Origin of the sequence: Pallidibacillus thermolactis (genome assembly GCF_025660415.1) — a bacterium.
Taxonomy (GTDB): Bacteria; Bacillota; Bacilli; order Bacillales; family Caldibacillaceae; genus Pallidibacillus; species Pallidibacillus thermolactis.
This window is the reverse complement of record NZ_JAOUSE010000009.1, coordinates 1-57671: the sequence shown is the minus strand read 5'-3', so window position 1 is coordinate 57671 and position 57671 is coordinate 1. Positions and strand designations below refer to the sequence as shown.

Annotated in this window: 53 protein-coding genes, 2 pseudogenes and 1 riboswitch (1 of these 56 running past the window's edge); of the genes and pseudogenes, 45 read left to right on the top strand and 10 right to left on the bottom strand. The window is 34.3% G+C overall.

The window, feature by feature from the left end:
- The 4 genes from noc to OEV82_RS05280 all read left to right on the top strand — a co-directional run.
- Positions 1–477, top strand: partial view of a nucleoid occlusion protein gene (noc, locus tag OEV82_RS05295; protein ID WP_263061259.1) — the 3' portion only. Its footprint begins 393 nt before the window's first position; the window shows 477 of its 870 coding nt (coding positions 394–870); the start codon falls outside the window, past its left edge; it ends in the stop codon at positions 475–477.
- A gap of 229 nt (positions 478–706) precedes the next feature.
- The gene (locus OEV82_RS05290; protein WP_263061258.1) at positions 707–1468 is read left to right on the top strand and encodes a ParA family protein; all 762 of its coding nucleotides are present in this window, start codon (positions 707–709) and stop codon (positions 1466–1468) included.
- On the top strand, positions 1461–2312 hold the full coding sequence (locus OEV82_RS05285; protein WP_263061257.1) for a ParB/RepB/Spo0J family partition protein: 852 nt from the start codon (positions 1461–1463) through the stop codon (positions 2310–2312). The genes OEV82_RS05290 and OEV82_RS05285 overlap by 8 nt, the downstream gene beginning before the upstream one ends.
- A 144-nt stretch (positions 2313–2456) precedes the next feature.
- Positions 2457–3164, top strand: a complete 708-nt coding sequence (locus OEV82_RS05280; RefSeq protein WP_263061269.1) for a DUF554 domain-containing protein — start codon at positions 2457–2459, stop codon at positions 3162–3164.
- 36 nt (positions 3165–3200) lie between these two features.
- On the opposite strand, the gene yyaC is transcribed toward OEV82_RS05280, so the two are convergent.
- Complete coding sequence (yyaC, locus tag OEV82_RS05275; protein WP_173658161.1) at positions 3201–3824, bottom strand: spore protease YyaC; 624 nt, start codon at positions 3822–3824, stop codon at positions 3201–3203.
- Between the two features lie 190 nt (positions 3825–4014).
- Here yyaC and OEV82_RS05270 point away from each other — a divergent pair, with 190 nt between their 5' ends.
- The 17 genes from OEV82_RS05270 (at position 4015) to OEV82_RS05190 (ending at position 22045) form a co-directional block, all read left to right on the top strand.
- Positions 4015–4212 (top strand): DUF951 domain-containing protein, encoded by a 198-nt coding sequence (locus OEV82_RS05270; RefSeq protein WP_263061256.1) that lies wholly within the window; start codon positions 4015–4017, stop codon positions 4210–4212.
- An 81-nt stretch (positions 4213–4293) separates the two neighbouring features.
- Positions 4294–5394: a redox-regulated ATPase YchF gene (gene ychF / locus OEV82_RS05265; RefSeq protein ID WP_173658163.1), complete on the top strand. Its 1101-nt coding sequence runs from the start codon at positions 4294–4296 to the stop codon at positions 5392–5394.
- Between the two features lie 263 nt (positions 5395–5657).
- Positions 5658–5945, top strand: coding sequence for a 30S ribosomal protein S6 (gene rpsF, locus OEV82_RS05260; protein WP_173658164.1), 288 nt, complete (start codon positions 5658–5660; stop codon positions 5943–5945).
- 70 nt (positions 5946–6015) lie between these two features.
- Positions 6016–6495 (top strand): single-stranded DNA-binding protein, encoded by a 480-nt coding sequence (gene ssb / locus OEV82_RS05255; RefSeq protein ID WP_173658165.1) that lies wholly within the window; start codon positions 6016–6018, stop codon positions 6493–6495.
- A gap of 55 nt (positions 6496–6550) precedes the next feature.
- Positions 6551–6787: a 30S ribosomal protein S18 gene (gene rpsR, locus OEV82_RS05250; RefSeq protein ID WP_173658166.1), complete on the top strand. Its 237-nt coding sequence runs from the start codon at positions 6551–6553 to the stop codon at positions 6785–6787.
- A gap of 293 nt (positions 6788–7080) precedes the next feature.
- Complete coding sequence (locus OEV82_RS05245) at positions 7081–7623, top strand: histidine phosphatase family protein (protein WP_317630494.1); 543 nt, start codon at positions 7081–7083, stop codon at positions 7621–7623.
- Between the two features lie 352 nt (positions 7624–7975).
- Positions 7976–8911 carry a YybS family protein gene (locus OEV82_RS05240; protein WP_263061255.1) on the top strand — a complete coding sequence of 312 codons (936 nt, stop codon included), beginning with the start codon at positions 7976–7978 and terminating at the stop codon, positions 8909–8911.
- 34 nt (positions 8912–8945) lie between these two features.
- Positions 8946–10916, top strand: coding sequence for a DHH family phosphoesterase (locus tag OEV82_RS05235; RefSeq protein WP_173661186.1), 1971 nt, complete (start codon positions 8946–8948; stop codon positions 10914–10916).
- Positions 10913–11362, top strand: coding sequence for a 50S ribosomal protein L9 (gene rplI / locus OEV82_RS05230; RefSeq protein ID WP_173661188.1), 450 nt, complete (start codon positions 10913–10915; stop codon positions 11360–11362). Before OEV82_RS05235 ends, rplI begins: the two co-directional genes overlap by 4 nt.
- A gap of 225 nt (positions 11363–11587) precedes the next feature.
- The gene (gene dnaB, locus OEV82_RS05225; RefSeq protein WP_263061268.1) at positions 11588–12949 is read left to right on the top strand and encodes a replicative DNA helicase; all 1362 of its coding nucleotides are present in this window, start codon (positions 11588–11590) and stop codon (positions 12947–12949) included.
- A gap of 281 nt (positions 12950–13230) precedes the next feature.
- Positions 13231–14682: a peptidoglycan DD-metalloendopeptidase family protein gene (locus OEV82_RS05220; protein ID WP_263061254.1), complete on the top strand. Its 1452-nt coding sequence runs from the start codon at positions 13231–13233 to the stop codon at positions 14680–14682.
- Between the two features lie 445 nt (positions 14683–15127).
- Entirely contained in the window at positions 15128–15835 is a 708-nt protein-coding gene (gene yycF, locus OEV82_RS05215) for a response regulator YycF (protein WP_263061253.1), read from the top strand.
- Positions 15836–15844: 9 nt separating this feature from the next.
- Entirely contained in the window at positions 15845–17668 is a 1824-nt protein-coding gene (gene walK / locus OEV82_RS05210) for a cell wall metabolism sensor histidine kinase WalK (RefSeq protein WP_173662533.1), read from the top strand.
- Positions 17665–18927 (top strand): YycH family regulatory protein, encoded by a 1263-nt coding sequence (locus tag OEV82_RS05205; RefSeq protein ID WP_263061252.1) that lies wholly within the window; start codon positions 17665–17667, stop codon positions 18925–18927. Before walK ends, OEV82_RS05205 begins: the two co-directional genes overlap by 4 nt.
- Before the next feature lie 2 nt (positions 18928–18929).
- Positions 18930–19724, top strand: a complete 795-nt coding sequence (locus OEV82_RS05200) for a two-component system regulatory protein YycI (RefSeq protein ID WP_263061251.1) — start codon at positions 18930–18932, stop codon at positions 19722–19724.
- Positions 19725–19889: 165 nt separating this feature from the next.
- Complete coding sequence (locus OEV82_RS05195; RefSeq protein WP_173662530.1) at positions 19890–20684, top strand: MBL fold metallo-hydrolase; 795 nt, start codon at positions 19890–19892, stop codon at positions 20682–20684.
- 152 nt (positions 20685–20836) lie between these two features.
- Positions 20837–22045, top strand: coding sequence for a S1C family serine protease (locus OEV82_RS05190; RefSeq protein ID WP_263061250.1), 1209 nt, complete (start codon positions 20837–20839; stop codon positions 22043–22045).
- A gap of 499 nt (positions 22046–22544) precedes the next feature.
- On the opposite strand, the gene rlmD is transcribed toward OEV82_RS05190, so the two are convergent.
- The 4 genes from rlmD to OEV82_RS05170 form a co-directional block, all read right to left on the bottom strand.
- Positions 22545–23930, bottom strand: coding sequence for a 23S rRNA (uracil(1939)-C(5))-methyltransferase RlmD (rlmD, locus tag OEV82_RS05185; protein WP_263061249.1), 1386 nt, complete (start codon positions 23928–23930; stop codon positions 22545–22547).
- Between the two features lie 489 nt (positions 23931–24419).
- Positions 24420–25802 carry an APC family permease gene (locus tag OEV82_RS05180; RefSeq protein ID WP_263061248.1) on the bottom strand — a complete coding sequence of 461 codons (1383 nt, stop codon included), beginning with the start codon at positions 25800–25802 and terminating at the stop codon, positions 24420–24422.
- A gap of 360 nt (positions 25803–26162) precedes the next feature.
- Entirely contained in the window at positions 26163–26351 is a 189-nt protein-coding gene (locus OEV82_RS05175) for a hypothetical protein (RefSeq protein ID WP_263061247.1), read from the bottom strand.
- A gap of 14 nt (positions 26352–26365) precedes the next feature.
- On the bottom strand, positions 26366–27133 hold the full coding sequence (locus tag OEV82_RS05170) for an NAD(P)H-dependent oxidoreductase (RefSeq protein WP_263061246.1): 768 nt from the start codon (positions 27131–27133) through the stop codon (positions 26366–26368).
- 179 nt (positions 27134–27312) lie between these two features.
- Between OEV82_RS05170 and rlmH the strand changes: the two genes are divergently transcribed.
- Positions 27313–27792 carry a 23S rRNA (pseudouridine(1915)-N(3))-methyltransferase RlmH gene (gene rlmH, locus OEV82_RS05165; RefSeq protein WP_263061245.1) on the top strand — a complete coding sequence of 160 codons (480 nt, stop codon included), beginning with the start codon at positions 27313–27315 and terminating at the stop codon, positions 27790–27792.
- Here rlmH and OEV82_RS05160 read toward each other — a convergent pair.
- Complete coding sequence (locus OEV82_RS05160; RefSeq protein WP_263061270.1) at positions 27736–28578, bottom strand: hypothetical protein; 843 nt, start codon at positions 28576–28578, stop codon at positions 27736–27738. The genes rlmH and OEV82_RS05160 overlap by 57 nt on opposite strands.
- On the opposite strand from OEV82_RS05160, the gene OEV82_RS05155 reads away from it, so the two are divergent.
- The 10 genes and pseudogenes from OEV82_RS05155 to OEV82_RS05110 all read left to right on the top strand — a co-directional run bounded on the left by OEV82_RS05155 (position 28529) and on the right by OEV82_RS05110 (position 36397).
- On the top strand, positions 28529–28951 hold the full coding sequence (locus OEV82_RS05155) for a Pycsar system effector family protein (RefSeq protein ID WP_263061267.1): 423 nt from the start codon (positions 28529–28531) through the stop codon (positions 28949–28951). The two genes, OEV82_RS05160 and OEV82_RS05155, sit on opposite strands and share 50 nt — an antisense overlap.
- Complete coding sequence (locus OEV82_RS05150) at positions 28951–29301, top strand: hypothetical protein (RefSeq protein WP_263061244.1); 351 nt, start codon at positions 28951–28953, stop codon at positions 29299–29301. Before OEV82_RS05155 ends, OEV82_RS05150 begins: the two co-directional genes overlap by 1 nt.
- A 92-nt stretch (positions 29302–29393) precedes the next feature.
- On the top strand, positions 29394–29708 hold the full coding sequence (locus tag OEV82_RS05145; protein WP_263061243.1) for a hypothetical protein: 315 nt from the start codon (positions 29394–29396) through the stop codon (positions 29706–29708).
- Between the two features lie 491 nt (positions 29709–30199).
- Complete coding sequence (locus OEV82_RS05140; RefSeq protein WP_456152468.1) at positions 30200–31462, top strand: recombinase family protein; 1263 nt, start codon at positions 30200–30202, stop codon at positions 31460–31462.
- 476 nt (positions 31463–31938) lie between these two features.
- On the top strand, positions 31939–32274 hold the full coding sequence (locus OEV82_RS05135) for an ArsR/SmtB family transcription factor (RefSeq protein WP_014097256.1): 336 nt from the start codon (positions 31939–31941) through the stop codon (positions 32272–32274).
- A 13-nt stretch (positions 32275–32287) separates the two neighbouring features.
- Positions 32288–32646: pseudogene (arsD, locus tag OEV82_RS05130) on the top strand (arsenite efflux transporter metallochaperone ArsD).
- Between the two features lies 1 nt (position 32647).
- Positions 32648–34396: pseudogene (gene arsA / locus OEV82_RS05125) on the top strand (arsenical pump-driving ATPase).
- Positions 34389–34919, top strand: a complete 531-nt coding sequence (locus OEV82_RS05120; protein ID WP_263061266.1) for a DUF2703 domain-containing protein — start codon at positions 34389–34391, stop codon at positions 34917–34919. The pseudogene arsA and the gene OEV82_RS05120 overlap by 8 nt, the downstream one beginning before the upstream one ends.
- A 6-nt stretch (positions 34920–34925) precedes the next feature.
- On the top strand, positions 34926–35978 hold the full coding sequence (arsB, locus tag OEV82_RS05115) for an ACR3 family arsenite efflux transporter (protein ID WP_263061242.1): 1053 nt from the start codon (positions 34926–34928) through the stop codon (positions 35976–35978).
- 17 nt (positions 35979–35995) lie between these two features.
- Positions 35996–36397, top strand: coding sequence for an arsenate reductase ArsC (locus tag OEV82_RS05110; protein ID WP_263061241.1), 402 nt, complete (start codon positions 35996–35998; stop codon positions 36395–36397).
- Positions 36398–36706: 309 nt separating this feature from the next.
- Here OEV82_RS05110 and OEV82_RS05105 read toward each other — a convergent pair whose 3' ends face one another.
- Positions 36707–38110, bottom strand: a complete 1404-nt coding sequence (locus OEV82_RS05105) for a sodium:solute symporter (protein ID WP_263061240.1) — start codon at positions 38108–38110, stop codon at positions 36707–36709.
- 4 nt (positions 38111–38114) lie between these two features.
- Positions 38115–39428, bottom strand: coding sequence for an aspartate aminotransferase family protein (locus OEV82_RS05100; RefSeq protein WP_263061239.1), 1314 nt, complete (start codon positions 39426–39428; stop codon positions 38115–38117).
- Between the two features lie 390 nt (positions 39429–39818).
- On the opposite strand from OEV82_RS05100, the gene OEV82_RS05095 reads away from it, so the two are divergent.
- From OEV82_RS05095 to OEV82_RS05055, 9 genes are all read left to right on the top strand, one after another.
- The gene (locus tag OEV82_RS05095; RefSeq protein WP_173662278.1) at positions 39819–40685 is read left to right on the top strand and encodes a LysR family transcriptional regulator; all 867 of its coding nucleotides are present in this window, start codon (positions 39819–39821) and stop codon (positions 40683–40685) included.
- Positions 40686–40770: 85 nt separating this feature from the next.
- Positions 40771–40871: riboswitch (TPP riboswitch) on the top strand.
- A 117-nt stretch (positions 40872–40988) separates the two neighbouring features.
- The gene (gene tenA, locus OEV82_RS05090) at positions 40989–41675 is read left to right on the top strand and encodes a thiaminase II (RefSeq protein WP_263061238.1); all 687 of its coding nucleotides are present in this window, start codon (positions 40989–40991) and stop codon (positions 41673–41675) included.
- Positions 41672–42268: an ECF transporter S component gene (locus OEV82_RS05085; RefSeq protein WP_263061237.1), complete on the top strand. Its 597-nt coding sequence runs from the start codon at positions 41672–41674 to the stop codon at positions 42266–42268. The genes tenA and OEV82_RS05085 overlap by 4 nt, the downstream gene beginning before the upstream one ends.
- Positions 42246–43835: an ABC transporter ATP-binding protein gene (locus tag OEV82_RS05080; RefSeq protein WP_263061236.1), complete on the top strand. Its 1590-nt coding sequence runs from the start codon at positions 42246–42248 to the stop codon at positions 43833–43835. Before OEV82_RS05085 ends, OEV82_RS05080 begins: the two co-directional genes overlap by 23 nt.
- Positions 43832–44569 (top strand): energy-coupling factor transporter transmembrane component T family protein, encoded by a 738-nt coding sequence (locus OEV82_RS05075; RefSeq protein WP_263061235.1) that lies wholly within the window; start codon positions 43832–43834, stop codon positions 44567–44569. Before OEV82_RS05080 ends, OEV82_RS05075 begins: the two co-directional genes overlap by 4 nt.
- A gap of 406 nt (positions 44570–44975) precedes the next feature.
- Positions 44976–45560 carry a TetR/AcrR family transcriptional regulator gene (locus OEV82_RS05070; RefSeq protein WP_263061234.1) on the top strand — a complete coding sequence of 195 codons (585 nt, stop codon included), beginning with the start codon at positions 44976–44978 and terminating at the stop codon, positions 45558–45560.
- A 113-nt stretch (positions 45561–45673) separates the two neighbouring features.
- Positions 45674–48349, top strand: coding sequence for a YhgE/Pip domain-containing protein (locus OEV82_RS05065; protein ID WP_263061233.1), 2676 nt, complete (start codon positions 45674–45676; stop codon positions 48347–48349).
- A 221-nt stretch (positions 48350–48570) separates the two neighbouring features.
- Positions 48571–48912, top strand: a complete 342-nt coding sequence (locus OEV82_RS05060; RefSeq protein WP_263061232.1) for a zinc ribbon domain-containing protein YjdM — start codon at positions 48571–48573, stop codon at positions 48910–48912.
- 26 nt (positions 48913–48938) lie between these two features.
- On the top strand, positions 48939–49421 hold the full coding sequence (locus OEV82_RS05055; RefSeq protein ID WP_263061231.1) for a nucleoside deaminase: 483 nt from the start codon (positions 48939–48941) through the stop codon (positions 49419–49421).
- A gap of 117 nt (positions 49422–49538) precedes the next feature.
- Here the strand turns inward: OEV82_RS05055 and OEV82_RS05050 are convergent, their stop codons facing one another.
- Positions 49539–49958: a hypothetical protein gene (locus OEV82_RS05050; RefSeq protein WP_263061230.1), complete on the bottom strand. Its 420-nt coding sequence runs from the start codon at positions 49956–49958 to the stop codon at positions 49539–49541.
- Between the two features lie 213 nt (positions 49959–50171).
- Here OEV82_RS05050 and nagZ point away from each other — a divergent pair, with 213 nt between their 5' ends.
- Together nagZ and OEV82_RS05040 are read left to right on the top strand one after the other, a co-directional pair.
- Positions 50172–51866 (top strand): beta-N-acetylhexosaminidase, encoded by a 1695-nt coding sequence (gene nagZ / locus OEV82_RS05045; protein ID WP_263061229.1) that lies wholly within the window; start codon positions 50172–50174, stop codon positions 51864–51866.
- Positions 51867–52252: 386 nt separating this feature from the next.
- Positions 52253–52930: an RluA family pseudouridine synthase gene (locus OEV82_RS05040; RefSeq protein ID WP_173661153.1), complete on the top strand. Its 678-nt coding sequence runs from the start codon at positions 52253–52255 to the stop codon at positions 52928–52930.
- Positions 52931–53062: 132 nt separating this feature from the next.
- Here OEV82_RS05040 and OEV82_RS05035 read toward each other — a convergent pair whose 3' ends face one another.
- Complete coding sequence (locus OEV82_RS05035) at positions 53063–54253, bottom strand: coenzyme F420-0:L-glutamate ligase (RefSeq protein WP_263061228.1); 1191 nt, start codon at positions 54251–54253, stop codon at positions 53063–53065.
- Between the two features lie 180 nt (positions 54254–54433).
- Here OEV82_RS05035 and OEV82_RS05030 point away from each other — a divergent pair, with 180 nt between their 5' ends.
- Complete coding sequence (locus OEV82_RS05030) at positions 54434–55318, top strand: LysR family transcriptional regulator (protein WP_263061227.1); 885 nt, start codon at positions 54434–54436, stop codon at positions 55316–55318.
- Between the two features lie 493 nt (positions 55319–55811).
- The gene (locus OEV82_RS05025; protein WP_173661147.1) at positions 55812–57353 is read left to right on the top strand and encodes a malate:quinone oxidoreductase; all 1542 of its coding nucleotides are present in this window, start codon (positions 55812–55814) and stop codon (positions 57351–57353) included.
- Positions 57354–57671: the final 318 nt, after the last annotated feature.

The window sequence follows — 57671 nt, the reverse complement described above, 5'->3', positions numbered from 1 at the left end:
TCACCAATTGAAGAAGCAATGGCTTATAATCAATTATTAGAAATTCACGGTTTAACACAAGAAGCTTTAGCCCAAAGGCTCGGAAAAAGTCAATCCACTATTGCAAATAAATTACGATTATTAAAATTACCAAAGGAAGTTCATGATGCACTTTTAACAAAGGAAGTGACGGAAAGACATGCCCGTGCGTTAATTCCTTTAAAAGATGCTGAAAAACAAGTTAAATTATTAAATGAAATTATTGAGAAACATTTAAATGTGAAACAAACGGAAGCTCGTGTTGAACGGTTATTATCAAGTAGTAAACCTAAAAAGCGTAAACGAATTTCCTTTAGTAAAGATGTACGTATTGCTGTAAATACAATCAGAAAATCTCTGGAAATGGTACAAGAAAGTGGGATTAACGCTGATGCGGCAGAAGAGGAATTAGATGATTATTATCAAATCACCATCCGCATACCGAAAAAGAAATCATAGATTTATATCATAACGAAAGACTGTTAATCTAGCAGTCTTTTTCTTTTTAAATGAATTTAAACTTACTCCAATTATCTTACCTATTAAATTGTTTCAGGATAATTACGTTCTTAAGAATTTTTTTTCAAAAACGATTTAAAGTTTAAAATATTATTTAACATGAAAAAAGTTTTTTTCGTATTTTCATGATAAAATAGAATAAGCTTTATCTGTTAAGGTAGGTGAAATTGTGAGTAAAGTTATCGCTATTGCAAATCAAAAAGGTGGGGTTGGGAAAACAACTTCATCAATTAATTTAGCTGCTTGTCTAGCCTATATTGGAAAAAAAGTATTACTCGTTGATACAGATCCACAAGGGAATGCAACAAGTGGTATCGGCGTAGAAAAAGCCGATGTTTCAAAATGTATTTATAATATTTTAATAGATGATGAAGAGCCTACAAATGTCATATTATCTTCAGCAGTTGAAAACTTATTTTGTATCCCAGCTACAATTCAATTAGCTGGTGCTGAGATAGAACTTGTACCAACCATCTCACGAGAAATACGACTAAAACATGCCATTGATCAAGTAAGAGATCAATATGATTTTGTTATCATTGATTGCCCTCCTTCCCTAGGTTTATTAACACTTAATGCATTAACAGCTGCTGATTCTGTTATCATTCCAGTACAGTGCGAATATTATGCTTTGGAGGGGTTAAGCCAGTTACTTAATACTGTTCGCCTGGTCCAAAAGCATTTAAATACTGAATTGACGATCGAAGGCGTCCTTTTAACCATGTTAGATGCAAGAACAAACTTAGGTATTCAAGTTATCGAAGAAGTAAAAAAGTATTTCCAAGATAAAGTATTTAATACGATTATTCCAAGAAATATCCGTCTAAGCGAAGCCCCAAGTTATGGAAAACCAATTATCATATATGATCCCCGTTCAAGAGGGGCTGAAGTATATCTTGAGTTGGCGAAGGAAGTGGTAAATAATGGCTAGAGGGTTAGGTAAGGGTATTAGTGCACTTTTTCCAGATATTGAAGTAAAAGAAGATGAAAAAATTCAAGAAGTAAATGTTACAGAGTTACGTCCAAATCCATATCAACCACGAAAACAATTTGATGATGCCGCATTAGAAGAATTAAAGCAGTCGATAATCGAGCATGGTATATTACAGCCTCTAATTGTAAGGAAAAGTTTAAAAGGATATGAGATTGTAGTTGGTGAACGCAGGTTTCGAGCTGCTAAAGCGGCTAATATGAAAACGATACCTGTTGTTATCCGTAAAATGGACGACCAACAAATGATGGAACTGGCTGTCTTAGAAAACTTGCAACGAGAAGATTTAACACCAATTGAAGAAGCAGCCGCTTATCAAATGTTAATGGATCGATTACATATTACACAAGAAGAGTTAGCAAAACGTTTGGGAAAAAGTCGTCCGCATATTGCCAATCATGTTCGGCTATTGACGCTTCCAGCTGAAATACAACAATATATCTCCGATGGGAAAATATCAATGGGGCATGGTAGAACATTACTTGGATTAAAGGATAAGAAAAAAATAAAACCGTTGGCTGACAAGGTAATTAAAGAGCACCTTAATGTAAGACAGTTGGAACAATTAGTTCAACAATTCAATGAAAATGTTCCACGTGAAACGAAGAAAAAGGAAAAGAAAGACGTTTTTCTTATGGAACAGGAAACGTACTTACGCGAACGGTTCGGTACAACAGTAAAAATTAAACAAAATAAAAATAAAGGTAAAATCGAAATTGAATTTTTCTCGAAAGAAGATTTAAATCGAATATTAGAAATACTAAATCCTGAAAATGAGGAATAAATAAAATAAGTCATGTGTCATGGCTTATTTTTTTTTGTGTTTTTCTGAAGTGATATTTGTAAAAAGGATTTAGTAAAATTTAGTGGCATGTTATGATGTTTTTACTTTAATATATGAAATTAAGAGAGAAAAATGGGTGAGGTCATGGTTTTAACAGGGACAATTGTGAATGCATTGTTTATTATTTTTGGTTCGATGATTGGGATTTTTTTTACAAATTTATCAGAATCGATGAAAACAACAGTTTTAAAAGGTATTGGATTAACTGTCACCTTATTAGGAATACAAATGGGAATTCAAACGAACAATTTATTAGCGGTTATTATGAGTGTTGTTGTCGGATCGTTATTAGGTGAATGGTTAAAATTAGATGATAAATTTAAACAGACAGGAAAGTGGTTAGAGGCAAAAATTGGTTATAAGGCAAAGGGGAGTATTGCACAAGGTTTTATTACAGCGACTCTTATCTTTGTAATTGGCGCAATGTCCATAGTTGGTGCCTTGGATAGTGGGATTCGCGGTGATCACCAAGTATTATATACGAAAGCGATGATTGACGGGTTTACGGCGATTATATTAACTTCTACTTTAGGAATTGGTGTTATGTTTTCTAGCATTCCAGTTTTTCTTTATCAAGGAACCATTGCCCTGTTTGCTACACAAATAAATAACTTTATTCCTGCCCATTTATTAGATTTAATTGTGATGGAATTGACAGCAACAGGTGGCATCTTAATAATGGGAATTGGACTGAATATGTTGGAATTGACAAAAATAAAAGTAGCGAACATGTTGCCGAGTATACTTGTCATCACTATCGTTATCCCTATTTTTTTCTTTTTTAACTTTTGAGGGCTGTCTTCTTATACAACCCTCTCCTTTCCAAATTTAAACTGTATCTTCATTTATGAGTAAATCATTATTTTGATTATTTTGCCCAAACTGGTACAGTATTCCAGCTTTATAAATGCCGTTAGAAATTGTTTTAGCAAGATTCATTACTAAATATAGGCGAGTATTTTGTAACACAAAGAACTCCATAAAACCGCTAATATTAACAACACCGGTCATATGTATATGACCAACAGGGGGTAATGTTTTATTTACACCAGCACCTGGTTTTAAAGAACCCTTTTTAATTTGTATAGTTCCAATACTTTTCGTTTGTCCTAGACAAGCATCTATGCCGATAATAAATGCTTGCTCGAACTTTTTCTGTATTTGATTTAACTTTTCTTCTAAATTTACTGCATGAATGGGATCTTCAAGCGTACCAAATACATAAAAATTTTCAGGAAGTAATTTCTCTTGCAGAAGGGTTCCTACTAATGGTCCTAAGGAATCACCAGTTGAACGATCGGTGCCTATACAAATAAAAAGGATCGGAATGGATTCATCTATTGGTAAATAACCAAAAAGTTCATTAGCAATCTTACCTGTTGCTAGAGGATCTTCCCAAGAAATTGCTTGATTTTCTTTCCCACGAAAAAAGCTAGCTTTAAACAAAAACATCCCCCCCTCACTCTGTTGAATACCTGTATTATCAGTTTAGTAACGTTGGAATGTTTTTATACATCGAACAATTTAAATTTTTAAATAAGATTCATCTATTTTATGTTTTTTAACTTGAATATATGAATGAATTCAAGTTAATATGATTTATAGAGTTGACTTAAACGAATGAGAGAAGGTGGGGAAAATAATGGAGCAAAAAACTTTTCAATTAAATGATATTGTAGAAATGAAAAAACAACACCCATGTGGAACAAACCGCTGGAAAATCATTCGTTTAGGAGCGGATATCCGGATTAAATGTATGGGATGTTCCCATAGTGTTATGATGCCAAGAAAAGAATTTGTTCGTAAAATGAAAAAAGTTATCGAAACTGCAGAATCATAACTTTCTGGTTCTTGTGTTTTATTTTCTAGATGACTATAATAGGAACGAATATATCGTTAGAAAATAGTAGGAGTGACATAGATGTCTTTAACAGCTGGAATCGTCGGTTTGCCAAATGTGGGGAAATCGACTCTTTTTAATGCAATTACACAAGCCGGTGCTGAAGCGGCAAATTATCCATTTGCCACAATTGACCCGAACGTAGGCGTCGTTGAAGTACCTGATGCTCGTTTAACGAAATTAACAGAACTCGTTAAACCGAAAAAAACAGTACCAACTACTTTTGAATTTACAGATATAGCCGGGATTGTCAAAGGTGCAAGTAAAGGTGAAGGATTAGGAAATAAATTTCTTGCAAACATTCGACAAGTGGATGCTATTTGCCATGTTGTTAGATGTTTTGAGGATGAAAATATTACCCATGTTGCTGGAAAAGTTGATCCAATTGCCGATATCGAAACCATTAATTTAGAACTGATCTTAGCGGATATGGAAACCGTTGATAAACGACTAGCAAAAGTTGAAAAACTAGCTAAACAAAAAGATAAAGATGCATTGGTTGAATTCGAAGTCCTTACGAAAGTTAAAGAAGCTTTTGAAAAGGAATTACCGGCAAGAACGGTTGAATTTAATGAAGAACAGTTAAAAATTGTTAAAGGATATCAATTATTAACGCTAAAACCAGTCTTGTATGTAGCAAATATTGGGGAAGATGATATTGGAAATTCAGAAGAGAATCCATATGTAAAGTTAGTTCGTGAATATGCTGAAAAAGACAATGCAGAAGTGGTTGTTATCTGCGCTCGCATTGAAGAGGAGATTTCAGAGTTAGATCCAGAAGAAAAGACTGCATTTTTGGAAGAATTAGGTATTGAAGAATCTGGGTTAGACCAATTAATTCGCAAAGCTTATCATTTACTTGGATTGGCGACATATTTCACAGCCGGAGTACAAGAAGTACGAGCTTGGACCTTTAAGCGTGGTATGAAGGCCCCAGAATGTGCTGGAATTATTCATAGTGATTTTGAAAAAGGATTTATTCGAGCAGAGACAGTTTCATACGATGATTTAGTGAGATATGGTTCGATGAATGCAGCGAAAGAAGCTGGAAAAGTTCGTTTAGAAGGAAAGGATTATGTCGTTCAAGATGGCGATATTATGCATTTCCGATTTAATGTGTAAGCTATTCTGAGGTTTTTAAAAGGGTTAAATATATAGAACGGGGAGGGTTATTTATTGGGCTCTTCCCGTTTTGATATATTCTATCTTTTAAAAATAACAATTTCTTATATTCTCCTAAATAAAAACTACTTCGTCCTATTGAAAAACTGAAAATTGATTGCGCCTATTTTAACTATATGTTATAATTTTATATCGTGAGTAATAAATTTATTGCTCCTTGCTCTTATTGATAGAGCCGCTAAGTCCAAAAGGAGGTGAAAGTGATGAGAAAGTACGAAGCTATGTACATCATCCGACCAAATATCGATGACGAATCTAAAAAAGCACTAGTAGAACGTTTTGATAATATTTTAACTGAAAACGGTGCTGAAATTACGGAATCAAAGGAATGGGGTAAGCGTCGTTTAGCATACGAAATTAAGGATTATCGTGAAGGTTACTACCACATCGTTAAATTCGTTGCTAAACCAGAAGCTGTCCAAGAATTTGATCGTTTAATTAAAATCAATGAAGATATCATTCGTCACATTGTTGTTAAAGAAGATGAATAACTTGTATAAATTGAAGTAATGAAAAGGAATGTTCCATGTGGAACATTTCCTAAAAAAAGGAGTGATTCTGATGATTAACCGAGTTGTTCTTGTTGGACGCTTAACGAAAGATCCGGAACTTCGTTATACACCTAATGGTATACCTGTTGCTACCTTCACTCTTGCTGTAAATCGTCCTTTTACCAATACGCAAGGTGAAAGAGAAGCAGATTTCATTCTCTGTGTCGTTTGGAGAAAAGCTGCTGAAAATGTAGCCAACTTCTTGAAAAAAGGCAGTTTGGCAGGGGTAGACGGACGTATCCAAACGAGAAGTTATGATAATCAAGAAGGTAGAAGAGTGTATGTAACAGAGGTTGTCGCAGATAGTGTCCAATTTTTAGACACTAAAGGTGCGTCGAATCGTCAGAATGCTCCAGCATCAAGTTATCCTGATTTCGATCCGAAACCATTCGGTTCTGATAATCAGCATCAAGGCCCATCAAGAAATGAGGATTCGATTTTCAATAGCGGGCAACCGATTGATATTTCTGATGATGATTTACCATTTTAACGATAAATAATAAATTGAAACGGATATAAAAATTTATAAGAAAGGAGTGTTTCTAATGGCAGGACGTAGAGGTCGTGGCAGAAGAAAAAAAGTATGTTACTTTACAGCGAACGGAATTACGCATATCGATTATAAAGATGTTGACCTTCTTAAAAAATTCATTTCTGAGCGTGGGAAAATTTTACCTCGTCGTGTAACTGGTACAAGTGCGAAATATCAACGTATGTTGACAAAAGCAATTAAACGTGCACGTCAAGTAGCATTATTACCATATGTTGCAGAAGATAAATAATTACAAGAAAAAGCAGTTTGGAGATTAATCTCCAAACTGCTTTTTTTATTATATAAAGCGGTGCGTTATTCGAAATATTTCTTACATAAAGATACATTCCATTTTTTTTGTGTTATATTATGAGTAGTCTGAAAAATTAAACAAGTGGTATTCCATGTATTAATGGGGAAATGTTTTTGATTAACGACTGAAGAAATCGTAAATCATCCAAAATCACCATTTATTTAAGGTAGGACTTCAGACATGCCGAAACGTTGATTTCAAAATCATAATTAGTATTGGGGTGGTGGTTTATGTTGAAGAAAATATATGTGGTTAGGCATTGTGAAGCAGTAGGACAATCACCTGATGCCCAACTCACTGATAAAGGATTTAACCAAGCATTTGAATTATGTGAGTTTTTTTCCAACATTAAAATCGACCAAATTATCGCAAGTCCGTATAAACGTGCCATTGAATCTATTCAACCGCTCGCAAAAAGATTAGGTTTAGATGTTGAGATCGATAGGAGATTGACAGAACGTATTCTTAGCACTAATAATCTTTCTGATTGGTTTGAAAAACTTCGAAATACTTTTGAAGATATAGAATTGAAATATGAAGGTGGAGAGTCCAGCAGAGAAGCGATGAACCGAATTGTTGAGGTTGTAGAAGAGATCTTTAGCAGAAACAATGATCATACAGTCGTAGTTACACATGGCAATTTAATGTCCTTGCTTTTCATGTTTTATAATAAAGATTTTGGATTCGATAATTGGGAAAGACTTAGTAATCCTGATGTATTTCTCTTAAGTAAAGAAGGTAATCAGGTAACTTTTAAAAGAATATGGGATTAAAAAAGATTACTCATATGGTAGAATGTGAAGATTTATACTTGAGTAATGGGTGCGTTAGTTGAAGAATATGTTACTACTAACAGAACTTCCAAAAAACGGAAGTTCTAATTTTTTAACAGGAATAATGGGAAATAAGCACTCATCCCTTTGGAATAATAATCTGAAAACACAATATTTTATTTTGCTTTTAAGTAGGACTAGAGAATAGATGCCTTTTTTCTTGATATGCTAATAAACGTGATTAAATGTTTGAAAAGTTGAAGCATCGTTTAATAATCGTTAAAATAAATTTATGGTTTATAATAAGCATACGATTTCATAAAAAAGATTATGTATTAACAGAGGTGTTCATGTGCAAACAAATAAGCTTACAGAAGGAGCCATTTTACTAGCTGTATATGTCATTTTACTCATTCTTTTTCTATATCTACCGCTTTTTTGGATGGTTATCGCATTTGTATTGGCTTTGCCTTTTACCTATTATACAGCTAAGTATAATTGGAAAAATGGGCTTTTCTTTTTCATAGGTGCGGTTACACTAACATTGATTGTCGGTAATCTAGTGGCACTACCCGTAACATTTTTATATGGACTTGTTGGGATTGTATTTGGTTGGTGTTTACATGAAAAAAGAGATCGTTTTATTACATACTCCGCAACAACATTAACTTTTTTAACTTGTACAGTACTTCTATATGTCTTTTCAATTCTATTATTTAAAATAAACTTTATTACAGAAGCAATTGAATTGACAAAAGCTACTTTTGAACAAACATTGGCAATGATGGAAGAAACTGGACAAGATGTTTCGGTTTTTGAAGATTCTTTTTCTTTATTAGAGCAGCAAATTATTACGTTAATTCCTTCAATGTTTATCTTAACATCGGGAATCATCGTATTTCTTATTCAATCGATATCCTATCCTATTTTAAAACGATTAGGATTTCATGTTCCAAAAGCTAAACCATTTAGAAATCTTAAGTTACCGAGAAGTTTAATATGGTATTATTTAATTGCCATTCTTATATCCCTATTTATACCTGCAGATAAGGGGGAATTTTTATATAATGTATTTGCTAATCTCCTTTTTATCTTGCAATTTCTATTTGTCATACAAGGGATTTCATTTTTATTTTATTTATCCTTTGAAAAAGGGGTAAAAAGAATTTGGCCGATTATTGGGACCATCTTGATCATTATTAGTCCCTTATTTAATACATTGGCAAGAATATTAGGGATTATAGATTTAGGGTTTGATTTACGCCAAAGGATAAAAAAGAAAAGCTGATCATTCTTTTCATATTATTTAGGAGTTGGAACATATGCCAATCTTTTTAAAAAAGAGAAGGATTCAAAGAATTTTAATAACCTTCTTAGTTATTATGATGATCCTGAGTATTATATGTGTCTTTTACAATTGGTGGTTAGCCATCATCCATATCCTTGTCATCATTAGTTTTTATTATTTATTAATAAAAGCCGATGCAGTTTTTCAAAGTGAAGCTGAAAAATATATATCATTATTATCTTATCGGGTAAAAAAAGTAGGCGAAGAAGCCCTTTTACAAATGCCAATTGGTATTCTCTTAATTAATGATGATTACATTATTGAATGGGCCAATCCTTATATGGCATCCTGTTTAAACGAAGATTCACTTATCGGACGTTCATTATATGATGTAGCAGATGTTCTTATTCCGGTTATTAAACAAGAGATAGAAAATGAAAAAGTAACGTTAAATGACCATCAATATCAAATGATTTATAAGAAAGAAGAGAAATTACTTTATTTTTTTGATATTACAGAACAAGCCCTTATTGAGAAAAAATATAAAGATGAAAAGCCAGTGATTTCCATTGTTTATTTAGATAATTATGATGAAATCACCCAAGCTATGGATGATCGTGAAAGAGGTAATTTAAATAGTCGGGTAACTTCATTATTAAATGAATGGGCCAATCATTTTGGGATTTATCTAAAACGGGTGAATTCAGATCGTTATATTGCCTTTTTTAATGAGAAGATATTACATGAATTAGAAAAAGATAAGTTTTCTATATTAGATAAGGTGAGAGAGTCGATTGTGAGAAATAATATTCCTTTAACACTAAGTATTGGAGTTGGTGTTGGTCTCTCATCTTTACCAGATATTGGTGCCTCTGCACAATCAAGTTTAGATTTAGCATTAGGCCGGGGGGGCGACCAAGTTGCTATAAAACTAACAAACGGTCGTGTCAAATTTTTCGGTGGAAAAACAAATCCAATGGAAAAACGTACTAGGGTTCGTGCTCGTGTTATTTCCCATGCATTAGGAGAATTAATTCAAGAAAGTAGTCAGATTTTTATAATGGGACATAAATATCCTGATATGGATGCAATAGGTTCATCCATTGGTATATTAAAAATTGCGCAAATATATAAAAAGGAAACTTATGTTATACTAAATGAACAGGAAGTAGATTCAGGTGTACAGAAACTATTAGATGAAGTAAAAGCAAAAACTGATATTTATAAACATTTTATTTCACCATCTGAAGCATTAGATTTGAATATGGACAATGCTTTACTCATTATAGTGGATACCCATAAACCATCCCTTGTCATTGAAGAACGGTTAGTTGACCAAATTGAACGTACAGTAGTCATTGACCATCATAGACGTAGTGAAGAATTTGTTCATAATCCATTACTTGTTTACATGGAACCTTATGCTTCATCAACGTCCGAGTTAGTAACTGAGTTGTTAGAATATCAACCCTTTAAAAAAATTGATATACTAGAAGCAACTGCACTTCTTGCTGGTATTATTGTCGATACAAAAAGCTTTACGTTACGGACAGGTTCAAGAACCTTTGATGCAGCATCCTTTTTACGTTCTAAAGGTGCGGATACCGTTTTAGTTCAAAAATTTTTAAAAGAAGATGTCGATACGTATATTAAGCGTGCTAAACTTATTGAAAAGGTTGAATTCTATCATAACGGTATTGCTATAACAAAGGGAGAATCAGATGAAGTTCTTAGTCAAGTGTTAATTGCACAAACAGCTGATATTCTTTTAACAATGGAGAATGTTGAGGCAGCTTTTGTCATATCAAGGCGGCCAGATGATTCGATAGGAATTAGTGCAAGATCGCTAGGAAATATAAATGTTCAGTTAATCATGGAAGGGCTTGAAGGTGGCGGTCATTTAACAAATGCTGCAACACAACTTTATGAAACTTCTATAGAAGATGCTGAACAACGATTAAAGGAAGTTATTGATAAGTATTTAGAAGGAGGTAATGAGGAATGAAAGTTATATTTATAAAAGATGTAAAAGGAAAAGGAAAAAAAGGGGAAATAAAAAATGTAGCCGATGGCTATGCCCATAACTTTTTAATAAAAAATGGGTATGCTGTTGAAGCAACACCCGCAAACTTAAAGAAATTAGAAGCGCAAAAGAAAAAAGCAGCTCAGCAAGCACAACAAGAATTAGAAGAAGCGAAACAATTGCAGGAAAAGTTAGCCAATATTCAAGTTGAAATTTCTGCAAAGTCTGGTGAAGGTGGTCGTTTATTCGGATCCATCACCTCAAAACAAATTGCTGAACAATTGTTAAAACAGCATAATATAAAAGTAGATAAACGAAAAATTGAAATGGAAGATGCGATCCGTTCACTTGGAGTAACTCGCGTGGATATTAAGTTGCATCCAGAAGTAACGGCAACACTTGCAGTTCATGTTGTAGAAGAAAAATAACCGAAAATATTACCATCGTAAACCAATTCGGTTCATGATAGAATAAAAAAGGAGAAAACGAAAGGCTTGCTCAAAGCCACGAAAATCATTATTGATAGATTTTCAAGCGTTTGAGTTAGCCTTTTTCTTTTGCTAGAAAAAGATCATTTTCTTAAATGTAGGATCATAGTTTGAATTAATAATAGATCAACCTTTTATGAGTGATTGTTGGAGGTTTGGATGCGAATGAATGATTTGTTAATAGACCGAACTCCTCCTCAAAATATTGAAGCGGAACAAGCGGTTTTAGGTGCGATTTTTATTGAACCGGAAAGTTTAACGGTAGCTTCGGAATTTTTAATTCCTGAAGATTTTTATCGGAGTTCTCATCAAAAAATCTTTTCAGCAATGTTAAAACTAAGCGACCAAGGGAAAGCCATTGACGTTGTTACGGTAACCGAGGAACTTATTGCAACAGAACAACTAGAAAATATTGGCGGTGTTTCCTACTTAATGGAGTTAGCTAATGCTGTTCCAACAGCAGCTAATGTAGAATATTATGCGCGCATTGTTGAAGAAAAGTCCCTTTTACGTCGACTCATTCGTACAGCTACAGAAATTGCCCAAGAGGGATACTCCCGTGAAGATGAAGTGGAAAGTTTACTTTCAGAAGCTGAAAAGAAAATTATGGAGGTATCAGGGAGGAAAAGTGCGGGTTCCTTTATAAGTATTAAAGACGTTTTAGTCGAAGCGTATGATAATATTGAAAAACTAGCAAATAGACAAGGGGATATAACTGGGATTCCTACTGGTTTTACTGAATTGGATCGAATGACAGCTGGTTTTCAAAGAAACGATTTAATTATCGTGGCAGCCCGTCCTTCCGTCGGTAAAACAGCCTTTGCATTAAATATTGCCCAAAATGTTGCGACAAAAACGGATGAAGTAGTTGCGATATTCTCTCTTGAGATGGGGGCAGAACAACTTGTTATGCGTATGCTTAGTTCAGAAGGGAATATCAATGCTCAAAATTTGCGTACTGGAGATTTGTCAGATGAAGATTGGAAAAAGTTAACCATGGCAATGGGAAGCTTATCCAATGCGCAAATATATATTGATGATACACCAGGAATTCGTATTGCTGAAATGCGGGCAAAATGTCGACGGCTAAAACAAGAACGTGGATTAGGGATGATTTTAATTGACTACTTACAATTAATTCAAGGTGATGGAAAAGCGGATAACCGTCAACAAGAAGTTTCGGAGATTTCACGTTCTTTAAAAGCGCTGGCTCGTGAATTGGAGGTTCCAGTGATTGCCTTGTCACAGTTATCACGAAGTGTTGAACAACGACAAGATAAACGTCCAATGATGTCAGATATCCGTGAATCAGGAAGTATTGAGCAAGATGCTGATATTGTTGCATTCCTTTATCGAGATGATTACTATGATAAAGAAACGGAAAACAAAAATATTATTGAAATCATTATTGCAAAACAAAGGAATGGTCCTGTAGGGACAGTTCAACTTGCCTTCGCAAAAGAGTATAGTAAATTTGTAAATTTAGAGAGAAGATATGATGATGCAGACATTCCACCAGGTGCATAAAAGATAAAAGCAATCGGTCGATGATGACCATTGCTTTTTATTTAGTCAAAACTACTTTTTTAAATGGTAATAGATACAAAAATAAAACTTTAAGTCCTTCAAAAAACAATGCAATGATATTTGTATCCAAGTATAGGCATTTATTTCAAATAATTTCCTTAAATAATACATTTCGTTTACAATTCAAAGACGTTTGGACTCTTTCAATCATAATTATGATAAAGTATCCTTAGATTTCGAATTACTATATTAGTAGAGTAATCAATTTAGGAGGAAACTTCATGAGTTTTAAACTAAAAGAATATTGGTCAAAAATGACCGAGCAAACCGAGAGAGTCCGCCTAAATTCCAAGCTAACCTTAAGAAAATCAGTAGTAACTATATTTATTATTTCTTCTATTTCTGCAAATGCAACAGCAATAGCGGCTGAAAATATAAATGATAAGACAATTTACCATGTATATGATGGTGACTTATATATAGGTGCTGTTTCAGATAAAACAAAAGTAGACAAACAAATACAGGAAAAGATATTGGAAATTGAAAAGAACTATAAAAACCATGATTTTGATTATAATACGGATGAATTGGTGATTAAACCACAACGGAATTTCCAAAATGCAGAAGTGAATGAAGAAGAAGTACTATCATACTTAAATTCCGAGTATGAGTTAGACGTAAATGCAGTTGCTTTAAAAATTAACGGTAAAATTATTGCGTATTTGGAAGATGAGAAGAAACTTGAAAAAGTGTTACAAATGGTTAAATTTAATTATGTATCTGATCAAGAACCAGAAAAGTTAGAGCATTCTTCTAATCTAGATGCGTCTCGAATAGTAGATGTGAAGATATCAAAAAATGTGACAGTTTCAATGGAAAGTGTTGCACCTGAAAAGGTAATGACAGTTGATGAAACAGTTCAATTACTACAAAAGGGTTCGGTATCAGAAGAAAAATATACCGTTCAAAAAGGTGACGTTTTAAGTACGATTGCGGCTAAACATGGTTTAAAGCTAAAGGAACTTCTAGATTTAAATCCGAAAGTGAATGAGGATACCCCCCTTCAAATTGGCGATGAACTAGTCGTTACTGTAAATCAACCATATTTGGACGTGATCGTGCAAAAAGAAGTTAGAGCAACAGAACCGGTTCCTTACGAAACAAAGTATATTGAAGATGATGCAATGTATAAAGGTGAATCAAAAGTTGTTGAAAACGGATCTAATGGAGAGAGAAAGCGAATTTATAAAGTTAGTGAAAAGAATGGTAAACAAGCTTCTAAAGAGGTTGTGCAAGAAACGATAGTCAAGGAACCTGTGACTGAAGTCATTCGTATCGGAACCAAGGAAATTCCATCAAAAGGTACAGGGGAATTAATTTGGCCGACAAAAGGCGGTTATATATCAAGTAAACAAGGTTATCGTAGGGGAAAAATGCATAAAGGAATTGACATTGCCCGACCATCCGATCGTTCCATTCTTGCTGCAGATACCGGTACGGTTGTATTTGCAGGAGAGGATGGAGGTTATGGAAATAAAGTAGTTATTGACCATAATAATGGAATGAGAACATTATATGCTCATCTTTCTTCTATTGATGTTTCCGTTGGTCAAACAGTACAAAAAGGTAGTAAAATAGGAATAATGGGAAGTACAGGGAATTCTACTGGAATTCATTTACATTTTGAAGTTTATCAAAACAATAAACTACAAAACCCATTAAATTATTTTTAATTAAATATCCTAAAATAATCGGGGGTCAGAATCCTAACTCAACAATATTTAGGTATTAGTAAAAGGATTACTAATTATTGTTGGTGTAGCAGGAATCACCCCCTTTCGTTATTCTTTTAGGAAATGTTAAGAAACGATTTTACTGTCAATTTATAAAGAATTTTTTAAATGAGAAAAGGTTAGAACGGTTTAAGAATGAATTATTAAAAACATCATGTTAAAGTAGTATTAATAAATGGATAAGAGTCTTTCCGATAACTATCAAATAAACAAAAAACGAGTAAAATAAAATTAGACATTACTAATTCGTCGGCTCAATTCTTATTAAGGTATTTTAGTTAATTTACATTACTTTGGAAAAACTAAAAAAAATCAATTTTCAAAGTAAGGAATTGTTCATTATAAAAAAAGGAACTATTTGTTTACTGAAAGGAGAGAAGTAAGAATGAGCAAAAAAATCTTAGTTGTTGATGATGAGAAACCAATTGCAGATATTTTAGAGTTTAATTTAAAAAACGATGGATATGAAGTGATATGTGCTTATGATGGTGCTGAGGCTTTAAAACTAGTAGAGGAACATACACCGGACTTAATATTGTTAGATATTATGCTTCCAGAAAAAGATGGGATGGAAGTTTGTAAAGAAGTGAGAAAAAAATACGATATGCCCATTATTATGTTAACAGCTAAGGATTCTGAGATTGATAAAGTCCTTGGTCTCGAATTAGGTGCTGATGATTACGTAACGAAACCATTCAGCACACGGGAAATTTTAGCTCGTGTAAAAGCCAATCTTCGTCGCCATCAACAAATTGCAACAGCGAACAAAGAAAACGAGTCAAATGAAATTGCAATTGGTTCGTTAGTTATTCATCCAGATGCGTATATTGTTTCTAAACGGGGGGAAACGATTGAACTTACGCACCGCGAATTTGAACTTTTATATTACTTAGCGAAACATCCTGGACAAGTTATGACTCGTGAACATTTACTGCAAACGGTTTGGGGTTATGACTATTTTGGTGATGTTCGTACTGTTGATGTAACCGTTAGACGCTTACGTGAAAAAATTGAAGACAATCCAAGTCATCCAGGCTGGTTAGTTACCCGTCGAGGAGTAGGTTATTATTTACAAAATCCTGAGCAGGAGTAAAAGTAACGAATGAAAAAATTCTCAATCCTTTCGTCAATTCGCTTAAAGTTTATTCTCTTTTTTGTATTACTTATTCTAATTGCAATGCAAATTATTGGAGTTTATTTTGTACGTGAATTGGAATTGAAACTTACAGCGAACTTTAAAGAATCGATATTAAATCGTGTCAATTTATTAAAATATAATATTGAACAAGAATTATTGATTGAACGTAATGAGGAAGGGATTAATACATTAAGAGATGAAATTCGCACATTATTATCTGAAAACACGTCCAACGATATTCAACTAATTATGGTTTATGATAAGAACTCCAGGGTATTAGCCACTTCGGATCAAAATAACCAAGGAATCGTTGGACAAAAAACGACGGATAAAAATGTATCTCGTACTATTGTTACAGAGTCAAAGATCCAAAATACATTACAAAATGAAAATAATGAACGGATATTGTACTTATATGTTCCCATTCATGTGAATGGACAAGTGGAAGCTGTATTATACATTGAAGGGGATATCGAACAAGTTTTCAGTCAAATTCAAGTTATAACCGGCGTTTTAGTAACGGGAACATCCATTGCTTTAGGGATTACGGCAGTATTGGCTGTCTTTGTTGCCCAAACAATTACAAGACCGATTATGGATATGAAAAGACAAGCTCAGGCAATGGCAAGAGGAAATTTCTCCCGGAAAGTGAAAGTTTACGGAAATGACGAAATTGGCCAATTAGCCGAAGCATTTAATTATTTATCAAGGAAACTAAAAAATGAACAGGCAAAAACAGATAGTGAAAAGCGCAAACTTTCCTCTATTTTAAAATATATGACGGATGGTGTTATCTCGACTGATCGTAGAGGTAAAGTAATATTAATAAATGAAGCAGCTGAATATATGCTGAATGTTTCACGTGAAACAGTAATTTCGAAATCAATTATTTCAGTATTAGGTTTGGAAGGTCAATATACTTTTGAAGAATTAGCTGAAGAAACGGAGTCGGTTATTCTTGACTTTAGCACAAAAGAGAATCCATTCATTCTTCGTGCGAATTTCTCTATTATTCAAAAGGAAACAGGTTTAATGAACGGTTTAATCGTTGTGTTACATGATATTACGGAACAGGAAAAAATTGAACGAGACCGGCGAGAATTTGTTGCAAATGTGTCTCATGAACTGCGTACGCCGTTAACGACGATGCGAAGTTATCTTGAGGCCCTATCTGAAGGAGCATGGCGAGATAACGAAATAGCACCGAAGTTTTTACACGTTACACAAAACGAAACGGAACGAATGATTCGCTTAGTCAACGATTTATTACAATTGTCGAAAATGGATAGTAAAGACTATGTATTAAATAAATCAAGTATTGATTTTTGTAAGTTTTTCCATCACATTATTGATCGCTTTGAAATGTCGAAGGATCAAAATGTTGAGTTTGTTCGTAAAATCCCAGACACTGAAATTATCGTGGATATTGACCAAGATAAAATTACGCAAGTATTAGATAATATCATTTCAAATAGCATTAAGTATTCACCAGATGGTGGCAAAATTATTTGCAAGGTAATGATGTATCATGAATTTATAGAAGTGAAAATAGCGGACCAAGGTGTTGGTATACCGAAGGAAAATCTCCATCGGATTTTTGATCGCTTTTATCGAGTGGATAAAGCGCGAGCAAGACGTTTTGGTGGGACAGGACTAGGACTTGCGATTGCAAAAGAAATGATTCAGGCTCACAACGGCCAGATTTGGGCAACAAGTACCGAAGGAAAAGGGACAACCATTCATTTTACTCTCCCTTTTGATCGTAAAAAAGGGGATGATTTTTATTGAAAATTGAACAAATAAAAACGATCGTATTAACAGGTTTAGTTTTATTGAGCATTGTTTTGTTTTGGAAAATCGTTACTTTTCAACAAAATTATGGATTTGCTCGAGATAATCAGGAGTATGTGAATGAAGTAAACATAGATAAGAAAAAAGATATTAAAGAATTAGTTTATCCAATGAAGGTTGTTTATCGAGTCGATGATGATGTATATAAAGGTACGCAAAATATGGAGGATATTACTAAAATCGTCAATGAACTCCATAAGTGGGAGTTCTATTCTTTTCAAAATAGTACGGATGAATTTAATTATAAATTTAGAGATATCGCCGACAACCAAGTAATGATCTTTCAGTATCCTGGAGATATTCCATTTAGCTTAACCAAATCCATTTTTAATGTGACTGTAGAATCACAAGAGATTCCAGAGCAAGCAGTATTTAACCAAATATTTATCTTTAGAAGTGATGTCATAAATGATGATGGTGTCGTATATTTTGCTACTTCTGACCTTCGATCTGTTATTAAAGCGAGAGTAAAACACAATTACTTAGATGATTTCCAAAAGGTAATGGATGAATTTGAAAATAAAGGTTATGACTATATTGCTCTAAGCAATAATATAGGAAAATATATATATGTGCAGAATGAAGAAATGAAGTTACCAATATTTCAGTTTCATACGCAAAAGTTATCTTACGATTTATTTAAAGAAGCACTATTTCCTGATCCGAATTTTGTCAAACAAGAAGGTAATTCGTTTACCGATGGAACAAGCTTGTTAAAATTCAATGTGGTTACGGATAGTTTTACTTATGTTAATACATCAATCCCAGAAAATACAGAAGAAAATATTAGTGATATGATCTTGACAAGTGTTCAATATATAAATAGCCACAGTGGCTGGACAGATTCTTACTATTATTCAAATGCTTTCCAAAAACCAAATAAAGTCGTGTTTCAATTATATTTAAAAAACTATCCGGTGGCGAACGATCATTCACGAATGGAACTTGAAATCGGTGATAATAAGGTTCATTCCTATAAACGGCCATTTGTAGAATATGTATCTTTTGCTAGTGAAAATATTACGATTGAATCAGGAGAGAAGATTATTGAAAAATTAAATACTGATAATATTAAATTTGATGACTTGGCAATTTTTTATAGTTATGGCCCTAAAAAAGTTATGCAACCTTCCTGGTTCTATAAACAGAATAATAGTTGGCGTAAATACTCCGACGAAACCACTAGGAGGGAGTAATAATGGATTGGAGTAGGGCAAAAACAATATTTATTATTACATTTCTATTACTAGATCTATTCCTGATTCAACAATTAATTAGTCAACGAAATGAAAATACCTTTGATACGATTGAAGAGATTACCATTGATGAGAGACTAGAAGCGCAAAACATTCAAGTTAATGACTTACCAACTGAACCAACATCGGCGCCCTATTTGGAGGCAGAAGTAAAACAAATAGGTATTAATGATCTCGAAACGGACCAACAAAAGATCGTCAATTTCGGTTCAGGTATTAAAGTTGAAATGGATACACCAATTCCCCTTAAGAAGGATTGGGAAATAGAAGATGTAGATGAATTTATACATTCACAAGCCTTAAATGGTAACCAATATAAGTATTGGGATTATAATGAAGAAAAAAATGAAATTATCTATTATCAAGTCTTTAATGGTCAAATGTTATTTAATAACGAGAGTTCACAAATTGTCATTCAGCTTAATGAAAAAAATGAAATTGAATCCTACACACAAAATATGCTGGAAAATATAAAAGAAATACAAAAGCAAAATATTATTACAGCAAAGCAAGCATTGAGTATTTTATTAAGCAAAAATTTACTTCAGGCCGAAAGTACAGTATCGAATGTAGAACTTGGCTATTATTCTCTTGTTTCAAGTGAACCCAATCAATCGCAAAGTCAATCTCAACTTTTAGCTCCAACTTGGCGGATTACTTTAAATGGTGAAGTTGAATATTTTATTAATGCAATCGAAGGTCATGTTTTTAATGAACAAAGAGTAATTGTTGAGTGATTGAATGAAGTGCAACTTTTTCAAAAAAGAAAATTGTGATATGATGAATATAGCTGAAGGCTGGTAGATGAGAGGTCTACTAGCCTTTCCAATTAAGTGCGGTTTTTTTCATAGAATAGTAGTTTTATAGTTACATAACGATATTGATTTTTGGAGTGAACCTAAATGGCGTTAAACTTTAGCGTATTGGCAAGCGGTAGTACTGGAAATGCAATTTATGTTGAAACTGAAAAAAAAGCATTTCTTATCGATGCTGGATTTAGTGGGAAGCAAATGGAATCTTTATTTCAACAAATTAATCGCTCTCCGAAGGATTTGGATGGCATTTTAGTCACACATGAACATTCCGACCATATTAAAGGAGTCGGTATATTAGCAAGAAAATATAATCTTCCTATTTATGCAAATGAAAGAACATGGCAAGCGATGTCTCGTTCTATTGGCGAAATTCCAACGGATTTAAAATTTATCTTTGATATGGAATCGGTAAAAACATTTGGAGATTTGGATATTGAGTCCTTTGGTGTATCCCATGATGCAGCAGAACCTATGTTTTACATATTCCATCATAGTGGTAAAAAGCTTGTTATTATAACAGACACAGGATATGTAAGTAATCGAATGATTGGTACGATAAAAAATGCCGACTATTATGTGTTTGAAAGTAATCATGATGTTGAAATGTTACGAATGGGAAACTATCCTTGGAATTTAAAAAGAAGAATTTTAAGTGATGTTGGTCACGTATCGAATGAAGATGCAGCTTTGGCAATGAGTGAATGTATTGGTGACAGGACAAAAGGAATTTACTTAGCTCATTTAAGTAAAGATAATAATATGAAAGAATTAGCAAGGATGTCTGTTACCCAAGTTCTGGAACAACAAGGTTTTGTCGTTGGTGAACAATTTTCTTTATACGATACCGACCCAAAGACACCAACGACGCTAAAAGCGGTATAAAAAGAAGAAGGTCATTTGTTGTTATTCAATTAAAAGAATAAGTATAAGAGGCTGTTCATGATAACTCGAACAGCTTTTTTGTTTATACATAAGAAGGAAGAAAGTAGGAAATAATGCTTATAAAACGAAGAATTGATAAAGGGGAATGAAGAATGAGTGAACGAAACCAAGATGAATATAATCATTTTTACGATGATCAAAAAAGAAAAAAACGTAAAGGGGGATATTTTTTCTCTAGTCTTATAGGGGCAATGATAGGCGCATTATCAATTATTTTATTTCTGCAATTTTCAAATAATGGTTCGAATAGTCATGTTCCTATAAAGGATTCAAATACAAGGATGGAAAACCAAAGTCAAACAATTGAACAAATTTCCTATGAAGTAGATACCAGTGTAACAAAGGCAGTCGAAAAAGTATTTGATGCAGTAGTAGGAATTACAAATTTACAAGGGGGAAGTTTTTGGTCCCAAGCCCAAGAGGCGGGAACTGGATCGGGTGTCGTTTATAAAAAACAAGGTGACTATGCTTATATTGTGACGAACCATCATGTTATTGAAGGAGCAAATCAAATTGAAGTAACGTTATCAGATGGAACAAAGGTGGATGCGGAATTACTTGGCAGTGATGTTTGGACAGATTTAGCCATTTTAAAAGTAGATGGAGAGGCAGTAAAAGCAGTGGCGCCTTTTGGTAATTCCGATACGTTAAAACTTGGAGAACCAGTTACTGCCATTGGTAACCCATTGGGTTTAGCATTTGCTGGTTCCATTACCCAAGGGGTGATCTCCGGGTTAGATCGAACCGTACCGATGGATTTTAATGGTGATGGCTTAATTGATTGGAATGCTGAGGTCCTACAAACCGATGCAGCTATAAATCCCGGTAACAGTGGCGGTGCACTTATTAATATTGCTGGTCAAGTAGTTGGAATTAATACTATGAAGATTGCCCGTCAAGAAGTGGAAGGCATTGGTTTTGCCATTCCTGTCAATAGTGCAATACCAATAATTGAAGACATTGAACAATTTGGAAGAGTTAAACGGCCGTATATTGGAATTTCTTTACAAGAATTAAGTGATATTTCAATATATCATCAACAGCAAACATTACATCTCCCAATCAATGTAAAATCTGGCATTCTTATTGCAGGAGTAGAGCAAGGAAGCCCAGCTGATAAAGCAGGATTAAAGCAATATGATGTCATAGTTAAATTAGACGAACATGAGGTGCACTCTATTATCGAGTTTCGCAAATACTTATATAAAGAGACACAAATAGGTGATTCAATTAGAGTCGGATACTACCGTAATGGGAAATATGGTGAAACAACCATAACATTAACGGAAAATAAAGACTAGATCACATTTAACTTGTAAAAATGTTAATTTTTTCTTGATTTAAAAGGGTGTCTTTTTGGTAATAAGTGAAGGGAATAAAGGGGGAATGGTTATAATTTACGGTTGTTAAGAACATGCAGAATACGTATTAGAAGAAATGGTTATCGAGACTGAAGAACTACCAAGATTGAACCGATTGTGTGGAAAAGTTACCAACAGATATTTGTGGATATTGTGGAAAACTTGAAGAATATATAGTAGCGAACGAATATTCTCACACCAAATGTGGACATCGGGTGTTGATATGTGGATAACTTTTGTGGAAAAACTGTTTGTAAGTTGTACATAAGCTGTAAATATGTTGTTTATAAAGTTTGGGAAATGCGGTAAAAGTATTATCGATATGTTCATAAGTCGTTTATAAACAGTTGATAAGTTATGAATTATAAACATTGAATCAGTTTTAAAATAATAAAGGACTTCTACAAATGTGTAGAAGTCCTTTTATAAAAGTTATTCATTATTCTTTTACTAGTAAGCTAACTAACTCAACATGAACAGTATGTGGGAAAAGATCGACAGGTTGAACTGTAACAAGTTTATAGCCAAAAGGTACAAGTTCTTTAATATCAGTTGCGAAAGTATCAGGATTACATGATACATAAACAATTCGATCTGGACCGGAGCGACCGATCTTACGCATAACTTTTCCACCAGCACCAGAACGTGGAGGATCAAGTAAAAGTAGTTCCGGATTTCCAAATTCCACTAACACTTGATCAATACCATGACGTGCATCCTTTGCTAAAAAACGGATATTTTCAACACCATTATCCTTTGCATTTCGTTTAGCTGATTCAATTGATTTTTCAACAATTTCAATTCCATAAAGTTGTTTGACTTTTGTTGCGAATGGTAATGAAAATGTACCGACACCACAGAATAAATCAATCATTTTTTCTGATTTTTTTGGTTGTGCCATTTCAATAGCCAACTCTACTAACTTTTGTGCTTGTGTAGGGTTTGTTTGGAAAAATGTATCAAACCACAATCGATAACGGAAACCAGCCATTTCATCATAAATAAAATCACGTCCTGAAAGGATATGGGTCTTTTCTGATTGTGTCCGGTCAGCCCAATCACGGTTTTCTAACCATAATACACTTTTGGCTTCAGGTATCTTTTCATTCAGGCGTTTTACAAGATCTTCTTTTGCTTTCATTAAATTTCCCTCGGGCGCTTCAGTGGCAAATAATGCAACCATTAACTCTCCCGTTTTAAAGGATTGTCGGACCATTAAATGTCTTAACAAACCTTCATGTGTATCTTTATTATAACCAGTAAGTTGATGATCCTTCGCCCAAGTGGCGACTTCCATTGCTGCATCAACCATAATATCGCCTGCGATTAGACAAGTTTCCAAAGGAATAATTTTTCTCCAATTACCTTGTTCATGTAGCCCAAGCGATCCATCTGGGGCAAATGTAAACTCCATTTTATTTCGATAATGCCATGGGTTATCCATTCCAATGGTATCTTTTACAAGATTTGGATCAAATCCCTGTGCCTCAAGGGTGTCTTTCACATAATTCGTTTTCCCTTTCAATTGACCACTGTACTCCCAATGTTGCCAGACACAACCACCACAACGATCAAAGTGAGGGCAAAGAGGAACGATTCGTTCAGGATGGGGTTCAATCACCTTTTGTAAAATGGCTCTTCTTCTACGTTTTTCAGGTTTATCTACTGTCACTTCTACTTTTTCCCCTGGTAATGTTTGAGGAATCGTTAACCGTAATTTTTTCGAATTTCCTTGTTCATTTTCACGCCATACGACAGCTTGTCCAGATCCCTTTTTATCAAATTGGCGAATTTCCGTAACCAATGTTTCTCCAAAATCGTTCATGAAATAACCTCCTTCTTTCAGAACTCTTATATTAAAACGATCTAATCATTGTTTACATACTTTCCTATTATAACGGAATGTTTACTGTTTTAAAACGTTATGAATCAATTGTTAAGCATTAACAAATTTGTTTTATAGTATTTACTTTTTCCAGGGAATTAAAATCAGCTTAATCTTGTGCTTACTACTTATTTTTTAATAGATTGATATCTTTATATTTAATAGGTGTAACATGTTTCATTTGAGAGATTCCCAAAAAATCCATTGGTTTCCGGATTACGATGAATAAGTGGATGCTCTTCTTTAAATTGTATTAAAGCTTTGTCAAACGTTTCAAATTCAACATAACTAAAAAAACCAACACACATCTATAGATCGATTATATTTAGGTAATAAAACACAAAAAACTCCCCTTAAGGAAACAGATTTTTCATTTTAACCTGTGTCTATCTTAAAGGGAGTATATCTTCATTGTGACAGCCAAGAAACTTATTTTAGAATACTATTTTTTCTTCCATAAAAGAAGTACATGAAAAGACCAATTAAGAACCAAATGAAACTAGCGATCCAAGTGGTTATCGATAATTGTGTAATTAAAAAGAAACACGCAAGAAAGGTTATAATGGGTAAAACAGGATATAACGGAACTTGGAAACCGTCCGTTGGTATTTGTTTATTTTGTCTTAAAGCAATTACACCAATTGAAACAGCAGAAAAGGCTATTAATGTCCCCATATTCACTAATTCGGCTAGTTGTGAAAGTGGTGTTACCCCAGCAAAGATAGCAACTATAATCGCAAATGTCCATGTACTTTTCGCAGGTGTTTGAGAAGCATTTAAGTTCATTAATGATTTTGGTAAAAGTCCGTCGCGACTTAAGGCAAATAATAGTCGTGTTCCAGCGTAAATCATCACAAGAATAACGGTTGTCATACCAACAATCGCACCAATAGAAATGATGCCAGATATCCAACCTTGATTTACAAGCTGCATGACGTAACTAACCGGGTTGCTAACGTTTAAATCAGAATATGGTACAATGCCTGTTAATACGAATGATACAGCGACATATAAAAGGGCACACACAAACAGTGATCCAATGATTCCGATTGGCAAGTTTCTTTGAGGTTTTTTCACTTCTTCAGCAGCTGAAGAAACAGCATCAAATCCTAGAAAGGCAAAGAATACTATTGCTGCACCACTTAAAATTCCTTCGAATCCAAAAGGCATAAAGGGACGCCAATTTGCGGGCTCTACATAGAAAAAGCCAATAAGAATAAATAGTAGAATAATACCTACTTTGATAAAGACCATGATTTTATTTAAATTTGTTGATTCTCGAACACCTCGAGTTAGGAAAAATGCGAGCACTAAAATAATTATCATTGCGGGTAAATTAATAAATGTTCCAGCTTCTGGATTAAATGGTCCTGATAATGCTTGCGGGATGGATATATTGAAACCTTGTAATAAACCATTGAAATAGGCGGACCATCCGGTAGCAACTGAAGCTACTGCTAAACCGTATTCTAAAACTAATGCCCATCCAACAAGCCAAGCAACAAGTTCTCCAAATGTAATATAAGTGTAGATATAAGCACTACCAGTAACAGGTATTTTTGATGAAAACTCTGCATAACACATGCCTGCCAAACAACAAACAAAAGCAGCTATTATAAATGATATCGAAATTGCTGGTCCGGAGTGGGTAGCCGCAACTGTTCCAGGTAAAATAAAAATTCCCGTTCCTACAATTGCACCAATACCAAGCATAATTAAATCAAAGGCACTTAAAGTTTGAGGAAGTCGGGTATTCTTTTTTCTTTCTAAAAGGTCTGAAATGTTTTTCTTACGAATTAAATCTTGTTTCACAATAAACCCTCTTTTTCTGTGAAGTATTAAAGTATGTTATTGATTTTAACCATTTCTTTTTAATAAATCAATAACATATAGTAAAAATGTTTAGAATACGCTCAAAAATATTAGGAGCTGGCCATAAATTTAGTACTTAGCAAATCTTTTCCCATTGGTGGAATGCGCTTATGGTCTACAGGCTTTTGTATATGATGCATAAAAGGTTTTGCTAGACTCTGATATATGCATATACTGCACACACAAAGATTAATGTGTGGCCTTTTCCAAATTGCCTCTGAATTCATATTCAACATTTACTATATAAATCCTTTTGGACAGCTCCATTTTTTTCTATTTATTATATTTTCCAGTACATACTTATTCTCCCCACCGTTTCGGGCTCCAAATCGTCCCGTCAATTTCTCCCTCCATTTGTTCTATGCGTTTTGCTTGTTCACGGATAATATCCTGTGTCGCTTTAATGAGGGTTACTTCATTATAATCATTGCTTTTATCATAGATTCGCTGTAGTTCATGTAAGATCCATTCTGTTTTTTCCAATGACATTGCTCCTCCTATAATTAATATGTCTGACGTACTTGATCTAGTACAATTTTTAGACCGTCTATGGAAGATCGATTTTCTTCAATTAATTCAATGGCAAATTGAAAGATTTCTGCATCCTTTTTGTTTTCCATACGCTGTATTGCCTTTTTAAGTCGGGAAATTAACCATTGTTCGCGGGAAGCGAGACTCGTATTATTTTCCATCGTAAGCATTTGCCAATATTTAATTAATGTATCCATTTTTTCATTTTCTTCCATGTAAGCAAACTGAAAAATGGAAAGTGTTTTTAAATAGATCATCCCTGTTTTATGGGCCATTGCTTGATAAGGTTTTGTTAGTTCATTTATACTAAATAATTCTGTTCCACCTGCTTGGTATTCCTTTTCATTGACACCGATCATTAGCACTAATCCGAACTCTTTACCTTTTAAAGCATTCCCCCTTTTTCCATGGGCAAAGCCTTCTTCTAACACAACATCCTGCCAATGTTTAAGCATTGGCGGAGAACTATACCAGTAAAATGGGAATTGAAAAATAATTCGATCGTGTGATTTTAATAAATCTTGTTCCTTTTTTATATCAATGTTTCCATCAGGATATTTTTCTTCTAAGTGATGAACCGTAACTTCATCAAAATCCTTTAATGAACTTAAAAAGTATTGCTGACTACTTGATTCTAAAATATCTGGATGGGAAACAATTAATAGTGTTTTCATCATGAACTCCTTACTTTCTGTTTTGTTTTTCTTTTTATATAAGAGTACAGCATGATCAATATCCAATCAATAAATTCCACCTTACACAATTATATAGATTTATTATAACCATTCAAATATTTTTTATCAGAATATTTTAAATAATGTTTTATCCCTGGGAAATAAATGTTCATTTCCAATACTTGTAATCCCTTATATGAGTTATGTTAAACTGATGTATAGATTATATTAAAGGAAGGTTAATGATGAAAATAACAATTCTATCAGTAGGGAAATTAAAAGAAAAATATTTAAAAATGGGAATTGAAGAATATACAAAACGACTTAAAGGCTATACAAAAGTGGAGCTTATTGAAGTTGCTGATGAAAAGGCGCCAGAAAATTTAAGTGAAGCGGAAATGAAGGAAGTTAAACAAAAGGAAGGGGAGCGAATTTTAGCACATGTCCATCCAGACTCATATGTCATTACATTAGAAATACAAGGGAAGTTGCTTTCTTCAGAACAACTGGCAAAAAAGATAGACGAATTAACGACATATGGGAATAGTCACCTTACCTTTATTATTGGCGGTTCCCTTGGGATAAGTGAGGAAGTGCAAAAGAGAAGTAATTTTGCGCTATCCTTTTCAAGGATGACCTTCCCCCACCAGTTAATGCGGCTCATATTACTAGAGCAAATATATCGTGCCTTTCGAATTAATCGGAATGAACCGTACCATAAATAGAGGCAAAAATTGTTGAAGATAAGGTGGAATTTTATTGTCGGAAGCGGGTATTGGCTGTGGATAATCAGATTCATTATCCGCTTCACGATACAACATGTGGATAAGTATAAAGGTTTTAGATATGTTGACTTCTGTAAAATCGAATTCAAGTTCAATGTTTTTAATGGTTCTTGATTTTCCTGTTTGTTTAATTGTAATTTTATCGATCAATAATTGAAGTAATTGTTTTTGATTTTCTCTTGATGTCTGCTTATAAACGAATAGAAATTTTTCAAGTAACAATTCAATAAGTTCCGGTTGAATAACTTTTGAGTCAGAAGAACTCAAATGTAATGTAATCTCATTTTTCTTCTGTTCTAATTCTCTTTTTTCATTGGAAACCTTTTGTAATCTTTCTTGAAGGATATCTATCGGGAGTGTATTCTTTTCAAAAGCTTCCATATATTTGTCCTGCAAGTGCTGGATTTCTAACAAGCGGTTTTCAATCTGTTCTAGTTCTTTATTCAGTTTGTTTAGAGAACTAGCAGAACTTGAATTTATTTCTTTTAATGTTTTATATAGCTTTTGCTTATTGGTAACGAGTTTTTCAATTCTATTAATAACCTCGTCCTCTGCTTCATACGCTTTTATGGATCGGCATTTAGAATGGATTAAAAGTTGTGATACTAAAACATCTATTGTCCTTGGCGTGATTGGTATATTTCTTACTATATTTGCATCTGATAGTTCTATTAATATGTTAAATCTAGTCTTTTCAGAAGCAATCCAAAACCTTAACTTTTCCAATCTTTTATATTTGTTATTTTTTACTTTATCTTTGTGCATTTTTGTGTATGGAGCATTTTGTTTAATAAGGGTATTGATTCCAAGATTGAGTAAGGAAGTCGAAGTGTATCAGGGAACTTATAAGGATTCATTATACTTTTTTGAAGCTATAGCCAAAAGTACTTTTCCTGAATACAAAGAAAAAGTGGCTAAAAGAATAGAGGAAGATGATATAAATGATATTATGTCCCAAATCTTCATTAACGCTAAAATCTGTACAATTAAGTACTCGTTATACAAAAAAGGTATTAAATTTTCCTTCCTAGGAATAGCAGGAATATTAATATTGTATGTAATAGGCATAATCTTATTAAAATCAGGAGGTTTTAATTAATGGAGTTGAAAGGTTATGACTATAAGGATCGTAAAAAAAAGGTAGAAGAAATTCTTGATAATACAGATAAAGTTAATGAGGTTGAAAAGTTTCCAAGAGATGAGGATTTTACATACACAAACGGATATAAGGCATGGGCAGGAGCGATATTTGTTGATTTAAGAGATTCAACCACTCTATTTTCCGAAAAAGATGAAGTAAAAATTGCAAAGGTAATACGTGGATTTACATCTGAGATTATAGAAATATTGAGAATAGATACAGATGGTGATTTGAAGGAAATTGGTATACGAGGTGACTGTGTTTTTGCTGTATATTCAGCTCCTAAAAAAATGACCTTTATGATATAGCTAACAGGGCCTTCTACATAAACACTTATATGAAAATGTTAAACAAATTACTATCTGACAGAGACCTTCCTAATATAAAAGCTGGGATTGGCTTGGCAGCACAAAAAACATTAGCAGTTAAAGCTGGCAGAAAATCGTCTGGAATTAATAATCTTGTATGGATTGGTGATTCTGTTGCAATTGCAGCGAAGTTATCTGATTTAGGAAATAAGAACGGTATTGATCCAATAGTAATGTCTGAAACGTTTTATATCAATTATATTGAGATACAAAAGCAAAAACAACCGAATGATAATGTCGAAGGTTGGTGGACAAAGAAGTCAGATTCTACTTATGGGACATACTATTATGGTAATGTAGTTAAAACTGAATTTAATAAATGGATTAAAGATGGAATGACAGAATAATATATCTAGTTGGAACCGTTTTTTAGCAAGCAAACCACTATAAAATAGAGACAGAAAAAGATTTAAATTAAGTGACATTATTTTCTTTATTTAAATGAAAAAAACACCACTGCACCTCATTTATATTTTTATAACATAACTACCGTCAACACCCGACACATGTGGAGTGCGTGGTATTGATGTCAAGGGTTGAGAAATAAAGATACTTTAAGCACTTATAGATAAAGGGTTTCCTGACATTGAATTTTTCTCATGACATCTTTGTCGAGGACGTTAATGTCGGGAAACCCTTATTTTTATTCTTTGAGGAAACATGTCAACTACCATGAAAGTGATAGGGGTTGAGTTGATAGGTTAGATTTTTTATTGGGGTTGAGAAGGCAGGATAGATAATTAAAAAGATACCATAGGACAAGTAATTCAGAAGTATACAAATCCTTTTACACAAGCTGAATATGTATACAGCTTAATAGAAAGTGAGGTGCAGCAAGATGGCAGTTAATAAAAATGTAATGATTATACCTGCAATTAAACGTGTAGGCAACAGCCGAAAAGAAGATGAAACACCAAAACTTCGGGTCGCTGCTTATTGCCGAGTTTCTACAGATAGTGATGAGCAGGCTAGTAGTTACGAAGTGCAGATTGAACACTATACAGAGTTTATCAAGAAGAATTCAGAGTGGGAATTTGCAGGGATCTTTGCTGATGATGGTATCAGCGGCACAAATACAAAAAATCGCGACGAATTTAATCGAATGATTGATGAGTGCATGGCTGGGAAAATTGATATGGTTATTACCAAATCAATAAGCCGATTTGCTAGAAATACCTTGGACTGTCTACAATACATCAGAAAACTTAAAGATAAAAATGTTGCGGTATATTTTGAGAAAGAAAATATCAATACACTGGATGCCAAAGGTGAAATTATGCTTACCATTATGGCATCCTTAGCGCAACAAGAGAGCCAGTCATTAAGCCAGAATGTAAAGCTTGGCTATCAATACCGATACCAACAGGGAGAGGTAATGGTCAATTGTTCTAGGTTTTTAGGATATACCAAAGATGAAAATAAGCGATTAGTAATTGTGCCGGAGGAAGCTGAAATAGTCAAAAGGATTTACCGAGAGTATCTTGAAGGCTCAAGTATGGATAAAATCAAAAAAGGACTTGAAGCTGATGGCATACTTACGGGAGCGGGGAAAAAAAGGTGGCATACCAGTACTATAAGGAAAATATTAAGCAATGAAAAATACATTGGTGATGCATTGCTCCAAAAAACTTATACGGTAGATTTTCTTACAAAAAAGAGGGTTGTGAATAACGGAATCGTACCTCAGTATTATGTAGAGAATAACCATGAAGCCATTATCCCGCGTGAAATTTTCATGCAGGTACAAGAAGAGTTAGTTCGTAGAAGTAGAGGACATATAAGTACTAGCGGAAAGAAAAGAAACTTTAGTTCAAATCATGTATTTTCACAAATTATCTTCTGTGGAGATTGTGGCGAAATATACCGTAGAGTTCATTGGAATAACCGAGGTAAAAAATCGATTGTTTGGAGATGCGTCAGTAGACTTGAGAATACAGGGTTAACTTGTCATTCCCGAACCGTGCTGGAGGATATGATAGGCCTTGCTACGGTGGATGCAATTAATAAACTAATAGGGCAAAAGGATGGCTTTTTAACTATCTTAAAGGAAAATATAGAAACAGTGATAAGTAAACGGGCAATAATGTTGTTTCCGAGATAGATAAAAAGCTAGAGGAATTACAAAAAGACCTTTTGAGACTGGCCAATTCCAAAGAGGATTATAACGATATAGCCGATGAGATTTACAGGCTCAGAGAGGAAAGACATAAGGCTTTAGCAGAAGAAGCTGCAAAAAAGGCTCCAAGCAAAGGCTAGAAGATATGGAAAAATTCCTTAATGAACAATCCACCCTCCTCGAGGAGTATGATGAGCAACTAGTAAGGAGACTTATAGAGAAAATAACGGTCTATGATGATAAACTAACTATTGAATTTAAATCTGGTGTAGAAATTGATATAGAAAAATAAAACGAATTTGACCGCCGATTGAGGTGCAGTGGCATCTTAGTCGGCGCTTTTTGTCGTTAACTTATTATAAAACCATATTGACAACTATCGATATGCCTGATATTCTTATTATAAGATATCGAGAACATTCGATGTCATTGATACATATGAATATATAGGAGGTAATTTCATGAAACATTCATATGCAGATTATGTTCCTGCAATTAAGGCTATGTCAGATGAAACACGGTTAAAGATTATTGATATGCTATCGTGTGGAGAAATGTGCGCATGCGATATATTAGAAGAATTCAGTATTTCTCAATCCACTCTTAGTTATCATATGAAGATATTATCTGAAAGTGGTCTTGTAAATGCAGTACGTGATGGGGCATGGATGAGATATACATTAAACAAGAAAAAAACGGATGAGGTAATAGCTTTCTTTACATGCATAACAAATGACAAAGAAGATTGTATTTGTAAAAAGAGCAAAAATAAAAAATCTGATAATCAATGTTGTTAAGGAGGATTTAGTAATGAAAAATATTGAGATTTTTGACCCAGCAATGTGTTGCTCAACAGGAGTTTGTGGTCCATCTATTGATCCGGAGCTGTTAAGAGTAGCAACTGTAATTAATTCGCTTAAAGAAAAAATATTATTATAAAAAGGCATGGTTTGTCAAGTGAACCTCAGGATTTTATCACCAATAAAGTTATAAGTGAAATTCTACAAAAGGAAGGAGCAGATATTCTTCCTGTAACACTGGCAGATGGTGAAATTGTAAAAACCAAAAGCTACCCAACAAACGAAGAGTTTTCAGAATGGTTAGGGGTGGAAATAAGCACAAAACCTCAAAAGAAGAGCGGCTGCTGCGGACCAAAGGGGTGCTGTTAAGATGTTAAAGAATAATTATGAGCCATTTAGTTTAGATGGGATAAATCTGACTAAGTATATGTTTTTCACAGGAAAGGGTGGTGTAGGTAAAACCTCAATCGCTTGTGCTGTGGCAGTAAATTTAGCTGATAATGGAAAAAGTGTTCTCCTTATAAGCACTGATCCTGCATCCAATTTGCAGGATGTTTTTAATACTGAGATTGATGGCAAAGGTGTGCCGATTGATGGAGTGCCGGGTTTAGTTGTGGCGAATCTTAACCCAGAGGAAGCTGCCAGAGAGTATAGGGAATCGGTTATTGTTCCATATAGGGGGAAGTTGCCGGATAGTGTAATTGTAAATATGGAGGAACAACTCTCAGGTTCATGTACAGTTGAAATTGCCGCTTTTGACCAGTTTTCGAACTTCATCACTGATAAATCCACAGAGAATAAATACGATTATATTATTTTTGATACTGCTCTGACAGTGCACACACTTCGTATGCTGCAATTACCATCAGCCTGGAGTAATTTTATCAGTGAAAGTACACATGGGACGTCATGTTTAGGTCAGCTCGTTGGACTTCAAGAATATGTATAAGAATGCGGTTGAAAACCTTGCAGATAAAGATAAAACAACTTTGATATTGGTATCGAGGCCGGAGGAAACTCCTTTGATTGAAGCTGAACGTTCAAGCCATGAGCTTAGTGAGCTAGGGATAAACAATCAGGTTTTAGTTATCAGTGGTATACTGAGTGAAGCAACTGACGATGTTTCGATTAAAATGTTAGATAAGCAGCAAAAGACTTTGGAAAATATGCCACAGGGTTTAAAAAAGTTTAAAATTTTCACTATACCACTTCGTTCCTATAACGTTGTAGGTATTGATAATATTAAAACATTTTTATATAGTGACGATTACACAAGAAATAATTTTTATAACAAATCCTTAAATTTAAGACACCTAGATGTTCTGATTGAAGATATTTATAGGGCAGGTAAAAAAGTGATATTTACAATGGGCAAAGGCGGTGTTGGAAAAACAACTATTGCTGCAACCATTGCTGTGGCTCTTGCTAGAAAGGGTGTTAAGGTACATTTAACATCTACAGACCCAGCTAATCATCTCAAATATGTGGTTGAAGATACTAAAAATATTAAACTAAGTAAAATAGATGAAAAGCAGGAACTATTGCGATATCAAGATGAGGTATTAAGTAAGGCTCGTGAAACAATGAGCGAAGATGATGTTGCTTATGTTAAAGAGGATTTACGCTCTCCATGCACACAGGAGATTAAAGTATTTATAGCTTTTGCTGAGATTGTTGACAAGGCTAAAAACGAAGTTGTACTTATCGATACTGCACCAACAGGTCACACGCTTCTGTTGCTTGATTCTACACAGAGTTATCATAAAAAGGTTCAGAGAACAAAAGGTGAAACGCCAATATCTGTTCAAAGATTACTTCCAAGACTTCGGGATGAGAAATAAACAGAGGTTATTATTGTTACATTGCCTGAAGCAACACCGGTATTTGAAGCTCAGAGACTGGGTGATGACCTAAATAGAACGGGAATTAATAATAAATGGTGGGTAGTTAATCTAAAAATAGTATGTCAATAGCTCGCGCTGATGCTGAAAAGCAATGGCTAGAAAAATTTAAGGAAATAAGTTCTGATAACTTTGTTGGAATCCCTTGGTTCCAGGATCAGGATGCATCAATTGAAAGTAAAGTGAACTGCTCTGGAGGTAGTAAAAGTGATGAATAAAAGTGATACTGGCTTTTGCTCTTGTGGCAGTGGTTGCTGCGGACAAGAACAGGAAAAAAGGCAGATTATAATTGATTTTCTTTATCTCGACCTAAATGTATGTAAAAGGTGTCAAGGAACTGAAACTAACCTCTATGATGCAGTCAATGAAGTATCTACAGTATTAAGTGAGTCAGGATTTGAGATAGTAGTTAATAAGATTAATATAAATTCGAGGGAGTTAGCCATTAAAAACCATTTTTTAAGTTCTCCAACCATTCGTGTAAATGCCAGGGATATTGCTCTTGAGGTTAAGGAATCTTCCTGTAAGGAATGTGGGGACCTGTGTGGTGACTCTGTGGATTGCAGGGTTTGGGTGCAGGATGGTATAGAGTATACGGAACCTCCAAAATCCATGATTATCAACGCCATTTTGAAAGAAGTTTATAGTGGCCATGGTTCAATCCCTTTATCAAATGAGAAATATGAAATCCCACAAAACTTAATTACATTTTTTGATAGCTTAAAAAGAAAGAAGGATTGATTTAACATGAGTAAGGAACAAAATAGTGGAATTGGATTTTTTGAAAAGTACTTAACCGTATGGGTTATTTTATGTATGTTTGCAGGGGTATTGATTGGAAAGTTTTTACCCGGAATCCCAGCGTTTTTAGGGCGTTTTGAATATGCAAATGTTTCAATACCTATGGCTATTTTAATCTGGCTTATGATATATCCAATGATGTTAAAAGTAGATTTTCAAAGCATAAGAAATGTAGGCAAAAATCCCAAGGGACTTTTTGTTACATGGATAACCAACTGGTTGATAAAGCCTTTTACCATGTTCGGCATTGCATGGCTGTTTTTCTTTGTAATTTTCAAATCTCTAATTCCGGCAGAATTGGCACAAGACTATCTTGCGGGAGCAATACTTCTTGGAGCTGCACCGTGTACAGCGATGGTATTTGTATGGAGTTATTTGACCAAAGGCAACGCGGCTTATACCGTCGTGCAAGTGGCAACAAATGATCTTATAATTCTCATAGCTTTCACGCCCATAGTTGCGTTTCTTCTAGGTGTGGGCGGTGTAACCATACCCTGGGACACTCTTGTTTTATCTGTAGTATTGTTTGTTGTTATCCCGCTGACTGGTGGTATAATTACCCGTAATTACATCACAAAAAAGCGAGGACTCGATTACTTTGAAAAGAGTTTTATACCGAAGTTTGGGAATATCACTACCATAGGTCTATTGCTAACATTAATAATAATCTTTTCATTCCAGGGCGATGTAATTCTGAATAATCCACTTCATATTGTTTTAATTGCTATACCATTAATTATTCAGACTTTCCTAATCTTTTTCATTGCATATCTAGCAAGCAAGGTTATAAAACTACCTCATGAGATAGCAGCGCCTGCTGGTATGATTGGTGCCTCTAACTTTTTTGAACTGGCAGTTGCCGCTGCGATTGCATTGTTTGGAACACAAAGCCCAGCTGCACTTGCTACCATTGTAGGGGTTCTAACAGAAGTGCCTGTTATGTTGATATTAGTAAAGATAGCGAATAATACAAGGCACTGGTTTCCAGAAAAAAGCTAGAAAGGAGGTAATGCTTAATGAGTAATAAACTAAAGGTCGCATTTATATGTGTTCATAATTCATGTCGAAGCCAAATAGCCGAGGCACTTGGTAAGCACTTTGCAGGAGATGTATTTGAAAGCTACTCTGCTGGCACAGAAACAAAACCTCAAATTAACCAGGATGCTGTGCGCCTAATGAAAGAGCTTTATGATATAGATATGGAGAAAACTCAATATTCAAAGTTGCTTGATGAAATACCTCCAGTAGATATTGTTATTACAATGGGGTGTAATGTGGAATGCCCTTACCTTCCATGTAAACACAGGGAAGATTGGGGGTTGGATGATCCTACAGGTAAGAGTGATGAGGAATTTAAAAAAGTAATATCAACAATAGAAACAAAAATAAAAGAGTTAAAAGCAAAACTAAAGTCATAATAATTATAACGCCAATTACAAATCTAGTAGTTGGCGTTATAATTATATATGTCGATATGTTCCCGCCTACCGATAGTGCAAAAAGTGCCTTTGACTTGTTTCCGACTACCGACAATGTAAAAGACATCAATCCACCCCGCTCGTTGCACGTTGAGTGAGTAAACATAAATTATAGACACTGGAAAGTACATCCCAGTGTCCGTTTTGCCTCTTAAATTACCACGGTGAACCGTATCATAAGTAAATACTTTTTTAATAGAATATAATTTGGCCTATTCAAAGTATCATCTTGAATAGGCTTTATAATCTCTAGTGATAATATCTTTCACGTTCACTAATTTTGGCTTTTGCTGGATTAAATATTGTAAGGATTACAATAACGAATAATCCCGTGAACACACCATAAATAATTGGTAGAGTAGAGGTAATCCCATAAATAACAAACGTAATAAAGATGACCATTGTACTAGCAATAATGGCATAAAAGGCCGCTTTACTCGTTGTACGTTTCCAAAATAACCCTATGATTAGCGGTACAAAAATAGCACCTGATAATATCGCATAAGCCATATCTAATGCCACTAGAATATTTTGAATCCATGCAGAGAAAATAATCGCTATTACACCTAATACAAGGGTTACGATACGTGATGTTTGAATTATAGCTTTATCATTCATATCTTTTTTTAAATAGACTTTAATGATATCATTTGTGATTAAGGTTGCAGAAGCAAATAATGCTCCTGAAGCATTTGACATTAATGCTGCACAAACAGCGGCTAACACTAACCCTAACGTTCCTGGCGGTAAAATGGTTAAAGCTAAGCTTGTAAATGCAGATTGTGAATCCTCTAAATTTGGAAGAACAATGAATGCACACATCCCTACAATGCTAAGTGTCAGACCATAAAGAAAGCTATATACGCCGGCTGAAATGGCACTTCTTTTCATAACTTTTTCATTTTTAGCAGTAAATACACGTTGCCATATGTCTTGGGAAACCATTAATCCAAACGCATATAAAAGAAAATATTGGAAAATTTTATCGCCACCAATGTTTGTTAAGTTAAGATGACTCTCCGGTACACTAGTAAACACAGTGGCTAATCCACCTGCACTATTCACGCTATAAGGGAACATGATAAAAAACACACCAACTGTCATCACTATGAATTGAATAATGTCTGTTAGGGTTATACTCCACATGCCACCTAAAACTGTATAAAAGAGAACAATTCCACCACCAATAAACATCGATGTTAAAACTGGCCAACCTAGTAAAACATGGATGACACTTCCCATTCCGATCACTTGTGTCACGACGATCATAAGTGTATAGATGGATGTAACAATGGCACTAATTAGCTGAGTACCTTCACCGTAACGTTTCCCAAGGAGCTGGCTAATTGTAAAAACTTCATAGACTGAAATTTTTTTAACAAGAAATAACCCTAAACTGGCAATACCTATTCCCATCATTGTTACAAACCAAAAGCCAGAAACACCAAATTCATAGCCTAATGTTGTTGAACCCATTGTCGCAGCACCGCCAATAATAACAGCAGCTAAACAACCTACATGTGTAAAGTAACCGATGCGACTTCCAGCTAATATAAAATCTTTTTCTGATTTAGCTTTATTTATCCCAATAATTCCTACTATGATTAATGCACCAAAATAGAGAATCAGTACAGTTGTATCAAGAATGTTCATTTATCTACCTCCGAATTCCAAGCTCTAATTCATATTCTGTAATCGCTTCCTCAAGTATTGAAATTCCTTGATTTAAATGTTTTTTATCGACATTTAAAGGCGGCATCATTCTGATTACCTCACCTGTATTACCACTTAAATATAGGATAAGCCCCTTCTTTAGACACTTCTCAAGAATGTTCATTAATCCTTCTCCGTTTGGTTGACCAGTTTCTGGATGAATAATTTCAATACCTATCATTAACCCGATCCCTCGTACATTCCCAACTACAGGATGTCCTTCTTTAATATCTAATAATTGATTTAATGCATATTCACCAAGGACACGGGCGTTTTCAACTAATCCTTCTTCTTTTAAAACATCAATTGTGGCACAAGCCGCAGCACATGCTAGAGGATTACCTCCGAATGTTGTACTATGACTCCCCACTGTCCATTGTTCCATCAATTCTCTTGAAGCTACAGTTGCACTGAGTGGCAATCCGCTGGCGATTCCTTTAGCAATGGCCATTATATCTGGAGTTACATTAAATCGATTGGCTGCAAACCAGTCTCCAGTTCGTCCAAATCCGGTCTGTACTTCATCAAAAATTAACAGGATTCCATGTTGATCACAAATTTCCCTTATTTTTTGTAACCAAGCTTTTGGCGGGACTACATATCCGCCTTCACCAAGTACCGGTTCTAATATGACGGCTGCCACTTCTTCAGGGGCTACTTGATGATTGAATAGTCTATTAAAATCCTTTTCAACTTGCTGGGACCAATAGATTTGCAGATCAAGTCCTTCAGGTGTCTCAGTCGGCTTTGCATACGGCAGTTGATACGTCATTCCCGCACCAACAGGTAAATTTTTTCTATACTTACTTTTAGACGTCGTTAAGCTTAAGGCTCCCATCGTTCTTCCGTGAAACCCACCGAGGAAAGAAATGATATAATTTCTTTTAGTCACATGCCGGGCGAGCTTGATTGCACCTTCAATCGCTTCTGCCCCACTATTTCCAAAGAAAAAGCAATTGAGGGATTCAGGTAAAATAGTTCTTAGCTTTTTTACCAATAACATAATGGATTCGTAATTGATAATGCCAATCGGCCCATGAACTAAATGTTTTAGCTGTTCTTTAATGGCTTCTACAACTTTTGGATGTCTATGTCCGGTATTCTCTGTAGCAATTCCTGATGTAAAATCAAGATATTTTTTCCCGTCAACGCCAATGTAAAATAATCCTTCTGATTTTACGACTGGCAGATTGGGAAAATCTTTTGCCATTGTTGGTGCTAAAAAGCCTTCGCCATTAATCGTATGCCAATCTATCATACTTATCTCTCCTAATATAATATTTTTATTAATATGAATTTTTTCACAACATAGATAACTGGTCAAATATGAACGATAGGAATTCTTAATAGTTGAAAAAGCGAAAGTGTACAGGGTGCAATCGTTTCGATAAAAGAGTGCCTATAATCCCATTTTTGAATCAAAAATAGATGGAGAGAGAGAAGTATAGATATTTGGTCGTGAAACCGAAAAAAATGAAGCTACTTAACTATTGAAAAAATTTATATATTATTATTAAAATAATCATAATTGTCTATAAAATATAAATCATTATTGATACTTGATTTCATTAGATAATTTATTGCAATGTTATAATTAAGATAACTTACATTCTTCCGAAGAGGGGTTTTTTAAGAAAGAGGTAGTGGAATGGAACTACGACATTTAAAAACCTTCAAAGTTGTTGCAGAGGAATTGAATTTATCCAAGGCAGCAAACAAATTAGGCTACACACAACCCACCATTACGTTACAAATACAATCTCTTGAAAAAGAGCTTAATCATACCCTTTTTACAAGAATTGGAAAAAGGACAGTATTAACGACTGCTGGAAAACAGCTAAAGGTTCACGTTGATCAGATATTTTCACTTATTGCCCAAATGGAAAAAGAAATGGAAGAATTGCATGGACCTAAAGGAATTTTAACAATAGCAGCATCTGAATACTACTGTACAAGGCGGTTATCACACATTATAAAACATTATAAGGAATTGTATCCGAACGTTCGGGTGAATCTTCTACCATTAAATAGTGCACATGCCATTCAAAGTGTGAAGGACCATGTTGCAGATATTGCAATCATTGCTGGTAATTTTCATGAAATAGATATGAGACAAATCTTTTTAGAGGAAGAAAAAACTTTTTTGGTTGTGTCCTCACAAATTAGCAAAGATCGTAGTTTGGAAGATATCTTTGGTCTGTATCCATTTATCTCTTACGATAAAAATTGTAGTTTCAGTAGTATTATTAACCGCTATTTCAAAACAAGCAAGTTGCAGCCTCAATCTATGATTGTGGTTGGTGGCAGCGATGAAACGGTTAAAAGTGCTGTATTAAATGGAACCGGATATGCCATATTAGGAGAAAATATTATAAAAAAAGAGTTGGAGGAGGGCTCTATCACCATCCTTCAACCTGTATCCGAACCGATTACTACGTTTTGTATTAACTTAAAGGTTCGCTCAGAAGAACCTAATATTCAAACATTTTGTAGTGTTTTACAAAGGGTATGGTGAAATAAAATTATTAACTTATGTAAGATTGTATTGACTTTACTGAAAAGTGTGTGTAAAGTGATAATTAAATGAATAGGAATGTATAGGAAGACACTAGGGGAGCCTTTCGGCTGAGACGGGAAGTATCCCGGACCCTTTGAACCTGATCTAGTTCATACTAGCGTAGGGAAGTGGAGTCCGTGCAAGAGTATATTTAAAAGTATTCTGCCGCTCCATTTTGGTGCGGTTTTTTTATGTCTTTATTCTGCAATTGCTTCCTAACTAGCGTCTTCCACTATAACTAATAAGGAGGCATAAATAAACATGAGTTTTTCTGTAGAACTGAGAAAAGAAGCAGATCCGATTTTTAATGCTATTTTTGAGCATCCATTTGTACAGGGAATAGCAAATGGAGATTTAAAGAAGGAACAACTAATTCATTATGTAAAGCAAGACTTTGAGTATTTAAATGCCTTTATACGAATCTATGGAATGGCAATTTCAAAGTGTAAAGATCGTAAGGATATGGAAATGTTTAATAAGCAAATTTCTTTTATTTTGAATAGTGAAACACATCCACATCATAACTTTTGTCAAGTTGCAGATGTCAAATACGAAGAATTACAAGGGTACCCATTGTCTCCAACCGCACATCAATACATACGGCATATGCTGACGGTTGCTCATGAAGGGACATTGGGTGAAATTATTGCAGTTTTATTGCCGTGCCCGTGGACTTACTGGGAAATAGGGAAGCGATTATTAACAGAAGTGAACCCAGACCGTTCACATCCATTTTATGAATGGATCCATTTCTATGGCAATCGGACCGATTCAATCACAACAAAGTTTTGTGCACGGCTTGATGAACTGGTAAAGGAAGCGACAAACATAGAAAAAGAAAAAATGAAGGAACATTTCTTACTTAGCTGTCAGCTTGAATATATGTTTTGGGATATGGCTTATAAACTTGAGGATTGGCCTGTAAAAATGGAGGTAATACAATCTTGACTTGGAAAATGAAAGAAATCGTCTTAGCGGTTATTTTATCAGTAATTTGTGGTGTGATCTATTTAGGCTGGTCTACACTTTGGATTCCGATTTCTGCTGTAATTGGGCCTGTCGGTGCCAGTTTTATGTTTGGCATCTGGGTGATCGCTAGTCCTATTGTTGCCTATATCATTCGTAAACCAGGTGCGGCATTTGTCGCAGAAGTTACGGCTGCAGCAGTGGAATTATTTACAGGAAGTCATTTTGGATTAGCTGCCTTATTAGTAGGACTATTTCAAGGGATTGGTTCTGAAATTGCTTTTGCCATATTCAGATACAAGCGATATAACCTTTTTACTTTAATGCTTTCTGGTGCTTTGGCGGCCGTTTTTGGAATGATTTATAATTTGTTGGCAAAAGGTTTTGGATATTACTCGACAGAGGTATTATTAACTACGTTAGGTATTCATATTATCAGCGGTATGATTCTTGGCGGTTGGTTAGCAAAAGTAGTAGTAGATACATTGGCAAAAACAGGTGTGTTAGAACAATATGCAATTATGAAAGAAAAAAGAAAAAAGGAAGATGCCAATGGACATGTTTCTGGGCTGTAATGATCTTTCTGTCCGTTATTATAACCGTTCAGAACACATATTGAAAAATATTACGCTATCTATTAATAAAGGAGAAAAGGTATTGATACTTGGACCAAGCGGAGGTGGGAAATCAACTTTGATTTCCACTCTCGCTGGGATCATTCCAGAGTATATAGAAGCAGAAGTAACAGGACAAGTATTTCTGAGAGATAATGTGGGAATTATGTTTCAGGATCCTGACTCTCAATTTTGTATGTTGCATGTGGATGAAGAGATTGCATTTAGCCTTGAGAACCGATCCGTTCCTCAAACCGAAATGGACAATATTATCTCTAATTTAATGAATCAAGTCGGTTTAAAAGTAGATAAGAAAACCCCTATCGATACATTATCAGGCGGAATGAAACAAAGACTAGCTTTAGCTTGTTTACTAGCCTTGGAGCCAGAGGTGCTGTTCTTTGATGAACCAACTGCTCAGTTAGATCCAGCTGGCAGGAAAGAAATACTTGAAATATTACACCGACTATCTCAAAAAACAAATCAAACAATGATTTTTGTTGAACATATGTTAGACGGCTGTATTGAGTGGATGGATCGGATTATTATGTTAAATGAGGGCGGAAATGTGATTGGAGATGGAGAGCCCGAGGACATTATCCATCATTTTACTAATGAAATGAAAGAAGCGGGAATTTGGCGTCCGAAACTTTATCCAAGCAAGTGGATTGAGGTTATTGAAAATCCTTCTCATCCATTATCCATCAAATTATCGAAACAATTTAAATCAAAGTGTCAGACTGCAATAAAAGATTATAAAATTGAAAATCCGATCATTTCGGCAGAAAATGTGACAATTGGATACGGAAGGAAGTCTATTGTAAAAGAAATTAATCTAGCAATAGACAAAGGAGAATGGATCTCCATTGTTGGAGAAAATGGAAGTGGAAAAAGCACTTTACTGAAAAGTCTTATCCGCTTGGAACCAATAAAAAAAGGAAACATATTTATTCAGGGTAAGGAACTAACGAATTGGTCAGATCGTGAATTGTATGAACAAGTAGGTTTTGTCTTTCAAAATCCGGAACATCAATTTATAGCTGACACAGTATTTGAAGAAATTGCTTTTGGAGGAAGCCAGAGAAATTGGCCAGAAGAATTAATATATGCCAAAACAAAGAGGCTGATACAAGAGTTCGGGTTGGAAGACCATGAGAACGAACATCCTTTTATACTTAGTTTTGGGCAAAAGCGGAGGTTAAGTGTAGCAACTATGTTATTGTTTGATCAAGCATTATTATTGCTTGATGAGCCAACATTTGGTCAAGACGAAAAAACGACATATAAACTGATGAAACAATTAAAAGAAAGACAGAAACAAGGAACAACAATTATTATGGTAACCCACGATATGGATCTGGTAGATCGATATTCCGATCGAGTCTTGCTTTTGAATAAAGGGAAAATGGCCTATCAAGGAACGCCATTTGGTTTATTTAGTAACCAGGATATATTACAAAAAACGAAAATCATACCACCTCTTCATTATCAGTTGATGCATGAACGAAGGGAAGAGATTTTAGTATGAAGGTAAATCATTCATTCTTAGCTACTATAAATCCCACGTGCAAGCTATTTTCCCATGTACTTGTGATGTTACTATTAATGGTCATTACCGATGTTAAAGTGACGTTCTTAATATGGTTTCTAGCCGTCCTTATCGGTCTTTTTTTAGGAGGATGGACAATTTCGTATTTATTAAAAAGGTTATGTCCCTTTTTTTGGATTTTTATTTTAATTTTTTGGATGATGGCAGCCTTTGGAAAAGGGCAGGAAACGATTTGGCAATGGGCGTGGTTTCATGTGACACAAGAAAGTATAAATCATGGTTTGACGATCGCTTTTCGTATGTTAGCTTTTGTCACGTATGGATTATTATTTACCTCTACAACCAACTTGACATTGTTTATTATGAGTTTAATCCATCAATGTAAACTTTCACCGAAGTGGGCATATGGACTATTAGCAGGGATTCGTTTTATCCCCTTATTCCAATCGGAATTAAATCAGCTGAAAATGGCTCATAAAGTGAGAGGATATAAAGAAAAAAATGGTTGGAAAATGTTTTTAAGTTATGCTGTCCCGATGTTTACACAAGGAATTAGGAAATCTGAACGCATTGCGATTGCAATGGAAGCCCGTGGATTTAGCAGAGCAAAAAACAGAACCTATTATCGAACAACAAAAGTGGCATTAAGAGATGGGGGTTATTTAGTTTCTATATTAGCGATTGTAATAGTAATGATCATTATTTTTCATTAAGATTTCATATCTTTTTGAAAAAGAAGTCTTAAATTTTTTATGTTTTTTGAATTCTAGTGGGGCTGTCCAAAAAGTCAAAAGTAGTAGATGTTCAAGTAGATATAGCGACGACATACGTAGTCCCTGCTTGTGTAGAACCGACGAAGCATATTCAGTACAGCAGGAACAGGAAAAGCTCTTGTGGAGAAAGCGTAAGTGTTCTGCCCAAAAGTCTATAAACGTGTGTCCGCGTCGAGAAGGCGGGTGCTGTGCTCTCGATGATCGCGTCAATGAAACAAAAAAATCTACTAGATACTTAATTTCTGGACAGCCCCTACTATTTTTTACTTGCTCCATGCTTTCCGTAATGTTAAACTGACTAATGACCAATTACGTATTTTAGTCGAAAAACGGAGGTTCAATAAGGATGAATGACAAAAAGTTAAAAATCATTAATGCCGCAAAGACATCCTTTAGTCACTTTGGTTATAAAGCAACAACGATGGATCAAATTGCAAAAATTGCACAAGTAGGTAAGGGAACAATTTATACATATTTTTCTTCTAAAGAAGAAATGCTAAAAGCAATTATAGATTTATTTGTCGTTGAAATGAGAGATGTTGCAGAAAGTGCAATTCCACGAAGACAGCCGTTTATTAAAAGCTTTAATGAAGTTCTACATACTATAACTAAATTTCAATCAGAACATGAATTAATGATTAAACTTTCTCAAGAGGTAAAGGAAATCGGAACTCCTGAAGTCATTGCAGCAATGAAATCTGTAGAAGATGAAATTTGTGAATTTATTGAAGTAAAAATCGAAACCGCGATTGAACGTGGAGAATTACGGAAATGTGATCCAAAAATAACATCCTTTTTAATGTTTAAAATGTACGTAAACCTGGTTAATGACTGGAAAGAACGTCATGAACCATTAGATAAAGATCAAATTGCAGAACTTATCAATACATATTTTATTCAGGGAATTGGAATGAAAAATGAAGACTATTAACAATTGGCATAGTTCTTGCTAAATGAGGGAATATCGAAATATGATCTATATTTTTTAAATAAATTGACCAAAGAACTATTCTAGTCATATTCATAGTTTTATTGGAGGATGCTATGAGGAATGTTATCAATATCTTTAAGCAGGATTTAAGAAATATAAAAAGAGTTCCATTGTTTGCTTTAATTTTATTAGCAATTGCTGTATTACCTGCCCTTTATGCGTGGTTTAACTTAGAGTCTACATGGGACCCCTATGCAAATACGAAGGGGATTCAAATAGCCGTTGTTAATGAAGATGAGGGAGCGGAAATAGAGGGAGAATCCATTAACATTGGTGAAGAGATTGTTCATAGTTTGAAAGAGAATCAAGATTTCGGATGGAATTTTATTTCGAAACGTGAAGCAGAAAAAGGTGTAAAATTAGGGAATTTGTATGCTGCCATTTATATTGATAAAAACTTTTCTAGTAATTTAGTTAAGGTTCTTGATGGGAATCCGACGCAAGCGGAAATAGTATATCAAGTGAATGAAAAAATGAATGCAATTGCTCCTAAGATGACGTCGGCTGGAGCAAATGCGGTTGTTTCAAAAATAAATGACAAATTGATTGAAGAAACGTCAAAGGCTCTTCTTGAGCAATTAGATAAGCTTGGTATCAAGATGGAAGAAGAACTTCCAACAATGCGTAAAATAAAAAGAATAGTCGATGAAATACACAAAAGCTTCCCTGAAATTAATCATTTTGCAGAAAGTTTAATGGAAATAGAAGAAAACTGGGATAAGATTGATAATCGTATAGAACAATTTATTGGATTACAAGATTATTTTCCTCAGATAGACAAAGGTGCGGAATACATTTTCCGTCTAGAAGAGCAATTGCCGAAGATAAACCAGATAGGAAATGAAGTCTTAAAGATCGAACAGTCTATACCAGAACTGGAAAAAGCAGTTGAAAAACTAACGATTTTTCGAGATCGCTTTACTGAAGTGGGAGAGCAATTAAAAGATGGTCTAGAAAAAGCAAATGTAGCAAAAGAGAAGATTGCACAAATGCAAAATTTGATTCCTGTTTTAGAGGAAAACAGAGAGTATGCAGAGGAATTTTTGCAAATTGTTGAATCACTAAAGGAACAAGCTGCTAAAACAGACTCGACAATGAGCGAAATTTTCCTTCAGCAAATCCAGTTTATCAGTGAAACCGCAACATTGACAGATCAAGTTATTGAAGAGTTTTATAATAAAGATTCGCTTGAAGAGGCCACGAAATATGTTACAAATTTAAATGAACAATTAACAAATCAAATTGCAGTGATTGATCAAATCATAAAGTACTATGAGCTTATGAATCAAAAACAGCAAAATGAACAAATCCAAGATATGATAGATAAGCTAACTGTTTTACGTAACAAAATGGAGACTCTTCAACAATCAGTTAATTCACTGCAAAATGAAATCAATAACGGAAACTTTAACTCAGAAAAATTAAAAGAAATTCGTGAAAAGAACCAGGCTGTGAAAGAAGCTTCTACAACATTGATGAACATGTTAAACAGCGAACAAGGAAAAAACCTGACTACAGCTTTTATGGATCTAATGGAGCGGATTGAACAGTCAAATAGTGGATTAGAAAATTTGTATTCTGAATTAGAATCATTGGGGAATGTATTAAATTTATCTAACGATATCGTAAATAAAAGCGGAGAAACGATTGAAAGACTCATTAATGAACTCCCAGATGTGGAAGCTAAAGTAAATAAACTCGTAGATATAACAGAGGAAGAACTTCCAAAAGTGGTCAATACTATTGAAAATTTGGCTAAATTTGTGAATGAAAAATTGCCTTCCTTTGAAAAGCTTGTTCATAATGTAGCACATATGATGAAGACTGATTATCCAAAAATGAAAGAGAAGTATAAAAATATTGCGACATTATTAACAGAAAAGGCTCCTAAAGTGAAAAATTCATTACATGATATAAATAGGTATAGTCGTGAGTATTTACCTGAATTTGAACATGTAATAGATGAGTTAGCCGATCGCTTTAAGAAAATTGAAGAAGAGGACCAAATAAATAAGTTGATTGTCTTATTACGAAATGATCTTGATAAAGAAAGTGAATTTTTTGCCAATCCAGTTGACTTAAAAGAAGAACACTTATTTGAAATACCGAATTATGGATCAGCGAATGCACCATTTTATACGACATTAAGTATTTGGGTAGGAGCGTTATTATTATCAAATTTAATTTCCACTAACGTGCACCCTATAGATATGCGAAAGGAATATACATTACGTCATGTATATTTTGGAAAGCTAATTATTTTCTTGATTATTGGAATTTTACAAAGCCTTATTGTTAGTGTAGGAAATTTACTTTTACTTGGGGTTTACACAAAGCATCCAGTTTTCTTTGTTGTGTTTTCCATGTTAATCTCTATAGTATTAATGACAATCGTTTATACACTCGTATCTATTTTCGGAAATATTGGTAAAGGGCTTGCGATTATCCTTCTCGTGCTACAATTATCGAGTAGCGGAGGCACCTTCCCAATTGATGTTACGCCACCATTTTTCCAAGCAATTCATCCTTTCTTACCATTTACTTACGCGATAAATTTGTTACGAGAAGCCGTTGCTGGAGCTATTCCTGTTCTTGTGGTGAAATATATAAGCATATTACTCATTTTTATGGTTCTTGCACTTCTTGTTGGGGCACTCTTAAAACCATTACTTGCTGAACGTATTGAAGCTGCATATGAAAAAACGAAAGCTAGCAGGATGTTGGAGTAAGAGGGGGATTTTACAAGTCCCTCTTTCTTTTGGTTGGTGACATATTTTACTGGCTGAGAGATCTTACCCCTTATATTTAAAGGGATTGTTATTCATTTAAACCCCATATATATAAGACGACGGTACCTTTTTTCTGGTCAAAATATAATCGTGATTTGTCTTTCTTATAAAAGCTTGTATTATAGTAATGAATACATCTTTTAAAAGGAGAAAATGATAGAATGAGTAATTTACCAAATTGTCCAAAATGTCATTCTGAATATACATATGAGGACGGGAACCTTTTAGTTTGTCCAATGTGTGCTTATGAGTGGACGTTAAATCAAGAAGAGGAAACTAATGACGATAAACAAATTGTAAAGGATGCTCACGGAAATATTTTAAATGATGGGGATACAGTTGTCATTATTAAAGACTTAAAGGTAAAAGGAAGTTCATCTGTATTAAAACAAGGAACGAAGGTAAAAAATATTCGTTTAGTTGATGGGGATCATGATATTGATTGCAAAATTTCTGGATTTGGGCCAATGCAATTAAAATCTCAATTTGTGAAGAAAGTATAAAATTTTTTTATGGGGGGACAGGGATTGTGATAAGTGATATCGATTTACAGCACTTGCGTCGTTGTGTTGAACTCGCCAAAACGGCACTGGAAAAAGGTGATGAACCCTTTGGATCCGTTCTTGTCTCAGCAGATGGAGAGGTGCTTTTTGAAGATCATAATCATGTAGCAAGCGGGGACCATACGCAACATCCTGAGTTTGCTATAGCGCGATGGGCTGCTAATCACATGACAGCTGAAGAAAGAATGAAAGCCACGGTATATACTTCTGGTGAACATTGTCCGATGTGTGCAGCAGCCCACGGTTGGGTTGGCTTAGGGAGGATTGTTTATGCAAGTTCTTCTAAACAGTTAGCCCAATGGTTGAATAAAATGGGGGTAGCTCCATCACGGGTTCGCAATCTTCCGATTCAAGATGTCATTCGGGATGTCGTAGTAGATGGCCCTGTACCTGAATTAGCAGAACAAGTACACCAACTCCACCGTCAGTTTTATGCAATGAAACGTTAATTTAATGCAGTTATAACTGATTACCTAGAATATCGATTTGCTAGATCGTTTTGTTACTTTTGAATATAAGGGACTGACCTTTTACAGCCCCTTTTTTCTTTCACTTAATGCAAAGGATTATTTTCCATTCTTCATTACAGATGACTCATCTATATTTTTTAAAGCATTTATGATAAAAACGATAACTCCTAACCCAAATGCGCCTCCACCGAGATAAGTTAGAATATGTGCAGTGTCAAGCATACCTGGTACTTGAACGAGAAAAACACTGAGCAAAAATACAGGTACCCCTAAGTGATGAAGCCAAAAATGTACCTTCCCTAAGGAATTTTTTGAGGCGCTTGGATAAATGCTATAAATAATGCCGAATATTGCAGTGGTTGCAAATCCTACTAAGTTTACATGGGCATGTGCAGATCCCCAATTTAGCTTTAGTGTCAATGACATAAATAAACCAACACCAATCCCAAAAACTAAATAAAGAACAGAAAGTTTAATCCATTTTGCTCCCATAAAACCTCCCTGTGTTGATGACATTCCATTTTTTTATCTCCCCCCTCTTCGCCTTAATTAATATTAATAAAGCTTAATGTAAAATATGCCTGTTTTGGTTTAGTATCGATTAAAGCTAATAACATCATTATTTTTTAGCATCGGAACAGAATTAAGATAAAATGATAAAAAGTAACATACGAATAGAATAAATAGTCTAATATCTATAGTAGAAAAATCTACATGCTGGAGGTTAATATGTTTAAAAAAATATCACTCATAATCTTATTCATTTTAGTTCTTTTGACAGTCATATACTTAATTTTTTGGAAAGATGAACCAGGACAAAACCAATCCCCTTCAACAAATGAAGAAGCGCAAAATACAGACGAGGGTGAAAACTCGGAAGAAACTTATACTATTGACGAGATATTTTCAAAAGCAAAAGACGGCATGATTATTGATACTCCCTTTGTAGCTGGGCAAACGGAAAAAAATGAGGTTATCGAAGCTTTTGGTGAGCCAAAACAACTTGATCGAACTACAGTGGCTGATTATGCTAATTACCCGAACAAGGATGTTACGATTGGTTATCAGAATTCCATTATTGTAGATTTGCGTTCATATCATGAAAAATTACAAAAAATCCATTATGAGCAGATATTGGATAGCCTAGGTGAACCGCAGGAAGTTAAATATTATCAAGATCAAGATTATGACCAAATCATATTAATTTATAAAGTAAATGAAGCGTTTCAACTTAAGTGGGTACTGGATAAACCGACAGATGATAAACCTAATCCTAACGTACATCATATTTCAGTTGTAGCCATGAAAACACGTGAAGAAAACAAGGAAACGGACGTAACAGAACAACTTGAGCATATGAGCTTGGATGAAAAATTGGGACAGCTTATTTTTGCCGGTGTTTCTGGGACAGAATTAAGTGATGAAGAAAAACAGTTAATCCATGATTATAAAGTTGGAGGTATTATTTTTAATATACATAATATTACTAGTCCTTCTCAAACGGTGAATTACATTAATCAGCTTAAAGCGGAAAATACCGATAACATTCCTTTATTTTTTGGAATTGATCAAGAAGGAGGAAGAGTTGCCAAGATACCTGGTGATTTAAAAGCTTTACCTACGAATTTAGAAATTGGAGAAATAAATAATTCTGATTTTTCATTTGAATATGGGAATATCTTAGGAAAATTAGTAAGGTCTTTTGGATTTAATGTGAATTTTGCTCCTGTGCTTGATATTAATAGCAATCCAAACAATCCTGTTATTGGTGATCGATCATTTGGAAATAATCCTGATCTCGTTAGCAAGTTAGGCATTCAAACGATGAAAGGCATTCAGGATGAAAATATTATACCTACAATAAAACATTTTCCTGGTCATGGCGATACGTCCGTAGATTCACATTTGGAACTTCCTGTTGTTAATAAAACATTAGAAGAGCTGGAAGCACTTGAGTTAATTCCCTTTGAAAATGCAATTAATGAAGGTGCAGATATGGTTATGATTGCTCATATTCTACTACCAAAATTGGATGAAAAATTTCCTTCCTCGATGTCAAAAGTAGTCATTACCGAACTTTTAAGAGAAAAATTAGGATTTTCAGGAGTCGTGATTACAGACGATATGACGATGGAAGCTATAACAGATCATTATGATATTGTTGATGCAAGCGTAGAGTCCATTAAAGCTGGAACTGATATTATTATGGTTGCTCATCATTATGAAAATATCATAAAGGTGATCTCATCATTGAAAACCGCAGTTGAAGCGGGAGAAATATCAGAGGAAAGAATTGATGAGAGTGTGACAAGAATCCTTAAATTAAAAAGGAAGTATAAAATTGATAATTCCTCTGTTCATGAAGTAGACATTCATGAACTTAATCAACAGATTGAAAATGTTTTAAATAAATATATGAATTAATCAGTTACAAAAAAGTGACCGAAAAAAACGGTCACTTTTTATAATATTTTATTACATTGGAATTAAGTAGGATCACTTCAAGAAATGGATTTAAAAGTATAATAATTACGATGATAATGGAATACCAAAATCCGTTCAATTTTTGTACTTGCTTTAGAGTATGAAAATTAACCTCAATATGCAGCACAAGTTGTGGTAATGTCGTCAATCTTTAGTGTAATAATAGTCACAACGGTCATCTATTTTATCAAAGATATGGTCTTATATGGATAGAATCAATATGATTGTTGTTTATTTTACCATCTCCAATTGCGTTAAGATGGCGTATAGCGATGGTTTATTAATCGTGTTATGATAAAGACAACATCATGTAAGGAGACTGAATAATGAAAATATCTATATTATATGAGGATAATCATCTGTTAGTAGTGGAAAAGCCAATGAATGTGCCGGTGCAGGAAGATAACAGTGGTGATCCAGATTTATTAACCATTTTAAAAGAAGATATAAAAATTCGTTACAAGAAACCTGGTAATGTTTACTTAGGGCTCGTTCATCGCTTAGATCGTCCTGTTGGCGGTGCGCTCGTATTTGCAAAAACGTCCAAGGCGGCTTCAAGATTATCGGATATGCTTCGTAGAAATGTAATTGAACGAAAGTATTTAGCAGTCGTTCATGGAACACCAGATCAAGAAAAAGGACAACTTGTACATTATCTCTTGAAGGATAAACGGAGAAATAAAGTTTCGGTTGTCTCACGTGATCATCCAAAGGGGAAAAAAGCAGTGCTCGATTATGAAGTATTAGATACGAAAGAAGGATTATCTCTTTTATCCGTAAAATTACATACTGGTCGACCTCATCAAATTCGTGTGCAACTGTCTCATATTGGACACCCAATATTTGGTGACCAAAAATATGGTCAACATTTAACAAAACCTGGCCAGCAAATAGCATTATGGTCCTATTCACTTGAACTTGAACATCCGGTGAGAAAAGAACCGCTTCGGACAATTAGTACCCCACCTAAAAGAAAACCTTGGGATATGTGGGAATTTGTATAAAAATATATCCATATCCTTTTACGAAAGGGCAACATATAGGAAACCCTGTACTATCCTATATCATGTTGAATGGGAATTATAAAAAAGGTACCTCTTTATTATCGGTTTTTCCAAGAGGTACCTTTTGTAAGATTATTTCGTATAATTATCAAAATAGCCTTGAATATAAATAATCGGTGTTCCTTTATCTCCACTACCTGAAGTTAGATCGGACAAAGATCCAATTAAATCTGTTAAACGCCGTGGAGTTGTTCCTTGTGATTCCATTGAACCAGCAAGGTCTTCTTTTTTATTTTGAATGTATTTGGCAATTGCTTTTTGCAGCTCTTCCCCTTTTAAATGAGGGAAATTATTGTCTGCTAAATATTTTAATTTAATTTCATTTGGGGTGCCTTCAAGACCAGAAGTATATGCAGGAGATACGACAGGGTCAGCCAGTTCCCAAATTTTACCTGCAGGATCTTTAAAAGCCCCGTCTCCATAAACCATTACTTCAACCGTCTTACCAGTGGCAGTTTTTAACTTTTGTTGAATATCTTCAACAATCGGTTGACAATTGTTTGGAAAAAGTTTAATTGTTTTCTCTGTTGCTTTATTAGAACCAAGTAGGCCATAGGCTTCGTTAAATCCACTACCATTAACCGGTTTATTTAAAAGATCATCTAAACCATAAACTGTTTCGGCTCCACTATTTTTCAAGATCCGTTTCGTACGATGACGAGAATGGATGTCGCATGCTAGCACGTGTTTTGTATATTGTAAAACTGTCTTAGCATTATTAGAGAAAATAATTTCGCATGTTGCCCCTTCTTCTTCAATAATACTACGATAATATTCAATATAGTCTACACCTGTGAAGGGATGTTTTTGATAACCAAAGTGTGCACGGAATTCTTTTTCTGTTAAAACATCTGTCCACGGATTAATACCTTTCTCATCAAGTTCATCAATGCTAACTAAATGGTTACCAACTTCATCTGATGGGTAACTTAACATTAAAACAATTTTTTTAGCGCCTTTCGCAATTCCTTTTAAGATTAACGAGAAACGGTTACGACTAAGAATAGGGAAAATAACACCTATTGTTTTATCTCCATATTTTGCTTTTATATCTGTAGCAATATCATCCACAGAAGCATAATTTCCTTGAGCACGAGCAACGATAGACTCAGTGATCGTTACGATATCCCGATCGTTAATTGAAAATCCTTCAGTTTTAGCTGCATTTAAAACAGTATCAACAACAACTTGTTCAATGTCGTCACCTTGATTAATGATGGGTGCACGTAAACCACGTACTACGGTTCCAACTGCTCTTTCCAAATGAATCGCTCCTTGAATTTAATTATAGTTTTTAACATTAACATCAAGAAAGTTTTTAACTAATGAACATAGTTTATCCTTTCTTATGTTTTGTAATGTTTTCTTACAATACTTACTATACTTTGAAAACGGATATTAGTAAAATTAATAATAGTAATATCAGATATAAGGGGGACTTATATGTTAGGGAAATTAGATTTGTATCGAATTTTTAACACTGTCAGTAGATGTAAGAGTTTCTCCGAAGCTGCAAGAGAATTGTATATGACCCAATCTGCTGTAAGTCAAGCAATCTTTAAATTAGAAAAGGAACTCGAAATACAACTTTTCCATCGTACTCCTAGAGGAATTGAACTTACAAATGAAGGAAAGTTATTACAAGAACATGTCCATTCTGCTTTAGCCATCATTGATGTTGCGGAAGACAAACTTCTTGAATTTAAACGTCTAAAAACCGGTGAATTGCGTATTGCTGTTGGCGATACAATTTCACGTTACTATTTATTGCCATATTTAGAGGAGTTTCATTTTAAATATCCTGGATTAAAACTAACCATTATTAATGGAACAACATCAGAAATTTGTACATTTATTAAATCTGGACAAGCGGATTTAGGCATTTGTAATTTACCGATTAACGATGATCAGCTTGAAATTATCCCTTGTAAAGAAATTCAAGATATTTTTGTTTGTGGAGAAAAATATAAACGACTAGCAGAACATACAATCAGTTATGAGGAATTGATGAAATTACCACTTATTTTTTTAGAGAAAAATTCAAACTCGCGTATGTATGTTGAAAACTTTTTTAAAAAGCAAGGTTTGCAAATCTCCCCTTCTTTTGAATTAGGATCTTATGATTTACTTCTTGAATTTACCAAAATTAATTTAGGTATCGCTTGCGTTATTAAGGAATTCTCCAAACGTTATTTGGATAAAGGTGAATTATATGAGTTGAGACTCGAAAAAGATATCCCGAAACGGAGCATCGGTATTTGTTATTTAAAAAATGTTCCCCTATCGCATGCAGCTAAACGTTTTGTCAAAAGACTCAAACAAATATAATTGAAAAGGGGATTTTAAAAGCTCGTTTTGAGACTATGTTAAAATACTATCAAGATTGTTCACTCTAGATTGAGTATTAAAGAGGAATAGTTCATATTTTAAAGAATAAAAATGCTAATATACAGATGATTAGACACGGAAAAAATAAAATTTGAATTGGGTTAGAAAGAAGACGTACGATTTTTCTACTTAAATTACAAATTTTTATTGCTTTTTCCTCATTTTTCACAAAAACTTCATAAAACTTTCAAAAAGGAGAAAACTATTTTATAATTATAGTAAAAATATTTTAGTATATAAATATTTTAATATTTAAACAGTAGTGTTACACTAAAAACTGTGAGTTGAAAGTCGCACTAATAAGGTTTGACAAAGGTTTATCTTATTTAAAGTCATTTATTCTTACATTCTATTTATTAAAGTTTATTTTTGTACGTCTTTGTTATAGCGCTTACATTTTTTGGAAATCTTAGGGGATAAGGGGAACGATAAAATGAGTGATACACAATCGAAGTCAGATGTTATTTTGATTGGCGCCGGTATCATGAGTGCAACATTGGGGACATTTTTTAAGGAATTAGCACCGGACTGGAGTATTAAAGTTTTTGAAAAACTAGATAAACCTGGTAAAGAAAGTTCGAACGTTTGGAACAATGCTGGAACAGGGCATGCCGCGTTATGCGAATTAAATTATACTCCGCAGAAACCGGACGGTTCAATTGATATTACAAAAGCAATTAATATAAACCAACAATTTGAAGTTTCGAAACAATTTTGGTCTTATTTAGTGAAAAATAACTTAATCCAAAATCCGCAAGATTTTATTCGTCCGTTGCCACATATGAGTTTAGTGCATGGCGAGAGTAATGTGCAATTTTTAAAGAAACGATTTGAACTATTATCTAAGAATCCTTTATTTGCAGGAATGGAGTTTTCAGATGATCCGAAAAAGATAAAAGAATGGGTTCCGCTTATTATGGAGGGACGCACGGACAATGAACCGATAGCAGCAACGAAAATTGACTCAGGTACTGATGTAAACTTTGGTGCTTTGACAGAATTCTTAATTCAAAATATACAAAGTCAAGGTGCAGAAGTACATTACAATCATCATGTGAGCAATATTAAACGCTTAAGTGACGGTTCTTGGGAACTAAAAGTGAAAAATCTTACAAATGGTGATGTCGAATACCATCAGGCGAACTTTGTATTTATTGGAGCTGGTGGTGCAAGTATTCATTTGTTACAAAAGTCAGGAATTCCAGAAGGCAAAGGGATTGGAGGCTTCCCGGTTAGTGGACTATTTTTAGTTTGTAAAAATCAAGAGATTGTTGAACAACATCATGCTAAAGTGTACGGAAAGGCAAAAGTTGGTGCTCCACCAATGTCAGTTCCACACTTAGATACACGTTATATTGATGGTAAAAAAGCATTGTTGTTTGGACCGTTTGCTGGATTCTCACCAAGATTCTTAAAAACAGGCTCATTATTTGATTTACTTGCATCGGTGAAGCCACATAACTTCTTAACATTATTAGCATCTGCCGGAAAAAACTTTGCATTAGTTAAATATTTAATACAACAATTATTGTTAACGAAAGAAAAACGGATTGAGGAATTGCGCGAATTTATTCCTGTAGCAAAATCTGAGGATTGGGATATTGTGATTGCTGGTCAACGTGTGCAAATTATTAAAGATACAGAAGCCGGTGGAAAAGGTACGTTACAATTTGGTACGGAAGTTATTAGCGCAGCTGACGGATCGATTGCTGCACTATTAGGAGCTTCTCCAGGTGCTTCGACAGCTGTTCACATTATGCTTCAAGTGATAGAAAAATGTTTCCCACAATATTTAAACGAATGGGAACCAAAAATAAAAGAAATGATCCCTTCTTATGGCGCATCATTAATTGATAATCTTGATCTTTTACGTGAAGTTCAACAGTTAACAAATGAAGTACTACGGTTAACGGATGTTGATGTGGATAAAGTGAAAGTGACGGAACACGGTGATAAACAACCAGCTTTTAATTAATATTTTCTTTGGGAATGTTAAATGAGCTGCTGTGGGCAGCTCTATATTTTATTCATTATAATAAAGAGGGGCTGTCCGAAAAGTCAATTTTTAATTGACCTTCGGTCTAGCCTTTTTGCTATTTAATGGTACAAAAAAATCGTCCTTTTTTGTAGAATGAAGTTGACGAGACAACATTCAACAGAAAGGACGATCTTTTATGAATAATCAAATGACTATTCAAACAAATTATAACATGCAAATGGAACTAGCTCTAGAGGGAATAATTGAAAATGGAAATCAACCCAAAAAGAAACAAAAGAAACTTGTATTCCAGCC

Coding starts and splice junctions, on each gene's coding strand:
- OEV82_RS05285 (WP_263061257.1), top strand. CDS start 1,461: ATGGCTAGAGGGTTAGGTAAGGGTATTAGTGCACTTTTTCCAGATATT.
- OEV82_RS05280 (WP_263061269.1), top strand. CDS start 2,457: ATGGTTTTAACAGGGACAATTGTGAATGCATTGTTTATTATTTTTGGT.
- yyaC (WP_173658161.1), bottom strand. CDS start 3,824: ATGTTTTTGTTTAAAGCTAGCTTTTTTCGTGGGAAAGAAAATCAAGCA.
- OEV82_RS05270 (WP_263061256.1), top strand. CDS start 4,015: ATGGAGCAAAAAACTTTTCAATTAAATGATATTGTAGAAATGAAAAAA.
- ychF (WP_173658163.1), top strand. CDS start 4,294: ATGTCTTTAACAGCTGGAATCGTCGGTTTGCCAAATGTGGGGAAATCG.
- rpsF (WP_173658164.1), top strand. CDS start 5,658: ATGAGAAAGTACGAAGCTATGTACATCATCCGACCAAATATCGATGAC.
- ssb (WP_173658165.1), top strand. CDS start 6,016: ATGATTAACCGAGTTGTTCTTGTTGGACGCTTAACGAAAGATCCGGAA.
- rpsR (WP_173658166.1), top strand. CDS start 6,551: ATGGCAGGACGTAGAGGTCGTGGCAGAAGAAAAAAAGTATGTTACTTT.
- OEV82_RS05245 (WP_317630494.1), top strand. CDS start 7,081: ATGTTGAAGAAAATATATGTGGTTAGGCATTGTGAAGCAGTAGGACAA.
- OEV82_RS05235 (WP_173661186.1), top strand. CDS start 8,946: ATGCCAATCTTTTTAAAAAAGAGAAGGATTCAAAGAATTTTAATAACC.
- rplI (WP_173661188.1), top strand. CDS start 10,913: ATGAAAGTTATATTTATAAAAGATGTAAAAGGAAAAGGAAAAAAAGGG.
- dnaB (WP_263061268.1), top strand. CDS start 11,588: ATGAATGATTTGTTAATAGACCGAACTCCTCCTCAAAATATTGAAGCG.
- OEV82_RS05220 (WP_263061254.1), top strand. CDS start 13,231: ATGAGTTTTAAACTAAAAGAATATTGGTCAAAAATGACCGAGCAAACC.
- yycF (WP_263061253.1), top strand. CDS start 15,128: ATGAGCAAAAAAATCTTAGTTGTTGATGATGAGAAACCAATTGCAGAT.
- walK (WP_173662533.1), top strand. CDS start 15,845: ATGAAAAAATTCTCAATCCTTTCGTCAATTCGCTTAAAGTTTATTCTC.
- OEV82_RS05200 (WP_263061251.1), top strand. CDS start 18,930: ATGGATTGGAGTAGGGCAAAAACAATATTTATTATTACATTTCTATTA.
- OEV82_RS05195 (WP_173662530.1), top strand. CDS start 19,890: ATGGCGTTAAACTTTAGCGTATTGGCAAGCGGTAGTACTGGAAATGCA.
- OEV82_RS05190 (WP_263061250.1), top strand. CDS start 20,837: ATGAGTGAACGAAACCAAGATGAATATAATCATTTTTACGATGATCAA.
- rlmD (WP_263061249.1), bottom strand. CDS start 23,930: ATGAACGATTTTGGAGAAACATTGGTTACGGAAATTCGCCAATTTGAT.
- OEV82_RS05175 (WP_263061247.1), bottom strand. CDS start 26,351: ATGTCATTGGAAAAAACAGAATGGATCTTACATGAACTACAGCGAATC.
- rlmH (WP_263061245.1), top strand. CDS start 27,313: ATGAAAATAACAATTCTATCAGTAGGGAAATTAAAAGAAAAATATTTA.
- OEV82_RS05155 (WP_263061267.1), top strand. CDS start 28,529: ATGTTAAATCTAGTCTTTTCAGAAGCAATCCAAAACCTTAACTTTTCC.
- OEV82_RS05150 (WP_263061244.1), top strand. CDS start 28,951: ATGGAGTTGAAAGGTTATGACTATAAGGATCGTAAAAAAAAGGTAGAA.
- OEV82_RS05140 (WP_456152468.1), top strand. CDS start 30,200: ATGGCAGTTAATAAAAATGTAATGATTATACCTGCAATTAAACGTGTA.
- OEV82_RS05135 (WP_014097256.1), top strand. CDS start 31,939: ATGAAACATTCATATGCAGATTATGTTCCTGCAATTAAGGCTATGTCA.
- OEV82_RS05120 (WP_263061266.1), top strand. CDS start 34,389: ATGAATAAAAGTGATACTGGCTTTTGCTCTTGTGGCAGTGGTTGCTGC.
- arsB (WP_263061242.1), top strand. CDS start 34,926: ATGAGTAAGGAACAAAATAGTGGAATTGGATTTTTTGAAAAGTACTTA.
- OEV82_RS05110 (WP_263061241.1), top strand. CDS start 35,996: ATGAGTAATAAACTAAAGGTCGCATTTATATGTGTTCATAATTCATGT.
- OEV82_RS05105 (WP_263061240.1), bottom strand. CDS start 38,110: ATGAACATTCTTGATACAACTGTACTGATTCTCTATTTTGGTGCATTA.
- OEV82_RS05100 (WP_263061239.1), bottom strand. CDS start 39,428: ATGATAGATTGGCATACGATTAATGGCGAAGGCTTTTTAGCACCAACA.
- OEV82_RS05095 (WP_173662278.1), top strand. CDS start 39,819: ATGGAACTACGACATTTAAAAACCTTCAAAGTTGTTGCAGAGGAATTG.
- tenA (WP_263061238.1), top strand. CDS start 40,989: ATGAGTTTTTCTGTAGAACTGAGAAAAGAAGCAGATCCGATTTTTAAT.
- OEV82_RS05080 (WP_263061236.1), top strand. CDS start 42,246: ATGGACATGTTTCTGGGCTGTAATGATCTTTCTGTCCGTTATTATAAC.
- OEV82_RS05075 (WP_263061235.1), top strand. CDS start 43,832: ATGAAGGTAAATCATTCATTCTTAGCTACTATAAATCCCACGTGCAAG.
- OEV82_RS05070 (WP_263061234.1), top strand. CDS start 44,976: ATGAATGACAAAAAGTTAAAAATCATTAATGCCGCAAAGACATCCTTT.
- OEV82_RS05065 (WP_263061233.1), top strand. CDS start 45,674: ATGAGGAATGTTATCAATATCTTTAAGCAGGATTTAAGAAATATAAAA.
- OEV82_RS05060 (WP_263061232.1), top strand. CDS start 48,571: ATGAGTAATTTACCAAATTGTCCAAAATGTCATTCTGAATATACATAT.
- OEV82_RS05050 (WP_263061230.1), bottom strand. CDS start 49,958: ATGTCATCAACACAGGGAGGTTTTATGGGAGCAAAATGGATTAAACTT.
- nagZ (WP_263061229.1), top strand. CDS start 50,172: ATGTTTAAAAAAATATCACTCATAATCTTATTCATTTTAGTTCTTTTG.
- OEV82_RS05040 (WP_173661153.1), top strand. CDS start 52,253: ATGAAAATATCTATATTATATGAGGATAATCATCTGTTAGTAGTGGAA.
- OEV82_RS05030 (WP_263061227.1), top strand. CDS start 54,434: ATGTTAGGGAAATTAGATTTGTATCGAATTTTTAACACTGTCAGTAGA.
- OEV82_RS05025 (WP_173661147.1), top strand. CDS start 55,812: ATGAGTGATACACAATCGAAGTCAGATGTTATTTTGATTGGCGCCGGT.